Here is a 57,671-nt window from a genome sequence, read left to right on the forward strand (position 1 = left end):
TACTATCTTTGTTTTAAATGCGACAGTTTCCTTAAGAGATGCTTCTAGTACGTATTTATCTATGTAATTAATAATATCATCTGTCTGAAAAATGCCCTTCCTTTTAAGAGCAGGCTGAATCTCACGAAACCAGATGCGTATAGCAGGACTATGCAACCATTTACCCGCTAAATTCTCACTAATATTATAAAATTGCATTAATTGTGCAGTTTTAATAGCAGTTCGTGTATATAATTTTTCTAAGCAATAGTACGCTTTATCATAAGCTAGGCCATAAGTTCCCATTAATTGTTTAATAATGGATGATTTATCTTTTACTTCGTTAATATCATACACATGTTCAGCATACATGAGGCCATCCTTTTTGATAGCCTTTACCAGGTTTTTTATAAGTTTTTCATCTTGAATAAAAGATAGAGTATGTAGTGCTAGGGATTCATTTAGAAATCGATGACTACAATAGCCTTTATCATCCATGTCATTTAAACCAACTAAGTGATTACCCAACAGATCTGGTAATTCTTTAGCTTCATAATATTTCGCTAATAAAGTCATATGCCCGCCTTGAGCTGCACGCAGAAGAGTTGACTCTAAAATCTTATTTTTTGCAGTTAGAGTCTCTAGGTAACTAGAAGGTTTAACTAAATTTAAATTAACTGCTAATAATTGCTCCACCTGGGTGCTGTCACCAACCCATACTTTAGCGTTAAGTTGTTTTAAAGGATCAAGATTGATTTTAGCTAGTTGATTGAACGTTTTTCTTCGTCTTTCAGGCGTTAGTATTTTAAAATGTTCTAAGTTAATATTAATTTGAAATTGTTTTTTTAATTTTTCTGCAGCTTCAATTTGAGAATTTTCAATTAATGCTTGTAGAACATATTCCGGACCTGCGCCAAATTGATTAATAAGTTTGAGTGCTTCGTCAGTATGGCCATCTGATACTAATTTTGCAGCAACAGTAGAAAAATTCTCATTGTTTTGTTTTTCATCAATACATGCTCCTTGATTTAATAATAATGCTAATGCTTGATCATCATTATTTAAGGCACATTCATACATTTGGTTAAAGAAAGACATTTTAAAACATCCCATAAAGCAAAGTGCTAGAGATTATCGTTTCCTTAATTTTTTATAAAGAGATTTTATTGACACGATGTAAAAAATTTAAGCCTATTCTTGTCCTTTCTTTTTTCATCTAAATAAAATTGACATAGTCATAGAGTTGATTTAGGATTTTGAGCTTAAATCACCAGGGGTGCTTTGAATTTGCAAAGCTGAGAAATACCCTTATAACCTGCACTGGATAATGCCTGCGGAGGGAGAGTGAGTTTTGTTAGATTAGGCTTCTTATCTAGTCATTCATTGCTCTTTTTTCTCCAAAGTTAGGAGAATACAATGAATATAGCTGCTCTTGATCTTTGCTTAGTCACGCAAATAAATAATCAATCTATAGATGCCTATCTTCAATTTGTTGAATTAGCTGTAAAAGGTGGTGTTACCTTAGTTCAATTGAGAGATAAGGTTAATCCTTTATCTAAGATACGTCCCTTAGCACTTGCATTAAAATCCTTACTAACTAGATTACACATTCCATTTATTATTAATGATCATGTTACGCTCGCCTTAGAAATTGATGCAGACGGGGTGCATATAGGTCAGTCTGATATGCCGCCTCTAGAAGCTCGTCGTTTACTTGGGCCAACTAAAATAATTGGCTATTCTGTTGAATCTTACGCTGAACTTACACGCGCCAACCAATTAAACTGCATAGACTACATTGCTGCTAGTGCAGTATTTCCTAGTCAAACTAAAACTGATTGTAAAACCATTTGGAATTTAGATGGCTTAAAACAACTTGTAACACTTTCTAAACATCCTGTTTTAGCAATTGGAGGAATAAATGTTCACAACGTCATGCAAGTTATCAGGCATGGTGCCTGTGGTGTTGCTGTTGTTAGTGCACTTCATGAGCAGGCAAATCCGTTCTTTGTTGCAAAAGAATTAATTCGCAATATTTCCAAGGGGAAATTTAATGCAGTATGAAGCAGTCCATATGATGGTAAAACGTATTAAAGAAAGAAGACCTCTGATTTTAAATATTACCAATCAAGTTACAATGGAATTTGTTGCTAATGGATTATTAAGTTTAGGGGCTTCCCCTATAATGACTTTGGCGATGGCTGAAATGGCCGCTTTGATTCATTTAGCAGACGTAGTCATCATTAATATCGGTACCCTCAATGATGAGTTTGTTGCTTTATGTGATAAAGCTTGTTTTGTCGCTAATGAATTAGGTAAACCTATTATTCTTGATCCAGTTGGCGCTGGGGCAAGTTTATATCGTACAGAAACATGTTTACATTTATTAAAGCATTATCAGTTTTCTATCATACGTGGTAATGCCAGTGAAATTGGTGCGCTGTGTAATTTTAATCAGATAACTAAAGGGGTTGATACAAGTATTACTACAGCAGAGATTATAGAGGCAGCAAAATATCTTTCAGTAGATAAGCAGACAGTCATTGTTATTAGCGGTCAAACTGATGCCGTGATGCAAGGTGATCAAGTTACCTTATTGCATAGAGGTTCTGACATAATGCCTTTAATTACAGGGTCCGGTTGTTTGTTAACAGCTGTCATAGGCGCATTCCAAGCAGCACATGATAACCCTTATCTTGCTGCTTGTGCAGCTGTCATGTTTTATGGAGTTTGTGGTGAGCTTGCTGCTCCTGTGGCAGAAGGCCCAGGTTCTTTTAAAGTTAATTTTCTAGATGCCCTAGCAAAGTTTCCAAAGCGAGGTGATTATCATGAATAATAATCTTGCTTGTGTTTTAAGCATTGCAGGAACAGACTCTTCTGGCGGCGCTGGAATTCATGCTGATATTAAAGCGATTTCAGCTACTGGAGGCTACGCTGCAACCGTAATTACCGCCTTAGTTGCGCAAAATACCCAGGGTGTGCAATTCATTCAGCCTGTTGCTGCAGATTTTGTTCAAAAGCAACTGATATCTGTCTTAAGTGACTTATCTATTCAAGCTATTAAAATCGGTATGTTATACGATGAATATATTATTGATATTGTTTATCAAACGTTACAAAAAGTTAAACATATACCAATTATACTTGATCCAGTCATGCTTGCTAAAGATGGCTCTTGTTTATTGCAATTAAAAACGCTTAAGCAGCTTAAAGAAAAACTATTAAGTTCAGCTTATTTAATTACACCAAACTTATTTGAAGCAGAATATTTATTAAACGAAAAGATTAACAGTGAAGCTGAAATGCAAGCTGCAGCTATTACTTTAGGCCAAACATTGCAAGTTAATATCCTTCTTAAGGGTGGGCATCTCGATGATCGGCAATCTTCTGATGTTTTTTATAATCTAAAAGAAGATGCCTGCTATTGGTTTCGTGAGCAGCGCATTATCACTACAAACACACATGGAACAGGATGTACATTATCTGCTGCCATTGCTTCTTATCTTGCTCAGGGATTTTCTCTACAAAAAGCAATCGAAATGGGGAAATATTATTTAACCCAAGCCATTATATCTGGAAAACGATATCACCTAGGTCAAGGTTTTGGCCCTGTAGATCATTTTTATTTTTTGGAGAATCGAGTACATGATATTTAAAGATATGGCGCAAGCAGCGAATGAAATACAAATAAAAATTCACCATCATCCTTTTAATATTCAACTTGCAGAAGGAACACTTCCACAAGATATTTTCATTTATTATCTAATACAAGATGCTTTATATTTGGCAGATTATTCCCGCGCTTTAGCAATGACAGCAGCTAGATTACCTCATAATCATCATACCCAACAATTTATAGAATTTGCTTTAGGTGCAATTAAAGCGGAACGTGAGCTTCATTTGGACTATCTTAGTCAAGCTTCACTGCGTAAATATTCGTCTGAAAGGGTAACTGAAGCTAACCCTGCTTGTTTTATGTATACCAATTATCTTCTTCGCATGGCAAGCCTTGCATCAGTTGAGGAAGCGGTTGCAAGTTTATTACCTTGTTTTTTTATTTATCATGAAATAGGAAAAAGCATGACTGCCAATCTTTGGCAAGCCCATCCTTATTATAACTGGATAGCTTTATATTCGAGCGAAGAGTTTGAAACATCGGTACGAATTGCTATTGAAATTACCAATGATTTAGGAAGTGAAGCCTCAGAAACTATAAGAGATAAAATGATTCAGGCTTTTGTGAAATCCACACAATTAGAATGGTGCTTTTGGCAAAGTGCTTACAAGCTAGAAAAATGGTATTAAACCTAAAGTAATAGTTGAATTACAGTCTAGGGCCATTATGCCAAGCCCTACCTTTATCTGGGGGAAGGGCAAGCTATGTTCTGTTAAAAAGAAGGCTATTTTACAGCCTCATATTCTCAAACAGAGGGGCATGCAATTGGGTTTTGAATAATAAGGTTTTGAATTAAGTAGCCTTATTACAATTTCCTATACTTCTATAAAACATTGACATGCGAAAGATAAATAAATGTTTAATTATAAATGATCATCCTTGATAAGTTAACTTAATTAAAATTAAAAATTTGGTTAGTATTTTCCTCTGTATAGTGTAAACATGGCTGACTTAGAAAATCATTAATACATATGTGCGTTAAAGGTGAGTCTAAATTTCCTTTCTCGACTTCCATGCGAGCATGTAGTGAGATTTGTCCTTTTTTATCAACAAATATCACGGCAGAATCATCAATATGCCAGCAGGGATATTCATCATCATCTACATAACCTTTTTTAGCAATTTTAATTTGGTACAACGCGCCTAACATGTTTTTATTGGATGATAAAGGAATTAAATTCATCGGCTGGATCGCTAAAGCACGTCGAGAAGGCGTATGTTTCGGTTGGCCATTTTATCTCTAACTAATGCAAGCAACTCTGCATTTTTAATATCAGGTTGAAAGTTAGGGTCTGACTCAATTCTTTTACAAGAAGTGTAAAATTTTTCTATTAAAGGGTTTAAAAAAATAATGGGTTTTGTCTTTTAGAATACATAAAAATTCCTCATATCTTGAGAAGAAAAACGTTAATTTTCCGCTATTTTAATTCTTTTTATAAAAAATAAAACAATTTTAATTTTTAATAATTTGGATTAATAAAATGGCAATTATGTTAGTTCGCATATAACAAAATAAAGGGTTAAATTGACCTTTTAAATAGGCTGAGTTTTTCTTAAAAATAAAAGTAATCCGCCTAAAATAGCAATTATTGCTAATAAAATTAATGAGAGTTTCACCATAATAGCGGCTAGTAAGCCGCCTAAAATACCTGATAAAGATTCTGCTAGAACTTGTAGTGATTGATTATTGCCCATTACCCTACCTTGCTCTTCGCTAGGACTTGATATAGACAGTAAAGTAGCACAAGCAGGTAAGCAGATAGCTAAAGCCACAGAAGTTAAGAATAAGGTAAGCCATAAAAATTTTTCTTGATTCGGTATGATAACTAAAATCATAAAGATTCCCGTCAACAGGGCGGAAACTATAGTCATACTTTTAGCTGAGTAACGTCTAGATAAAAAGCCTGTTAACCATAAATTAGCGAGGATAATAGGTACAGAAACCCAGGCAATAAATTGAGAAAGCTGACCTACCTGCATATGAAACTCATCAACTAAATACATGGGGTAACAGCGAAAAAAGCCAAAAATTGCTAGGTATAATAAGAAATTAATAAGAAATAAAAATCGTAATTTTTTTCAGTAAAAACGGTAGAAAAATTGGTTAATAATTTAGAATAATTAATTTTTTCCTTCTTTTGGGAAGAAACTAACGTTTCTTTAAAAGTAAAAATAATAAAAACTAATAAAATAATTAAACTAATACAACAAAGTTCGAATGGGGTACTGTAATTAAACCATGAAACTAATCTTGAGTCTGCAAGACTTCCACCTATTAAAGGCCCAATAATATAAGCTAAACTAGCACTAAGATAAATATAACCAAAGAGGGTGCTGCGTTCATTTTCCATTGGCTATATCAGCAATAGCACCTTGGGACACAACGATATTCCCTTCGCTAAGGCCCGCCAAAAAGAGGCTAATCATTAATAAGGTTAAGTTCTGGAAATATAATGAGCCAGTGATTATAAAATAGAAAATAGTCGTTAACGCAATTGAGATTATTAATATTTTTCTGCGCCCATAAAAATCAGAAAGCATACCAAGTAGTGGTGAGCCTAAAAACTGACCTAAAGGATATAATGCTAATAAAATACCTAATAATATTGTACGGTAGTACATAGAACTATCTGGAGAAACAAAGCCATGAGCATGAAGAATCATCGGCGTAAATACCGTTATCATTAAGCTATAGCCAACAAAGCCAAAAAAAATAACAAAATATAGAGGCAAGACCTCTAATAATGACTTTCTTTTAGTAGGTAAGTTTTTAAGAGAGTTCATAATTTTTCTAAAATAGGTATTTTTTCTTGCAATACTTTAAGCATAGCAAATTGCATTACTAAGCTTATCCAGAATTTACGTTAAATTAATTTTTTCTAAATTTTTCTGTTCAAATTGATTATAGTTGTGCTATACAATCATTTTTATGGTCAATTTGATTGTTGTGATACTATGCCAAAAATTACAGTTGCTGTTAGTGATAGTCCTGAAGTAGGAAGCCGAAGCGCACCCTCCGTTAAAAAATCCTTTTCTTCTGTAAAGTGTAATGTTGTTGATGCTGATTTCAGAATAATGATGCGAGACATACCTAAAGAAGTATTTGAAGAAGCATATAAAACAACAGAAGGCCGTAAGAAGCTTTTTTTACATGCTAAATATATGGCAACTAAAATCCTTGATAAAGTTGATTGTTTAGCGTTATCAGGCAATGTAGCAATGATTGATCCTGCTTTATTTAATCAGTTACCGGATACTAATAATAATTTCACTTATGATTTATCACGAACTATTGCAGAGTTAGCGTTAATACATGTTGCAACGCAACGAGGCATGCCTATCATGGGAATTTGCGGCGGCCATGAAGCTATTGCTGTTTATTATGAGGGTACATTGAGATCATTAACGCCGGCTGAGTCAAATCAACAAGGTTATATGGCTTATGATAAAATTATTTTCAATACCGAATCTATTTTAGGCCAACTTTTTAATTCCCACGAAAAGAATTTACCCTCTAATTCACCTACCGTGACAAGAAATTTTTTTGGTGCTCATAAGCAAATTGTTGATAAACTTAAGCCATCGTATTTAAAGATAACAGCCCGGGCAAGTGATGGTAAATTAATTGAAGCAGTTGAAGGAAAGTATGGGGCGCCTTTAATTGGCATGCAATTTCATCCAGAAATTACAATACATGGTGTATTCCCTAATGCTAGTAATATGGGCACAGAAGCAGAAAAAAAAGTTTCCCTAAAAATATTTCATTTTTTCTTTAAAGCTGCAGAAGCTTATAACAATAAAAAAAGAGTTAATAGTGAGTTAAAGAAAGTCACTTCAGTATTTTCAGAAGTAACTCACAACGTAGAAAAAGACCTGGTAAGTGTTAAGAATACTATCAAAGAAAAGAATAAAAATGCTATTAAAAAGAGTAAATTAAGTTCAATTAAAGTTGAATCTATAGATCAAAATAATACACCAACTAAAACCTTGTTAAATAACCCAGCAATATTTTGGAAAGGAAAGAAGAGACCTCATTCAGAATTAGAGAATGCACAATGCAATCAAGTGGTGCTAGCTAATACCATGTGAGGATTAAAATCACAAAGTTTGGCTTTGTTACCAAAATTAGCAACTGCTATAAATTCCTGAAAATAAATAAAGGAAAAATTATTTTATATATAACATAACAATTTGTTACTTTTTATTTATTGTCCGGCTTGTCGGCACTCATTTGTAGCAGTTTCACTACATAGCTGTATACAGTTTTTGCCACTATCTTGCTCGCATTTTTGCGTGCAGTCTGCTAAAACTTGTTGTATACAGCGGCTTTGAGCACTCTTGTCTTCCTGTAAATTAAACTCAGCATTAGCATTAGCGTAGCCTACTGAAAGGTAAGTTAAACCTAAAAAGCAAATGCTAGTGACTTTCTGCATACACTTTCTCCCTATTGATAAAAATAAGTTAATTAGGATTAATAGCTCTAAATAAAGTTATTGAAACACTTATTATCCAATTATAGATTAACTAAGGACGGGCAAATGTGGGCGGTAACGGTAAATAAAGATAAACTTTTATATTCTGGATTAAAATAGCTTGTTCATTAAAGTTAATATGAATCACTTTAAAATAAAAAAAGCTAACAATAAACTACTGCCCAATAGAGCTTTACTTAAACAGATTAATCAAAATGTTAATTTTATCCAATAGATTAAGTGTTTTAGTAAGCTCTATATTATAGAAGTTATAAATTTTTTATCTACCCTTTAATTACTGTATGTTGGAGAGGTAGAAATTGCTGCATCTGGCAAAGTGCTTCTGTTTTTTGTGTCATCAATAGCATAAAACCCTATTTTTTTAAGGTTAGCTGTGGGACTTAAGCTTGTAGAGGATGGATTACAAACCTTATCTAATCGATCTAAATGTTCTTCTTGTCGTTTTAAGAGCTCATTATAACGTTCATTAGATAATTTTAATTCTTCCTGAACAGCATGAAGTTTATTTCTTATTTCCTTATTGCTATCTACAAGTTGATCAAGGCCTTTCGATCGATCCATAAGAAATTCATTTATTCGTTCCTTAAAGCTAGCTTGTTGGGATTCATCAGAATTTAAAGTTTTATAGAATTCTTCAGTCGTTTCTCGTAAGGTTTGTGCAACTAAATTAGCTTGTTCTAAATCAATGCCCATTTTAGTTTTAACCTCATCAAGTTCTAAAATTTTAGCTGATAATTGGGCTTGGGATTCCTCATAATCTTGAATCGTTTTTTCTAATTGCAATTTATTTTGTTCTAATAATTTTTTATGTTCTTCAACAGCAGTCGAAAATTTTGCAGACGTTTTTTGTAGCTTTTCTTTTGTTACATCTAATTGTTGTTCGACATCCACTAAATGGCTCACTTGTACTTTTAATTGATCAACTTGCTTACTGAGTTCTTCTACAAGCAACTTTAAATGCTCATTTTCAGTTTGGAATTTAGTTATTTCATTTGCTAAATCTTGTCTTAATTGCTCAAGTGACTCTATAACCGTACCTAACGTATCCGCCAAACTTAAAATACCTGTTTTAAGATCACTTTTATCGTTTTGGCTTTGCTGATGGTGGTTATCTAATAAAAAACTACCTCCTACAAAAGCAAGTAATGAAAATAAACTGATAACAATAAGTACTAAAATATGTGTAATAAAACTTATGGCTAAAAGAGGGACGAAGATAATTGAACCTGCTATAACTTTTTGCCACCAGGGTAATTCACCCCAAAACTTTGCAGCTCTTGATAAGAGACTTCTATTTTGAGCAAATGCATCAATCATCTTATCTAATTCTATTTTAATTTTCGCTAATTGTTCTTTAGTTGAGGTAATTTGATTAAGTTTATCTTGTTTCTCAATTTGCGTGTCTTCTTGGGTAGCGTTATTAAGATCTGAAATAGGATTTTCATGTAGAGTTATTATTTTTTCTTCTGGGTTGTTTTTAATATCTTGGGTTTTCATTCCATGTATTCCTTTATTTTTGTTATGATAAAAACAACTTAATCTTTAAGAAACTGAAGTAATTAGACCCTTTAATAATGAAAGAGCTTAATTACGATTAGTTTTTATTACATTTACAAAAGATACTTATTTATTGATTGATACTCCTTAGTTTTTGTACTTACTTTAACACATTAAGTTTAGAAAAAGATCGATCTTAACTTTAATTAACAATTATAAGCTTAATAAACTAATAATTAGAAGATTCTATAGGTAAGATTTAGTTATAGCATTTCTCACTAAGTTTTAGATAAGTAGCAAGTTCCTTTGGCAACAGAATGTATAAATAAGTTTAGGGCTAAAACAAGCAAGTTTATGATACAGGATAAAGCTTAGTGGGAGGTGCTATAGTTGTAATTATTTATAAAACAATTAAGTATACTTCATAACCATATTCAAAGGTGAAAAATGAATTTTTATCGGCTACCTTTAATTTTACTTATATTAAATACAACTTTCATACATGCCTTACCATTACATTTATTGAAGTATCCAGCTGGATTTAAAATTGATATTTACGCTTATCCTGTACCTGGCGCTCGGCAAATGGCCTTAGGAAATAATAATATTGTTTTTGTGGGTTCAATCAGTGAGGGAAAAGTCTATGCTGTGCTTAAAAACAATAATGATACTTCTGGTACTCGCGTTATAACAATCGCCAAGGGTTTAAATAAGCCTAATGGTGTTGCTTTTTATAAAGGGAATTTATACGTTGCAGAAACTAATCGTATTTTACGTTTTGACAATATTGAGAACCATTTATTAAATCCGCCTAAGCCTATAATCATTAATAATAATTTACCGAGCGAAGATGCACATGGCTGGCGTTTTATACGTTTTGGGCCAGATACTAAACTTTATATCGGTATAGGCGCTCCTTGCAACGCTTGTTTAAGCACAGACATACGTTTTGCTACTATTATGAGAATGGACTCAGATGGTAGTCATTTAGAGGTTTACGCGCAAGGAATACGTAATACAGTTGGTTTTGATTGGGATCCCCTTCACCATAAGTTGTGGTTTACCGATAATGGACGGGATTGGCTAGGCGATAATAGCCCTCCTGATGAATTAAACTATGCACCTAAAAAAGGCATGAATTTCGGTTTTCCCTATTGCCATGGTAAAAATATAGCTGATCCGCAATTTGGGAAATTACGAGCTTGTAATGAGTTTACACCAACAGTATTTGAATTACCCGCTCATGTGGCTGCGCTTGGCGCTACGTTCTATACAGGAAATTTATTTCCAGCTGACTATTATGGTCAACTTTTTATTATTGAGCATGGCTCTTGGAACCGTAAACAAAAAGTAGGTTATCAGGTTGTTACTGTTAAATTAAATGAAAATCAAGTTAGTGAGGTGAAGCCATTTATTACAGGCTGGCTTCAGGGAGATAAAGTGTGGGGAAGACCGGTAGACAGTTTAACATTGCCAGATGGGTCCTTATTAATTTCAGATGATCATGCCAATGTAATTTATCGAGTGAGCTATATAAAAATGTAAGTGCTTAATCTACCTAAATTAATCTTTTATTAAAACAGTGACCTCTCCTAAGAATTATTCTATTTAATAAACTATCATATTATGATTGAGGCGTTGCTGCTGGTAAAATATTAGCTTTTATTGGCGCTTTTTTTATAAAATTAATAAAAACTAAATAAACGCCATTAGTCCAACCAAACCCGGTTTCATTCGTTTTATAACTAAATTTAATTTTATCGACCGTATGAATACTGCGTTCTTCCACATCATATTTTTCAAAGATTGTATGAGCTTGTTCATACCCCTTTTCTACTGTTTTAATAAACCGATTAGCTACATCGTGAGCAAGTTGCCTATAGCCATAATTTTCTAAGCCAAATACGGTAAAATAGTGAAGAGGTGCCCAACCAAATGGCGCATCCCATTGAAGACCAGGATAATGTTTACTGGTCAAAAGTCCGCCTTTTTCAAGAAAATTAGGCAGATTATTAATAAGAGCTTGGGCTTGTTTTTTTGATGCGATACCAGCCCAGAGGGGATAAAAAGTTGTAGCGTATGAATAATTTCGTAGCTTTTTAGTTTTAAAATTATAATCAAAATAATAACCAGTACGTGCATCCCATAAATACCGATTTATCAATTTTGCTCTTCTTTGAGCTCTATTTTTCCATACATTGGCTATTTTTTCTTGCTTTAAAATCGTGTAAATTTCCTGACTTTCTTGCTCCAATTTATAGAGTAAGACATTTAAATCAACAGGGGCGTAATCCATAATTGCGGCACTAAAGGGGCCAAATTTAGCGGTAATATCAAAACCAGATTCTCTAACAGTACGATCGGCACGATAAAATAAAGGCGTTAGTTTTTTAGTATGCTCATTGTAGTAAAGTGTTTTTTCATAATCAGTCACATCATGCGTTTGAAAGTAATCGATTACTTTAGAGTAGTAAGTAGGCGATTCTTCAGGACAGGGTCCTGAACCACCAGCATAATAACGGGAAAGTCCTAATTTTGGTATTAAATGGGGTGGTTGGGTCCAGTAACGATATAATTTATTAATTGCTGGCAGTGTCGATTTTAACCATTCTTTATCTTGAGTTTTATAATAATAAGCAAGAATCATCTCTGTTAATAACGGTGGATGTGAACGCTCTAAATAATATGTTCTGTTGGCATTTAAAATAGTACCATAATGCTTAACTTCATAAATTAAATTATCTACCATATTCTTAGCAAGCTGCAGACGATTGTGCTCTAGTAATCCTAATTCAATAAAGTAGCTATCCCATCCGTACATTTCATTAAATCTACCACCAGGAACCACATAGGGAAAAGGCAAATAGAGCAAGCCATGCTCTTTTATTGAATTAATATTTTTTGGTAAATAGCGAAATTCTATCCATTTTACGGTATCGCTTGGTAGGTGTTGGGTTGCATTTAATTTTACCGCCTCGATATCTTCGCCTTTAGGTACATAGATAATTAGTTTTTCTTCAGGCAATTTGCTATCAAACCAAGATTTAAAAAGATTTCTATTATCACGTGTTAATACATCCCAACTGCGAGAAATATAGTGATGTATTTCATTATCGGCTTCAGGCGTTTGATTGGTAGTTACCGATTCAGCATTTAAGGAAAAACTGTAAAAACAGTTAATAATAAAAAAACTAATTAATAATTTTCGCATCCAACCCTCAAACTTATAAATTTACATAATACTACTAAAATAATGCTGGCAAGCCTAATGCTAGTTACAAGGCTATCTTATTCATCTTAGGACGTTACCGTATAAAGTAGATTTATTAATTTGTAATTTAAACCACTACAAATAAAGTAACTTTCCTAAGATAAATAAGCTTTCTTACGCTAAGGCAGTTCATTATTAACTTAAAATTCTTAAGTTTAAAATTTCATTGTTTCTATTTAATTATTTTATGGCCACTTTCCTAAATTACTGCGACGATTCCACGGATAAACCCCATCTCCAACATTATTAACAACATGCCTAATACCCGTATTATCCCTTCCATCTAACCAAAATAAGACAATATGTTCTAAATCAATTGTCGATTTTAACGGGGATTCAATTGCACTTTCTAGATAAACATTTGTAGCATCACGAAAATAACTATATATACCGGCTCCTAATAGTTGATGTGTGTCAACATAATTCCCAATTTTATAAGATGCGTAGCCATTAATTGAACCATTTTGCCACTCAGCTTGATTAGGTGGGTCATAGGGGATTTCTGATTGGTATTGATAAACCTTACCGTTATTACCATTCCAAACCGTTTGATACTTTTGAAAATGCTCGACCATTAAGTTGTACATTATTACATTATTACCATTAACTGTAATACCATTATTACCTTTGTTAGTATGCCATCCAACATGACTTCCATGGTCAGCACGCCACATCCAAAGATTATCACCAATCACATCATTGCTATTTATTTCTAGACAGCTTTCTGTTTGACCTAACTGGGAAGGCCCCCCAACTCGACAAAAAAGATCATATAGGAAAATAGGATTGCTAGCATGTGATCGATTATTGCACTTACCATCGCCTATTTGTAATAATTTTGATGAGTAGACTGGGCCGGCATCGAATAAAAGTCCTGCCAATTGAATACCACTAAGGTCGTTGACGATCATCGCTGGTTTACCTGTATCGCTAACGAGCGTCGCAAGTCCTAAACCGTAAACAATAGTATTACTTCGTGTTATTCGAATCGAATCATTTAAATGATACACACCCGGCGTGAGTATTAAACATGGATATGTTTGGTTTTGTAAAGCTGAGTTCATTTCCGTTATTGAGTTGCTTGGCTTAGCAATAAAGCAGCTCGTAATAGGAAGAGATTTTCCACTAATATTCCAATCTGTTCCTGTTGCATCTGTCCTCATATTAGGGCGCTTTAAATAGAACTGATTAGCACTTTTATTAAAGTAAATATAAGGTTTTTCTCGTATTATAGGAGCCTTCTCCACAACGGTAATAGAGGGATTAGGCCAAGTTCCATCAGGAACTGCACCAATATCGCCAACAAAGACCATGCTCCAATTTGCACCTTCCCAGCGTCCAAAGGTTGAATTTCGAGTCAACCACTGCTGTTGTGAACCAGAATAAATTCCTCTTTCAATATTAGAATTAGCAAGAAAGCCGCCACTTGAATATCCTATTTCCCATAATCGTAATGAACCTTGTAAAATATTAATTCTACGTAAGAAGGTTGCTTGAGAGACAGCCCAGACATTCTGATCTTTAGGAATAGCATTTGGATAACCTAATGAGCCTAAGGTTGGGATAATAGTAAGATTTTCAGCGCCTCGCCAGAAATTAGTTAATGCGCCTGGACCACGATCAGGATGGCTTGGATCATGCGGAGGCGCATCTTGCGTACGTACAGCACCAGTTATTATTGTATCGTTTGGATTGGCACCTAGTCCTAAAACATGCGTATAATATCCTGTTCTAACATCGATATTTTCATTAGCTCCATATTGGCCTGGCATAAACATAAATGTATAGCGCTGTTCACCGAATTCATTGAAACGCTGTTGTTCGTATATCCGTCTTATCGTGTTATTAATTTCACTAGACTGCATACTGCTATCAAAAATATAAACATTTGGTCCGAAAGGGTTGTCAACTGACTCAGAAAACGCGCAACTTGATATTAACGTTAAAATAACCATGGCGGCATTTTTTTTCATATGAATTCCTTGTTTTTCTATTATCCTGCCAATTAAAAACATCTTATCAATTTGTTCAATACCCAGATAGATTGCCAGATTATTTCCTAAAGGTAAAAAAATCAATCTATTTTGATAGTACACCATAAGAAACAAAAATAGCAGGTCCGCTTTTTTTCAATTTTTTTGATATTTTATTTAGCAATTTACTACCATTTTATTATTATTAAATTTAATCTTTTTGGTCACTTTAATACGGGCAAATGGTTTAGATGTATAAATCCAGTGTGGGGATACATTATAATTTATAAAACTATTGATTAGCATAAAATGAGCGTTAGCGAACGGAATAGGAGTTTGCATAATAATCCTTATGAGTTATATTTCTAAACGTGATTAATGAGGGGTATTAGATTTATTCGTCCGTTAGGCATTTTACTTTAGACATTTAGATAGTTTATTTAAATTCTAATAATTAAAAGTAAGCTATACTATTAAAATTTATTTAATGGTAATAATGATGTTACAGCCTACTAAAATTAACATAGAAACACTTATTCTAGTTGCAATTTGGGAGACACCCTTTATCTTTCAAGGATGTTTTCAAATTATCGAATCAACAAGTGAAATAAAAATTTTGTATTTTTTTCGTTGTCAGTATGTTAATTCAGATACTATTAATACAATTAACAATGATTTCTCACCTTATGATTATGAATTTTCTTATCTACACGATGAAACTAATTTGATTTCCTTAGATAATCTGGATGAGGCAAGTGAATTTGCTATCTATGTTCTTAAGTATGTTTTACATACAACATTATTAGAAATGATAAAACATAAGCAAAAAAATTTAATTTTTATTGATGATATGGCTATGGAGGCGATGATTGAAAGAATAAAGCCTGCTATAAAACATAATGTATTAACCAATATAGATGACGATTTAGGATTTGCTACTTCAATTGAATTTATGACACAGGAAAAATCAGCACAGTTAGCGGCAAATACATTACTTACCAAGTTTGCCGAAAAAAAACTTAGCAATATAAGTTTTCATTGATTGAGTTTACTTAATTTTATTAATTATTCTTTATGGTGGCATAATTTTAACGGGCCTTTAAGCATTTACTCACAACTTAAATGATATTATTTTTTCGCCCCATTACTACGATCTGTACTAATTACGTAAACCATTTTATCTTTTAGCATTTCTTTTGGGGCGCTATTTCTTAAGAAAAATTTTTTAAGAAAAGTTTTCATAACAATTCCTTTAAATAATTAAGCAATAACTGTTTTCAGATATATCATCGTCTTTAAAAAAATAAACTTTAGGATTTTAGTAAAAAACACCTCATTTTTTATAGCATTAACAATTGGTCTTTTTCTAAACTGCCATTGATGGCTAATCTTGCTAAAAAAGATTTTTAAAATACTTATATATTGCACATACACTGTGCTTTTTCAGATTTTTGGGTACTAGCCTTCTCTCATCACTGCCAATTTGGAAAAAGGTCTATTGAATTATTTTATATTCTTAAATAGAATCGAACTTCTTTTAATTTATACTATAGGACGTTTATGTTAGGGAAAATAAGTTCAAGTCTTCTTCTTTCATTAAGTATTACACCGTGTTTTGCAGGCTTTTATATTGGTGCCAGTACTGGTCCTGAAGGCGCACTTTTTTTTCAACGTTCACATGTTACACGTACTACTATTTATGCTACAGATAATTTTGACGTTATTGATAAAAATCGTTTTGCAGGTGTAGGTGTGTTTGGCTCAATTTTTGGCGGCTATGGCCGAGCTTTTGATCGATTCTATTTAGCTGCAGAAGGTAATGCAAATATAAGTTCACTTGAATATAAGCTTACTAATGATGAATATTTACGTGGTAACTTTTCTAAGACAACCTTTACGATTAAACGTAGCTTTGGCGTAAGTTTACTTCCAGGTTATTTTCTATCAGAAAATACTCTATTTTATGGACGAGTTGGCTATGCTAATGGGCGGCTTAAAATTCGTGAATCTGATCCAAGTATAAATAGTAGCAAGAATGATTTAGATGGCATTCGCTTTGGGTTAGGTGTAAGACATGCATTTGCACCTCACTGGATTGGTATGATGGATTATAGTCAAACTCACTATGATCACGTAAAGAGTCGTACTTTTGATCCTTTTGGCTCTGTTGCTAAACATACAAAAATTACCCCCTATACTGCTCAAGTTGCCTTTGGTTTAATCTATAGCTTTGATCAGCCTCCTGTGCCCGTTTATGTAAAATGATTTAGTTCAATTGCTCCATAATGGGGCAATTTCGATAATCTAATCTATTATAAATAAGTTGGCTTAATTTAAGCCAATATTTTCTTGGTTTATAATATCAAAATTTTTTTCTTAAAACGAAACTGCTAACAAGCTAACGTATTAATTACTCATTTAATTTTACAATTCTATAAGCCCTTTTTCCAAACTGCCATTGATGAGACAAGGTCGGCTGAAAAAAATTCTTCAAAGCTTGTCCCCATGTAAATGGAGGATACTCATTTAATTCGTGACACAGAGCCTTTTCAGCCCTGTTTTCGACCGACCTTGTCTCATTATCGTCAATTTGGAAAGAGAGAGCTATTGACTCTGGATTTAACAATAGAGAGAATTAGAATGTTTTATAACGAAGTGAGTAAAATTAGAGCTTTATTTTGCTCAATAATTGATCGGAGAAGACATGATAATTAAGAAAATTAAAATAATAGCCGGTCTATTTCTCTTAAGTTGCTTGATATATACCGATGCAAATGCTTGGTATGGTGGTTGGTATTTCGGTAATAGACATTATCATGATTATGATGCCGGCTTTGGCTTTAGTTATGGTTGGTTGCCTATCCCAAATATTGTCATCAATATTCCAGTTCAAAGAGAATATTATCCTGTCTGTGAAACATTTGAAGTTTGTGATGAAGTAACTGATGAATGCTGGCTTGAAAAGCAATGTCGTTAAAGAAAAATTAATTATTACAATATAAAAGATGTTAACTAAAAAGATAATATTTAATTAAAACTATTTCTGGATTGACTGTTGTTCAAGCATCCTCCACTCTACATATTATGGGCAAAAGTTTACAAACGATTTGCCTCTTTTAGGTGTGTTAAATTGCAGGATTTCAAAATGTTTGCGCTGTTTGTTTGCAAACAGCGCTGCTATAAAGGCTTATAAAATGAAGTTAAATTTTTCAACTGTATTAATTTCAACGCATAAGCTATTTTTCTTGCAACTTTAATAAGCTAAAATTCCCAAATATCTAAAATTTCGGCTGCACTTTGATCATTCACGCCTAACGTGCCTAATTGAAAGATATCTTCAATAGTTTTTAAGGTGCTATAATGAGTATATTTAACCGTACTAGTAGCACCTGGTTTTACACCAGCCCCAACAAAAGTGGTATAAATTTTATTGCCAGCACTGCCATCGTCTTCATCGAAGGTAATAATAAAAAGAGTATTACTCATTATATTTGCATTATTAAGTATCGGGCCAAAGGTTTTAGAAAAATATTTATCTGCAAACGCTATACCTGTGTCATGACCATCATTATTGATATCAGGTACATATAAAGAATAGGTAGGTAATCTATCTGCAGCTAAATCTGAGAAAAACTGTTCGCCAGGTACAATTTTAGCACATTCATCTGGACTGTTTTGAACATTAATAAAGTTAATAAAAGGTTCGTGTTTACGATAATAAGTTCCACTTTTAGATCCTTGGAAGCAATTATCCGGATAGGCTTCAGCATACGATTTCCAACTTAAACCCTTCGCATTTAATAAATTCCCAAGATGTTTAGCGTTAATATTATGAATACTATCATCGGTAACGCTAAATGTACTACCACTTATTAAAGCAAGATAATTGGGTTGTGATGGGTGCGTGAGCGCTGAGTATTGCTCTAGATGAGCTCCACGGGTTGTTAGTGATTTAAAAAATGGTTGATTCAATACGTTACCTGAATTTTCATTTTCAAATACAATAATGACAACATGTTTAATATTAGTCCAAGAGCTTGGACGATTAGTGTTGACTGGCTTATAAACAAGTTTTAACGGCGTTGTTGAAGTAGCAGAAACACTGGTATTAATGGGGTTTGCCTGATAAGTATGGGTACCATTATTTAAGGTTGAAGATGTAATAGTATAATCACCTACACCAAGCTTAGTTAATTGCCATGAATTACCCCAAGCTACTGTTTGATTAAAAGTTTGGCCAGCACCTTTTACTGTTAATTGAGGGTTTATTAGTCCTGTTTCTGGTGTGGATGGCAAGTTAATAGTTAAATTACCAGTGTTAGTAGATCCCATAGTATAAATCATTGTTACCCTAGCAGGATTGGTAGCGCATAGGGTCACGTTAACTGGAATTGCTTGATAAATATGCGTGCCATTACTAACAGTAGATGATGTAACTTTATAGGTACCTATAGCAAGCTGGGTAAGATCCCATTTTGTTCCCCAAGCAAGGGTTTTATTGAAAGTTTTTCCCATGCCTTCAATAGTTATTATCGGATTACTTAATCCTGCTTCTGGTGCATCAAGCATATTAATACTAAGATTAGCTGTGCCAGCAGAAATAATTGTATATTTTATTGCAGCCTGAGCTGTTTGATTAGGCATAACCGTAATAGATATTGGATCAGCTTGATAGGTATCAGTATCATTTGTAACGGTAGAAGAAGTCACTGTGTAATCACCTACAGCGAGATTAGTGAGCTTCCACTGTGTACCCCAAGTGACAGTTTGATTGAGAGTTTTTCCCATTCCTTGAACAGTTATAGTAGGATTATTTAGGCCATCAACAGGCAAGGTCGGTATAGTTAATGTCAAATTGCCTGTATTGGTAGTTGTCAGTGTATATTTTACCGCTACTTCTGTCGTTTCATTAGCTTTTACAGTTGTATTGATGGGATTGGCTTGATAAGTATGTTGCCCGTTACCTACATTAGAGGAAGTAACAGTGTATGAACCCGCAACTAAATTACTAATATCCCATATTGTTCCCCAAGCAACAGTACGCGTTAATGTTTGTCCCATGCCTGTAAGTGTAACCTGAGGATTGGTTAATCCAGTTTCTGGTATGGGTGGCATAGTGATGTTTAATTTACCGTTTTCAGTTGATGGTGTACCCGATGCTTTGAAAACAAAAGGTCCTGTTGGCGCAGGTGTATCAGGGGAAGCACTAAATTGTATAGTTAATGGGTTAATACAATTTGGATCGGGCTGTAAAGCAGGCGTATAAGGTGTTCCACCTAATAACACAACCTGACTACCAGTTTGGCTTTGTACATGCCATGCTGCCCAAGGTTGTCCCCATATATTGGTTGGCATTGTCACAGCATAATTAAAATTAAATTCAATATCATTTAAGGGAATAGGATTTGAAGTTGTGTTGCAAATTGAAATGGTTTCGACCCAATTTTCATTTTTAACGGTTACTTTAACAGGTATAGGTATGCGTTGTACGGTAGTATGAACCACGTTAGTTTTTAAGAGAGTGTTCGCAGCAAATGATGCAGCAGATAAACAACAAATAAAACTTAAAAAGAATATCCATATCTTTTTCACAAAAAATCTCCCTATATAAAAATCCAAGCCCAAATTCTTTTGGAGTAGCATTAATTCTTAAAGGCTCTTATTTGACCTAGGCTTGCTCTTATTTTGTAAACATTTAGCTAGTTCGATACCTAAGGTGCATCTAAATTATGTCATCTTATTTATATTCTGAGCTTATTGCCAGTGTGTTTATCGGTTATTACTTGAATGATTTAACAGTGGCAATCTAAAGCTACTGTTTTAATTTGTATACTCTGCTAGATAATAACGTCAAAGCAGGTGAATAAACCACAGGAACGTTGTAACACTAGCGTTCCATGGCTCGAAATAAGGTATAATAAATCCTTGATAATTACTAAAAGGCAACCTAAGTTATTATACTTAAATTATCCTTATTGTAAATTAAGAGATTAAAAGAGAACTAGAGTATGAAGCTTTAATTATTCTAGCAACTTCTAAGGATTATCTAAAAATTTATCATAAGCCAAACTGGCCTCTTCTAAAGCATTAAGGTCATAATTGCAAAGATGAGTTTTAAGTGAATTAAATTTCTCCTCTGACCACGTATAAATAGCTAATTTGAGCAGTCGTTCAATTGTCTTATCATCAAAACGTTTACGAATAACTTTAGCTGGATTTCCTGCAACAATACAATAAGGAGCAACATCTTTGGTTACTACAGCATTAGCACCAATAATGGCGCCTTCGCCTATAGTGATACCCGGCATGATCATCGAGCGCATACCAAGCCAAGCACCATCGTGAATAATAGTATCACCTTTAGCTTTATAAGCTTGCACACTATATTCTGGAAATGGATAAAGACTAAACCAATCAGCACGATGTGTATGATTTCCACCTAGCATAATGATGACTTCCGCAGCAATACATACATAATCGCCAATATACAATTGATCAATAGACCATTGTGGCTGCCAACTTTTTAAACTATATTCATCACCATAAAGATATCTAACGACTGTTTCTTCAAAGCTACCAGTCCAAGCATCACTGTAATAACTGTGTGTTCCCTTAATATGTATATTCGGGTTTTTGACAACTTCATGTAAGTACTCTATTTTAGACCAATGTTTATTTCGCGTATCGTTCATATTCAATTATCAAGAAAATTTTTAGCTAATTATATATGCTTTACTAAAAGACATGTAGCTTTAAAGTAAGTCATACTTAAAATAAGTAATCGTTTAAGTCAGCATGGTAATGAAATTTAAAATTGTTAAAAGAAATTAAATCAGCTAGGGATAGAAAATTATGAATAATATTGATCTTTTTTTACAATCGAAAGCGTATGGAGTCGTAGGTGCTTCTAGCAATCGAGCCAAATATGGTAATAAAGTATTGCGCTGTTATATGCAGCATAATATGCAAGTCTATCCAATTAACCCTCGCGAAAGTACTATTGAAGGTTTATCTAGCATCCAATCAGTTGCAGATTTGCCAGGAGATGTAGAAAGTATTTCAATTATCACACCACCAAGTGTGACTGATAAAATAGTTGAAGAAGCATTAGAAGTAGGTATTAAAAATATTTGGATGCAGCCAGGCGCTGAGAGTAATTATTCAATTGATCGTTGTGAGAAAGCCGGAATAAATATTATTGCAGGTGGAGCTTGCATCTTAGTTGTTTTAGGTTTTGATGATTACTAGTCTTTAAAACAAAGCTGAAGTAAGTGTTATAATACATAACTTTTAACTTCTATAATCGCTAACTTCAGCTTTAAAATTTAATTTAAGCTTTTTTACTATCATCTTTTAAAACTAGGAAATAGGCAGCAACATAGTTAGGGATATTTCTAGTAGCTTGATTATAAGCATCCTTACTTGAATATGTGCCTGCAAGAAAGTCAACTTGATATAAGTTATCCGCAAAAGCGCCGCCTGTATCAGCTAAAATTCCTGCTCGAGAAATTATTTGGCCAATCCTATTTCGATACTGGATCATCAATAATTTACCAAGTCCTAACTGCTTAAGATCAGCGGCAAAAGTCACTTCTGGATTGACAGTAATTTTGTAATCAGCATCTTTGCCATAACCTTGAATGCCTTGTACTGATTTAAAATACCAAAAACGTTCTTGTTGTGTCGGTTTTTTTAGAGAATCATAAGCAATATTGTTATTACGGTGTACATTAAAAATCTTTTTATAGCGGCCAAAATCGGCAACAATGGTCCCTTGCATTAATGCTGCTTCTAGATCGTCCCGGCTAACATAAGCTAAAGCGGAAACATTTTTATTTGTTAAAGCGCCTTTTAATATGGCTTGTTTACCAAACTGAAAACGAGTGAGTTCTGGTTTTTGATTAGCCTCTTCTAGAGTTAAATTTTGTTCATCTTGCGGTAAGGCATATAAAGCAAATGATTTATTTTCTAAAGGTTTTTCAGCTGCTTTGGCAATGTGCACATAATATTTAGTCATTAAAATTTGATCAGCTGGTAAATTCTTAATTAAAGGTTTAGCAGTCGCAAATGGTTTTGCTTGCTTTTGATCAGGGTACCAACGGATAAATTCAAAGTGCTTTTGTATAAAATCAGGGTTATTTAACTCATTTTGATGTTCGCAAACAAATTTTAATGTCATCTTAATTCTATCAAGAGGTATTTGTATAGCTTTACCTGGATGAATAACTTCGGGATCATAGTCCGCTCCTTTATCAAGGTAAGCGAGTGTTTCTTTTGCTGTGGCGCATAATGCTTGTGTGTTAAATTCATAGCGGTCATCAACTATAGGCTCGGCTAACTTAAACTGCGGCGCTGCACAGCTTGCTTTTAGTATTACTAAAGTCAAAAATAAAGTTTTTTTAATCATAAGGATACGATTATCTTAGTTATTATTAGATTAATTTTATTGTCATAACTGTTACAGGATGTGAGTTATATTCATCTGTATCTATGATATGCCAGCCTAAACGCTCGTAATACTTAGGAATTGTTTTATCAAATGCGAACAGATAAAGCTCATTAAATCCTAATTCTTTTGCTTTTTCTTTAATAGATTTAATTAATTGTTCACCAATACCTTGATTTTGATAATCACTGTGAACTGCTAAGGAACCTAGCCAAGGCATTAAATCAGGTCGAATACCATCATTTATGCGCAGAGAACACATTCCCACCGGTTCATCATGATGAAAAGCTACCAACGTAAGTGGCAGGGTATTATCATTTAAATGTGACTCAAAACGCTCTTTAACAATACTAATAGGTGTATTAGGCATCCAAATTTTACCAAGGGCGGTATACCAGAGTTGGGCCAATGCTGGAATTGAGTTTTGCTGCTCTTTCAAAAGTTTAATAGTTATCATTAAGGTTATCAGGCTTGAGAAGCTTGAGGGAAGTAATTAATTTAAATTATTCTATTTTATTGTTACAAACAAATAAATAATTTATAGAAATTAAATTAACCATTCAAAAAAATTTAACTTACTAATTTTTAATAATAAATTAATATATCTACTCATGATATGAGCCTTAAAGTGTATAATTTTATTTAACATTTTCTAGTTGAATATGATCATAGCTGTTTGTGTGGTTAAAAATTGATCTATAATTTAATTGCATAAGTTAAGTTGTGAGGTGTGATATGGGTATTCGCAAGCAATCTAATACCGTTAGAAACCCAAATATAAAAGAAAAAGATGAGCATTTAACGGACGCCGATTTAGAAAATATATCTGGTGGTAGAAAAGAGGTTAGGGCTGATGCTGATATAACAGCTAGGCGAGCAATTGATAAAGATACTACAAGAGCTACAAGGGATATCAGCACAAGAGATTATAGACCTACAAGATATAGGTCATAGGACTCCTTAGATTATAATTCATTAAATTAATTAAATGTCTAACAATTAATATTAATGATGTTATAAAACTATTATTCTTGTTAATTAGTCATATTCCATAGGTATAAAATAATTATTTATTTTAAATGAATGGGTTAAGGATAACCTATTATTTTTAACTATACTTTATAGTAGGTTAAACGCTGGAAATATTTGTGAACGCACCAGAAAAGGAAATGGACGCCTTAAAAATTCTTCAAGTTTCTCCCTTATTTTCTAAATTAAGAAAAGCTATATTATGGCGCATTGCCAGCCTTGCTCAAAAAGAGACTTTTGCCGAAGGTGAATATTTAATTAGACAAGGTGAGCAAGGTGATAAATGCTTTATCATTAGTAAAGGCTTGGTTGAAATATTTTATGAATCTAATAATAAACGTATTCCTATTGCTAAAGTAGCTCAAGGTGAAATACTGGGTGAGTTAGCTATTATTGATAGCTTACCTCGCTCCGCTAGTGCGGTTGCACTGTTACCAACTGAGGCATTAATTATAACTCAGTGGGATTTCAAAGCTCAATTACAAGCATATCCTGAAATTGCTCTTGAGTTATTACCATTGCTTGCACAACGGCTAAGACAAACTCAAAATCAATTAATTAAAGATAAAAATGAATAAGAAAAAGGGCATTGTTTTTCGTAAAAAAGCGCTGGAGCAAATTAATCGTCCCACATTGAATGAAGACGTAATCCAGGTTATTACGCCAAAATATTGGTTATTGTTTTTCGTGTTTTTTCTTATTATTGGCGTATTTTGTATTTGGTTATTCAAAGGCACTTTATTTATTCGAGTAGAGGGCAAAGGGGTATTAATGGCTGTTAGTAGCGATGTAGTGACTGTACAAGCTCCAACAGTAGAAGGAAAGGTAAAGGATGTTTATATAAAGCCTGGTGATCAAATAAGCAAAGGCAGCGCATTGGTTTCTTATACTAATGAGGTTGCTTTAGAATTAAACACAAGCCAACAATTTTTAACAAAATTACAGAACGAGCAAAAAAACTTAAATGCCCGCTCAAAGCAAATTGTTTCTACGTTAGAACAAAATCAAAATGAGCAAATTATTAAAATCAATGATAGTTTAAATGCGGCGCGGCAAAAACTTAAGCAATTACAAATCATGCTTGTTTTAAAGGAAAAAGCATTAAAAAAAGGGATTATCGATTTACCTAATGTGACAGAGACGCGAGTTGAATACTATCGTTTACTACAAGAAATTAATTCACATGAAGCTGATTTAATCTCGCAAAAAGCTAATCTAATTGAGCTAAAAGATAAATGGCTTGAACGTGAGCGTGAACTTGCTTTAAATGTACTTAAAGCTGAAGAACAAGTTGCACTTTTAAAACGAAAGTTACAAGAATCGCAGGTTATTACAAGCCCTGTAAATGGCATTGTTGCTGAAGTCAGGGTAAGACCAGGGGATTATACAAAAGCAGGAGAAGCTTTGTTAAGTATTATCCCGAAAGTGCAAGATTTATATGCTTTAGTTTTCGTACCAGCGCGCAAAGGTAAGTTGCTAAAACCTGGTATGAGTGCTCAAATTACGCCTACTATTATTAATAAATTGGAGTATGGCACTATTAAAGGCCATGTGCAAAGCATCTCTCTTTTACCAGTGACCCAAGAAAGTATGATGGCTATATTAAAAAATCAGCAACTCGTTTCATCTTTTTTAAGTCAAGAACCATTAATGTCCGTTAAAGTACTTATGAATAGGGATTTGCACACGCCAAGTGGTTTTCAGTGGACAAGCCGTTTGGGACCTAATATTCAATTAACGCAAGGAACGCTTGTTGAGGTTATGATTAATATAGAAACTAAACATCCTATTGCTTTACTTTTTAACTTCTACAATTAATAGTAACGCCATCTATAATTATTTTATTATGGAAATTAAGCGCCCTAGACAGAAGCGAGTAAAAACACCAACTATTTTACAAATGGAAGCGACAGAATGTGGCGCAGCGTCATTAGCTATTATTCTCGCTCACTATGGAAAATATGTTACCGCTGAGGAATTAAGATATGCTTGCGGCGTCTCTCGAGATGGTACAAAAGCCATCAATATTGTAAAAGCTGCACGAAATTATGGTATGGAAGCTTATGGAGCTAACCTTGAAATAGAAGAATTAAAAGAAAAAAAAGTACCCTTTATTGTATATTGGAGCTTCAATCATTTTTTAGTTGTTGAGGGTTTTTCAAAGAAAAAAGTTTATTTAAACGATCCTGCTACAGGCCCCCGTAATATCAGTTGGGATGAATTTGAGCGAGAATATACCGGTGTTATCTTAGTTTTAACGCCAGGTGTTTCTTTTAAGAAGGGCGGTAAACCTGAGTTTTCTATTCAAAATTTTCTTTTTACTAGATTAAAACAAAATTATACTGCTTTATTTTTTATCATTTTAGTTACAGCTCTTTTGATCATTCCTAATATTGCTATTCCTATTTTTACTAAAGCCTTTATTGATTATTTACTGATTGATAATCAGAGAAGTTTAATTGGCTTTGTTCTATTGGGCCTATTATTTACAACGTTAATGACGGTTTTACTGACATGGCTACAATTAAAGTTTCTTAATCACTTAAATATTAAATTAGATGCGATGAATTCAGTAAACTTTTTCTGGCATCTACTCCATATTCCTATTAATTTTTTTCAGCAACGTTCAAATGGAGAAATTGTTGAACGAAGTATGATCAATGAAAGAATTGCCGCAGTTATAGCCAAAGATTTGCCCGAGCTAGTTGTAAATACTTTAAAAGTTATTAGTTTTGGCTTGGTAATATTCATTTTAAGCTGGCAAATTTGGTTGGTTTTATTGCTATTAGTTCTTTTAAATATGAGTGTCTTAATTATTAGTCGACGCAAGTTAACCGATCTAGGACGTAAGTATGCAGGAGATAGAGGAAAATTAGAAGGAATAGAGGCCAATGGAATTCAAATTATTGAAACATTAAAAATTTCTGCTTTAGAGCAATATTTCTTTAATCGATGGGCTTCTTTCTATACAAAATTCTTAACAGCTGAGCATAAACTTTTACTAATGAAAATTATTACGTCAGCTATTCCTAGCTTTTTTAATTTAATAGCAAGTTTATCTGTTATTTTTCTAGGCGCCTTTTTCGTTATGAGAGGCGAGTTAACTATCGGATCAATTATAGCAATTCAAGTCTTAATACTTAATTTTCTTACCCCACTTGATGCAATTACCAATTTTTTTAGTAATTTATTTCAAATGAAGGGCGATATGATTCGCTTAAAAGATATTGTTGATACGCGAATCGATCCACTTTTTAAGTTAAGTCAATTTAATGCAGACCTTTTACAAAAAGATATCAATCCCATTTTAAAAATTAATCAACTAGCCTTTAGTTATTCTCCTCTTGATCCACCTGTTATTGATTCATTATCTATGACGATAAAGCAAAGAGAACAAATAGCTATAGTTGGCCCCAGTGGTAGTGGTAAATCAAGTCTTGCTAAACTAATTTGTGGTTTAAATACACCTTTATCAGGTGAAATTTTATTTAAGAATATTCCTTATAGTGAACTTAATCGTAATTTACTAAGTAACTTTATTACGTATGTAGATCAAAATGTTTTTCTTTTTGCAGGAAGTGTACGTGACAACCTTTCTTATTGGGATAATAAATTTACAGATAAAGAACTACTTGCTGTTTTAGAACAGGTCTATTTGGATAAAGATCTTTTATTAAGAGGTGGGTTAAATCTTAAATTACTTGAAGGTGGTGTGAACTTAAGTGGTGGCCAGCGGCAGCGTTTAGAATTAGCAAGAGCTTTGTTATTAAAACCGCAATTACTTATTCTTGATGAAGCAACTTCTGCTATGGACCCATTTCTTGAATCTGCAATTTATGAAAATTTACGTAAAATTAATTGTACTTTAGTCATTATTGCCCACCGCTTAAGTGCTGTATTTGCTTGCGATCATATTTATGTTGTCAATGAAGGACAAATTATTCAGCATGGGACACATAAGCAATTAATAACAGAGTCTGGTTTATATAAAGAGTTAGTGGAGAATGAAAAATATGAGTTATGATAAAATTCCACTGCTTTATATAAAACTTTTAAAGAAAGTTTATTCATCAAAAAAACAAAATCATACCTCTTTAACCGATTTTTTTGATATTCATTTTGCAGCTTGTAAATTAGTAGCTAATTATTTAAAAATTAAATTAAGTAAGCCTACAGCTGATATTAATCAATTTAATTCGGCAGATTATCTTCAGACTGTAGCCAATCATAATTTATTACGTATTCGTCGGGTTCGTTTAAAAAATAAGTGGTGGAAAAATGATGCTGGTCCACTAATTGCCTTTTTTAATCACCATTGCTGCGCACTTCTTCCTAGAAAGTATGGCTATGAAATTATAAACAGTAAAACAGGAGAACGGCGATTAGTAGATGAAAAGATAGCTAAGAATATACATCATCATGCTTATATGCTTTATCCATCCTTACCAGAAAAAAATGTTTCTATTATTGATGTATTAAAATTTACTTTTTCTTTTCTAAAAAAGGAAATGCGTAAAGTTATATTTTTTCATGTTTTAGCCGCATTTTTTTTAACGACAATTCCAGTTATTACAGGGATGCTTTTTGAGCAAGTTATTCCTTATTCTAATTATTCGTTATTAATTCAATATGCGATTTTATTAGTAATAATTGGTGTAATTATCAGTTTACTTCATTTTTTACAAGATATTATCTTTTTAGGTATGCGATTTAGAGCTCAGCACCGTATACAAACAGCAATGTGGGATAGATTATTAAAATTACCAATTTCTTTTTTTAAACAGTTTACAGCTGGAGATTTAAGTTTCCGCGTCAGTGTCGTTAGTTTAATTCAACAAGAGTTAGGTGAGCGGGTTATTTCAACAATTATTGCTGGTATTTTATCAGTTACTTATTTAATTCTGATGTTTTTTATCGATGTTTATCTAGCATTAACTGCTATGTTCCTTGTGTTTATTATGGTCGTTTTTGTATTTGCTATAAACTTACGATTATTAAAAGTAAGCAAACGGTTGACAACTAAGCAAACTAAAATTAGTGGTATTTTACTCGGTTTATTAGCTTCTATAAGCAAAATACGGGTAGCTAATAAAGCAAAAAATGCTTTTCAGTTCTGGGAGAAAGAATATGCTGCGAAAATCCACTCAAAATTTATTGCTAATAAATTAATTAATATAAATCACATTTTTACAACTGGTTTTATGGGGATAAGTATACTTATTATTTATGCTTTAGTTATTTGGCGTAGTAACATATTAAGCTTCAGTAGTTTTATTATTTTTAATGCCGCTTTTATTCAGTTTTTTAATGCTTTTTTAGAACTAACAGCTGTTATAAGTGAAAGTATTGAAATTATCCCTTTATTTCAAAAAGCTAAAACTATCTTTGCCAGTATTCCTGAACAAGAGAAGGGGAAAAATAAAATTGATTTATTAGATGGGCATATTGTTATGCAAGATATTGTTTTTCGTTATCCTGGTAATGAAAAACCTCTATTTACAAATTTAAATATTGATATTATGCCAGGGTCTTTTACCGCTTTTGTTGGGCCATCGGGCGCCGGGAAATCAACTATTTTTCGGCTTTTATTAAGTCTCGATTATCCTGAGTCTGGGGCTATTAAATACAGTGGAGTCGATTTAAAAAATATCAACTTAAATTCTTTAAGAAATCAGTTAGGCGTTGTGATGCAAACAACCCAGTTAATCCCAGGCACTATCTATGAGAATATTTGTGGGAACAACAGCACTTTATCACGTGAGGAGGCGTATGAAATTGCAAGGTATGTTGGATTAGAAAATTTTCTCCGAGATCTTCCTATGGGTATTGATACATTAATTAATGATGGGATTCAGATGCTTTCCGGAGGAGAAATACAGCGTGTCAATTTAGCGCGTGCACTAAGTAATAAGCCTAGGATTCTATTATTAGATGAAGCCACTAGTGCGCTAGACAATAAAGTCCAAGCACAAATTAAGCAATATTTACAAATGCTCAACATTACTCGCTTAGTTATTGCGCACAGACTTAGCACAATTGTCGATGCTGATATTATTTATGTTATTGATCAAGGTCGTTGCATAGAGTCAGGTAACTATCAAGAACTTATGGCAGCAAAAGGATTTTTTTATCAATTCGCATCTAGAAAATAATTTTTCTCTTTTTAGATAAAAAAATAGCTATGGAAATAAGTTGCATGAAAAAAAACTTTATGCAAGAATAAAACTCTCTGCTTTTATTTATATCAAATATAGTTGAATTAGCAATGAATCAGCCAAGTAATAACTTGTTATTTTTTTCTTCAAACTATATTGCTCGGCTTCTACCTTCGATTATTCGTCTTATAGCCATTATTAACATTATTTGCCTGTCTTAACGATGAGCGATTAAAAGCGTTAAGACAGGGCTCTTAACGACATGTGCTCGCTCCGCAGATCGTATTTTAATTATCGATTAAATTTAAGAGAGTACGAATAATGGCAAGATCAGTTTTAGAAATTAATAGACCTCCGAAAAAATCTAATGTTAAAAAGTTTGCTGCTTATCCTATTTTAGTAATTACCTTAGCAGCAGGATTTCTCTTTTATAAATATATTTTACAGGTTTTCCCAAGTATTATTACGGCTGATTTAATGCAGCAATTTAATCTAAGTGGGGCTGGTTTAGGTGGCTTGGCAGCCACTTTTTATTATACCTATATGATTATGCAACTCTTTGTTGGTATTTTGCTTGATAAATACAGTACACGCTGGTTTACCACTTTAGCTGTTTTTAGCGCTGCGGTAGGTGTTTTAATATTTTCCCAATCACAAACAATATTAATAGCTAGCTTGGCGCGGGGACTTATGGGTATAGGTGTAGCGTTTGCTACAGTTGCTTATATGAAATTAGCTGCTACTTGGTTTGAACCTAGGCACTATGCTTTTATCAGTGGTTTATTGGCTACAGCCGCAATGGCTGGCGCTGTTTTTGGACAAGCGCCGTTAGCTTGGCTAATTGCTAACTTCGGTTGGCGACATTGCCTACTTTTAGTAGGCATAGTAGGCCTTTTTTTAGCATGTTTGTTTTCTTTTACTGTCCGTGATAAGCAAATTCATTCTATTGTGCGAAATAACATTACATTTAAAGATATTAAACAAACGCTAAGAAATAAGCAGAATTGGTTACTAACTCTCTATAGTGGATTAGCATTTTCACCTATTGCAGTTTTTGGTGGTCTTTGGGGAAATCCATTTTTAGAACAAGCCTATCATTTAAGTAAAACACAAGCTGCTTCTATGATATCTTGTGTATTTATTGGGCTAGGTTTAGGTAGTCCTCTTTTAGGTTTACTATCAGATAAATTAGATAATCGACGTGAGATTATGTTTTTTAGCACACTGTTGTCTTGTATCGCAATAACAATTGTTCTATTTAGCTCTTCTCTTTCATATGGTATTTTAACATTTTTATTATTTTTATTTGGTTTTGGCTTGGGCGCTTTTATGCTTGTTTTTGCCATTGCAAAAGAAGCGAATCCGCTAGCATTAACAGCAACTATCGCTGCTATGCTTAATACAAGTGACGCTATCTTAGATGCTATAACAGAACCTTTTATTGGTAAATTATTAGATTTAACTTGGGATGGAAAAATAGTTAATGGACTACATGTATTCTCATTAAGTAGTTACCGTATAGCTTTAACTATTTTACCTATTTATTTAATAGTTGGAGCAATATTATTAATTTGGTTAAAAGAGCAACCAAAGTCATAGAGATATTGTTCAAAAACTTAAGGAGCAAACCCGGTGCCAAAACAACATTCTCCCAGATTTTTAGCCTTAGTTTCAGAAGCTAAGAGAGAAATTAAAGAAATTAATGCGCCTACACTTAAAGAAAAAATTGATAAGCAACTACCTATGTATCTTATTGACATACGTGAAGATCACGAATGGCCAATAGGACATATTCCAAGTGCTGTTCATCTGAGTAAAGGTATTATTGAAAGAGATATAGAAAAACTTGTACCCAATGCTGATACACCCATTGTAGTTTACTGTAGTGGAGGCTTTCGTTGCGCTTTAGTTGCTAAAACTTTACAAGAGATGGGTTATGCAGAGGTTTATTCTCTCGCTCAAGGTTTGCAGGGCTGGCTCGATGAAGGGTATGGTCTCGAGAAATAATATTGTTGTTTGGAGTTAAAGGAATTATCTATTTACTTGTCATTCCCGCGCAGGCGGGAATCCATGTGGAAATTAACTTCAGTGCTAATTGAAGATAGATCCTCGCTTACACAAGGATAACAAAGAATTTGTAATGGATAATATTAAAAATGGTCAATTTCGGCAGTGAACTATACCGCGCTTTTATCGTGCTACAACTGAAGCAGTCATTCTAGATACACAACTTCTCTTACCCTCTTCACTATACATATCTATTTGCCATACATGAGTTGTGCGACCTATATGTATAGGGCGGGTAATTCCTTTTACTATCCCTTTACTGACCGGGCGTATATGATTAGCGTTAATTTCTAAACCAACACAATAAAATTTATTTAAATCGACTACAGAATTTGCAGCAACGCTTGCTAGTGTTTCTGCTAAAACTACATTAGCCCCACCATGAATAATACCTAATGGCTGTTTAGTTCGTTCATTCGCAGGCATAGTTGCTACTAAGAAATCATCACCAATTTCAATGAATTTAATACCTAAAAAATCAGCAAGTGTATTTTGATTACGTTGGTTAACATATTCTATACTGATAGGGTTAAACCAGATAGCCATGACAGGTCCCATAAGTTTAAATATTTTTATTTAAGTTTAACTACACGCAAGTTAGCTAATATAGTAAGAAATCATGATAATTAAAATTATTGCTATTATCAATAAGCTTCTGCCCGTGCTTAACACATGAATCTATACGAAATCGCTTATTAATGATATCTTTGTGATACGTTACCGTTAGTTCTATTGTAGTGAAATCAATTCTATCAAACGCAAACGAAATAAATCATTCTCAATCAAATATTCTTACTGACGGGCGTTTACGCCAAGCACAATTAAGAATGTTAGATATGCTAATTATTATTGATGCTATTTGTGTTAAACATCAGTTAGTTTATTGGCTTGATGCAGGTACTTTATTAGGTGCTATTCGACATCAAGGTTTTATTCCGTGGGATGATGACATGGATATTGCTATGCCACGAGAAAGTTATGAAAAATTTCTAAAGGTTGCTCCCTCTGAGCTTCCTGCTGATATGCATTTACAGTTAGCTGGTATAGAGCCTGGTTATTATAATTTAGGAACACCATTAAAAATACGTGATCGTCGTAGTTATTATTTAGAAAAACATGAGAATGGAAATGAACCCTATACCCAAGGAATATTTATCGATATTTTTGTTTACGACAAAATGATAGTAACACCTTGGAAACGTCGTTTTTATAAACGTATATCGCGCAAGCTTTTACGTTTACTTGGCACCAAACATTCATCTCTCCCTATGGGGCGCAGCCATAAATTATATCGTGCTTTAAGTTATATTTTTCCTAAAGTTATCCTTAATAGAGGATTAAATTATTTAGTACATCATTCCAAAAAACTAAATAGCCCATATTTAGGAAGAGGTTATCATTGTAAAAAAGTAACCGTTATAGAGTTTGCCGAAGTTTTTCCGCTTAAACGTGCTCTTTTCGAAAATCATTATTTTAATATTCCTTATAATGCGGACTCAATTCTTCGTAAAGAATATGGCGATTATCATATTTTACCTCCTGAATCAGAACGGGGTCTACGGCACTGCAAACAACTAATTATCGAGAGCTAGTTTGTCTAAGTTGTCGTAAGATTATTTAACTTCTTTAAATTAAGAGAAAATGACGTTTTAAGGGCAAGTGGCTTAAGACAAGCTATTTTATTGCATATCCCAAACAGATCTATCAATACGTGAGAATTTGCAGTTATTTGGATTATAAGAATGGCGCACATTAAAAAATTGGTTTTCATTAATACTTAGATCTTTAATTAAACGTAATTTAAAATTACGCCATTGGGGTAGAGGTCCCTTAACACTTTGGCCTTGATATTGAAAGGCATGTAATTGTTTCTTACCTTTTAAAATACCAAAGTGATGCGGCTCAACTAACCGCGGTAAATTATTATAAGTAAAGTAAATAGGATGCCGCTTATAAATGGCTTTGGCAATCTTCGTTTCTACGGACATAAATTTTTCCTAAATTAATCTTAAAATTAGTTGTTTATGTGGTAAATTAATTCAATTTACACTCTTTAATTTTAGACTAAAAAACTAATAATTTAAGGAATTTAGTGAATAAATTTATATATTTTTATTTTTGAAAAAGTAACTGATTATCATAACTTTTCACCAACATTTTTGAAATTTTTTTCATTAAAAATTGCTGAATAATGATGATAATATTTAAATTCAAGTAAATTATTACTTGGGTCTTTTATAAAAAAAGTTTGATGCTCGATTTTAGTGCCTAAAAACCGTTTCTTCAGCGCTATCTCAAAGGGAACTTTTTTATTAATTAATTGATTATGGAATTTTTTAAATTCCTCCTCTTTAAGGAAAATTAATCCAAAATGGCGAGGGTAAATACTCGCTTGTAAAGGTAGTGGTTCGTCAATTAAATGCGCTACAATTTGATGATTAGCAAAGTTAAAAATTAAAGCATGCTCTGATTCACGTCCTAGGGAAAAGCCTAACTGCTCGTGATAAAAATATTTGGCTAAGTTAAAATCATGGACAGGGAAAGCCAGATGAAATAGTGTTTCCATAAAATAATTAGTCAGGTTATCAGCATAATACTTATATTAGCCTACACTAATAGAAATACTTTAATTTTTTAAATGATCTAATTTTCTTTGTTCTCTAAAAAGAGTATGGTCGATTACAAGCTACTTTCTGGTAGTGAAAGTTAGTTAAGGAGTAGAAATGATTGCGAATTTACTTAGAAATTACATGAAATTTAAGCTTATTCAAGTGGTAATGAAATTATTAGCTGGTAAAAAAGGTGCTTTACTTAAGGGCGGTTTTCCCGTGGCATTAGCAACCTTCTTAATAGAAGAGTTTTTTAATCGAGCTTGGAAAGATAAACCTGTTAAGAGTAACAATAACACCAATAAGCCTAAATAGTCTGTTTTTGCAAAACTATCAATGCTGGATTTAAATTGGGCCGTATAGGGTTCGAACCTATGACACAGAGGTTAAGAGCCTCCTGCTCTACCAGCTGAGCTAACGGCCCAAAATATAGAATACTTCGTTTAGCTAAAAATGCAAGTGTTTAAATATAAATAGATTATTAATTAATCCCACGCTTTAAAGGCTTCTATTATCCAGTCAACAGGACTTCTAGTTTTGCTTGCTAATGTGACAGGTTTTTTAGGAAATGTCTTTAAAGCATCTTCTAGAGTAACAAACTTAAATCCGTGTTCTTTATAAAGATTAATAATATCATCTAATGCGTAAGCATTGATTATATTTGCATGAATTAATAATATTTGGGCTTGATTTGGTGTATGAGCGTAACGATTTCGTTCTAGCGCCTTTAAAGTTTGTTGCCAAATAAAGTTTAAGTATTCAGGCTTTAATTTTTCATTTAAATAAATATCGCGCTCCTCTTTAGGCAGCGCAACTAACTTTCTATTAAATATGAAATCCTTACTATCAATGGTAATAGGTGCAATTGCATAATCTAGGGTTTTTAGATATTCGTCTACTTTTTCTCTTTTTTCTCCTTTACTTGTAGCGAGATAAGGAAAGCGAAAATACTTAGGCTCCGTAAGAACCGAAGATAATAGTTGATCAGCCAATTCTATTTCTTCGAGGTAAGCGTCAAGGTCTAACTTATTTAAATTAGCATGTGAGACTGTATGATTACCTAGGCCAAAACCTTCATCGTGAAATTTTTTAAGCATTATCCAACCAGCATGATCTATATCACCTGCAATAATGAAGCCCGTGGCAGGAACATTATTCTTCTTAAGTGTGCTTAAAATCATATTAAGATGAACGCTTTTCTTAGGGCCTACAAAAGGTAAATCATCAATTGTTAGCGCGATCTGTTTCATCTCAGCATAACAATTTTGTAAACTTAAGAAAAAAAGCGTAAAAATGAAGGATTTTTTTAGCAATTTAAAGTCTCATCAAAATAATAAAATAGTATGATAAATGAGTTATTCTAGCAAAAATTGCTCTAAATGCCCCTCCTTTATTGTTTTTACTAGGAAGAAATTCATCTTTTTACTTTATATAAGAATTATTTTTGCTTATGGTGCTAATTTATTGTTTAATAAAGCTAGAGAAAGCACTAAAAGTTATGTTCAAAGGAGTAAAAAAATAATGGTTAAAGCATATATTAGAAGACTAACTTTACTCTCTTTGGGGGCGGTTATAACAGCACAAGCAAATGACACAGCTTTCGGAGGTACGGGTGCTTCTCCTTATCCCATTGAACAACCTAATATTAAAATGGCAGCTGAAAAAATAATAATAACTGGCCATAATCTTAATAAAGAAAATAGAAGTGGTTTTTGGGATTATCAATGTAGTTTTTTATTTGAAAATAATTTGAATAAACCTATTACCATTCAAATGGGGTTTCCTTTTCCAGTTAATAATGAAGAATTTGGTAATGTTGCTATTCCTGCTGGCCGTCAATCTAAACAAGGCGCAGCGCTCGTTTATGACTTTGTAGCAACAGCGCGTGATAAGCCTATTGCGGTCAGGAAACAAAGAATTACCTCCAATAAAGAAAAAGGATTAGAATATCAAGAGGCCTACATTTGGAATTTTTCCTTTTTACCAAAAGAAACAGTAACTCTTAACCACCATTATAATACAGGTGTGACCTTTGATGTTATGGGGTATCACTGGGTAAATTATGTGTTAAAAACAGGTAAATTATGGCAAGGAGGACGTATTGGCCGTACTGAGATAGATATTATTCCTAATACGCCTACTCGTTTATGCAGCGAACTAAATAAAAATGCTCATTATACTAAACCTAAACCTAAGGGCATGAAAATCATAGGTAAAGGTAAAGATAGACATTATGTTTGGAATTTAAAAAAATTCTCACCGAATGACGATTTATCTGTATGTTTGCAAACCGGACGAAATTACATTCGCTATCGCGTCGTTTATCCTTTATTAGAAGAGAATTTGACTCGTTTACGCACGATGAACGCTGAGCAATTAACATTAATAAAAAATACTATTTATGCACAATATGGACGTCAATTTGAGAATAGTAAATTGCAGCACTATTTCAATCGTCAATGGTGGTATGAGCCTAATTCTGCTTACTCTGATAAATTATTAACCGTAGATGATAAGAAAATTCTAGCAGCTATCCGGCAATTAGAATTAAAAAAGTGAGTTAAAAAGCATAACTACTTTTTTTAGACATATATTAATATATTAAGTAGGTAAAAATAAATTTTTTATCTACTTTTGTTCATGTCAAGCGAATAACTATTACTGATTTTGTTAATATTTCCTTAATTAAAATTGTTTAAAATACAAACAATTTTATTGTTTGAATACAACATGCCAGGTCCTCGTAGTGCGAAAGGATTACTTCATCAATATAATGAAGACGAGTTAAAGAAATTTATTAAGCGAAAATATGACAAAGATAGCCAGCTTAAGCTGCCGCGTATTTCTTTAGTTCCAGGTTATATAGGTGGTACTCAGGTAGATACCTATACTAAAACTAGCCCAGATTGCACTAATGGCCATATAAGTTTCCTTAAAAAAAATGGCCATGCAGAAAATTTTACCTGGACAACTACGCCTCAAAATCTCAAAAGAGCAGTGCGCTGGGGGATCATTAAGCCTGAGTCTTTAACAGGCAAAGTAATCGCTTGTTTAGGTCAGTATCGAATTCTGGCGCATGAACGTGTTGCTAAGGGTATGGTAAGTAATACCCAGCATATTAAACTTGAGCTACTTGATGTATATCAAGATAGAATTGAGGCTTTACAAGATTTAGAGCGGTTGGTTAATAACGATAATAGTGAAATGGACTTTGTAAAGGCAGTTGATGCATATATCCAAAAAATTCATAATATCCAAGCAAACTTAAACCTACAATCTTTAGCGGAAGTAAATCCAGGTACGAGAGCAAAAATACTAGCGGATTTAAATGAAGAGGTTAGTAAAGCTAGGGCGTACTTAACAGATTTAAGCGGAAAGAATTTACGCCCTTACAATCGTGCTCGTGGTCGTCATTCCATTTTAGAATTTGTTAAACAACAAACAATGCGTCATCTTTATGAGTTGCAAGGGGTTAATCAAGATTTAACCTATAGTAATCAGCGTTTTTTTGCCCTTACGCGTGGGGAGCTCAATGATTACATTGAAGATGCTCGCAAAATTATAGATGATTACGAAGGTGATCCGCGTAATATAATTACAGCAGCACATCAAGGTAATTTTACCCCAGAAAAAAGTTCTAAGGTCAAGGAAGGTGAGGGGCCAGCCACTTTAGTAACCTATGATTTTACAGCTGAGCATCTAAATGGGAAACAGGAGCGCCAAGTTTTATTAGCAATAAGCTTTATAGAAGGTTGGGATGAGGTTGACTATACAAATCCTAAGAAGCCTAAAGTTAAAAGAAAAGGGAAGGACGAAAAAGAAGAATTAAGTTTCATTGCTGCTACTCGGTGGAAAACTCATCGCAATTTTAAAGCATTTATAATTAGTTTTGCCTATTTTATTGGTAATATCTTTAAGAGCATGATATGGCCTATAAAGCCTTGGCAAGAAGAAACTTGGAAAGATAAAGAATTCCATTTGGCAGCCACAGAGCTATTTAAACATGCTAAGCTTGACGAACCTATGTGGTATAAGTTTAGTCGTTCTGTCAAGAAAGTTGGGGATGCTTTGCTCGATCTTTTTAAAGGTGTATTTAATGTAGGTGGAAAATTATTTCATCAGGTTTCATTTGGCATCAGGGATGATTGGTATTTAACGGAAAGTGTTGAGCCTTTAGAAGATACATTTAAAGAAGTGCAAAAAGAAATTGATAACATTGATGCAGAAGAAAAAAAGCTTTTAGAAAAAACATTAAGTAAGCTAGAAAGTAAATTAAACGAAAATGGGAAATTCATCAAAGGGCTTAACTCTAAAGTAGAGGAAGGGTATCCTTTAGCCAAAGTTCCCTATCACTTAACCGCAGGTGAGCAAAACGATATCCTTACTTCCATGGTTCGTGGCGTCAATGGTTTTGCTAATGTTTTCACACATAATATTTTTGCTAAAGATCCGGTTGCAGGATTGGCCTTTTTATCAACTTATGCCATTGGTGGTGCTGTTATCTTCTTTCCTGCTGTTTGTAAAGCATTTTTACCTTCAGCTTACATAAATTGGTTTACCCACGCTTCTTATTGTATGGGTAGTTCTCACGAAGCAGCAGCGATTGCAGGAGGCTCTACACAGGCCCAAATTGGCTCAAGTGTAATAGATTTAATTGCACATGGCCCCACTAGCTCTACCATGCAAGTTGTTTCTGATATTGTTGAAAATCCAATAACAGTAGCTGCCGGATGCGTTCTTGCCTATTCACTAGGTTACTATCTTGTTAATGGAATTAAAGGTCATACGATTCCTTACGTAAGTGATTTTTTTCAAAGCGATTTAGGATCAGTACCGCAAACAGGTTATCCTCTTATTGGTGCTAAGGTAGGTATTAGTATTTACGAAGGATTTCATACCCCCGCAAATAATCCCTACATTATTGTTGCTCTAACGTATAAACACGGGGAAGTTGATGAGAAAACAGAAAAATATAGAATTGATCTAACGCAAGAAGATTTACGTATTCGAGAGCAGATGCGTATAGCTACTTGGCTTGTTGAAAATGCTGAGCATCTGCCAAAACTTAAACCAAAGTCGCTTATCACAATTGCTAGACAAATTGACACGCATTTTTCGGAGGAAGAAGCAGCTGCTCTAAAAAAATTGCTTTATCCTGAAAAAAAACATTCTATTGCTTATCAATTGTTTGCTATCCCAACTAGCTATATTCCAACTTTACTAAGAGTTTTAATTAATAGTGTTATGAGCTTTGTTGCCTTAGTTGCTGGTAAACCTAATCCTGGTGGGCCGATTAAACAAGCCTTAAAGGACTTGCGCACAAAGATTACTACCGATTTGACTCGATTAATAAATACAAATGCCGAATTAGTAAAGCTTGTTTATACAGGTATCGCTTCTATATTTAAGGTACTTACCTTTGTCGGGGTAATGGCTATAAGCCGTGTTGCAGGATGGGCGGGCATGTCTCCAGGCCATAATGTTCATCGCGGTATTGCAAAAGTACATAACTTCTTTCGAAGCGTAGGTGAGTTCTTTTATCCAGCTAGAGCAATAAAGAATGTGGTAGTCGCTCATCCTACAAGTGTAATTACAAAGGTTGAAGAGTCCTACAGCAAGCTACTACATAAGTTAGGAAAACAAGCCAAGCTGATACCGCAAGAAGAAGTAAAGCAATGGGGTGGGCCAGATAAAATGAGCTTAGGGGCATCTAACTTAGAAGTTCCCCCAGAAAAACAAAATGAAGAAATTTTCCAATCATCTGAAGATGGAAAGATTGTTAAAAATCTTCTGACTTAGAACAAGTAGTTATAAAAGTTGAAATAGAGCAACCGAGCGTGCCAGATAAAAAGCATCTAGAAGGATCTGACTTAGTAGTAATTCCTCTGAAAAAAGAAGCCCAAGAACTTTTAAAATTATTAGAAGAAAGAAAGATATCAAAGATATCTTCAATTGTAAGACAAGTTGCTAATAAAGAGGATTTAGAAGAAATTAAAAAATTAGGGGATGAAATGAATTTAGATATACCTAAAGAGTTATCAATTACTACAGAAGATAATTATGAGGATTATAAACAATTTTTATCTACATTAAGCTAAATGAGACCATAATGGATTAATGCTTAGATAATTCTTAATCTAATCATTAACCTATTCTTAAAAATTAACATAAAATTAAGTTAAGGAAAGCAAAGGAAAGACACGGATGTCAGGGCAACCAATACGTGAAATGGATGATTCAAAAAGCTGGCAACTTTTGCAGCTTTATAATTTTTTTCGCTTATTTTGTATTCTAATTTTTCTTTTTATATTTTGGTATAAACCCAACTTAGATAAGGAAGGATGGCAATACCTCGTTATTCTTCTGAGTTATTTTCTCTTAAGTTTTATTGCTCTTGTTTGTGCCAAGGTTAAATTTCCCGCCTTTGAAAAACAAGTGATGTTATTTGGCTGCTTAGATATTTTATTTATAGCAGGATTGATTAGTTTTACGGGTGATATTCGCTCAAGTTTTGCTATTTTACTCAATGTTACAGTTGCTGCATTAAGTATTTTGGTCCCTGGCGCTTTAGTTCTTTTCTTTGCAGCTTTAGCCAGTACATTATTGTTATTAGTTAATATCATTGAATATAGCTATAACCAATCATCTTCAATCACGGTTTTTTATATCAGCGGGCTACATGGCATTAGTATTTTTGCTACTGCTATAGCTGTTTGGTATTTAGCTTCTCGTGTGCGAATTAGTGAAACCATTGCTCATAGACGCGGCACGCAATTAGCTAATATGCAACGTATGAATGAATATATTATTGAGCGACTGCACTCAGGTGTCATTTTTGTAAATATCAACCGTACGATTTATTTTATTAACACGGCAGCGCGCCAATTTTTTAATCTTACTGCAAATGAAGATGTCGCTGAATTAAAGCAAATTTCGCATATTCTGGATGAGAAATGCCAACAATTTATCCAAAAAATTCAATTTGATAGTAGGCCTGTACAAACCATAATCGAAATTCCTCATCTGCGAATCCATTTTTTTGCCTCTTCAGTGGGGGTGGAAACAGCTATTTTAATTTTTTTAGATGATTTATCGGTAGTTGCTCAGCAAGCTCAGCAATTGAAGTTATCCTCTTTAGGTCGGTTTTCTGCAAGTATTGCCCATGAATTAAGAAATCCTCTCGGTGCTATTTCCCATGCAGTACAGCTTATGGGTGAAGGAACGTCATTAAGTGAAGAAGATTTACGTTTAAAGGAATTAATTATTAATAATTGTAATCGCATGAATGGCGTGATTAAAAATGTCTTACAATTGTCTCGTAGAGAGCCAGCTCACCCGCAAGTAATAGATTTTACTCCTTTCATTAACCAATTTAGACAAGATTTTTCTGTCTATAATCAATGTAATATGGTTATTGAAATACCTGATATGGAATCAGTTAACTTTATGTTTGACAAGAGCCAGCTTGAGCAAATTTTAGTTATACTTTGTGAAAATGCTATTCAGCATGGCAGTTCGAATGGTGAAACAACCATTATAATAAAGGTTAAGCAAACTCACGTAAAAACTGAAGTTATTATCTGTGATGAGGGCAAGGGCATACCTGAGAATTTACAGGAGGCTATTTTTGAACCCTTCTTTAGTACAAAAAGAACCGGGTTTGGTATGGGATTGTTTATTGCGAAAGAGCTTTGTGAAATTAATCAGGCGAGATTGCTTTTAAAGGCAACAGTAAAGGGTTGTTGTTTTGCCATTACTATTGAGCAAACTATTGGGACATTATGATGAGTAAGACAAAGCTGTTAGTCATAGATGATGAACCAGATATTTGTGAGCTTTTATCCCTAACGTTATCTCGTATGGGATACAGCTGTGATTTGGCTCATACTTATCAACAAGCTATTGACAAGCTTAATGCTAATACTTATGCATTAGTTTTAACTGATATGCGCTTGCCTGACGGAGATGGTATTGAATTAGTAAAGTACATTCAAAAAACGAAAAATCAATTACCTGTCGCTGTTATTACAGCTTATGGCAATGTAGAAGGTGCTGTGAATACTTTAAAAGCTGGTGCCTTTGATTATCTTTCTAAACCAGTGGATTTAAAGCAACTAAAAGATTTAGTTAATACAGCATTAGCAATGCAAGAAACAAAATTTCCATCTAAAGATGATGTATTGTTAGGTAAAAGTCCTATTATGCAGGAGTTACGACAAAATATTAATAAGCTTGCACGCAATCAGGCACCTGTTTTTATTTTAGGCGAATCTGGTGTAGGTAAAGAGTTAGTGGCTCAACTTATTCACCGTCAAGGGCCACGTGCTGATAAACCTTTTATTCCTGTCAATTGTGGTGCTATCCCCAGTGAGTTAATGGAGTCAGAATTCTTTGGTCATAAAAAAGGAAGTTTTACAGGTGCTATTACAGATAAGTCGGGGCTTTTTGTAGCGGCTAATGGGGGCACTTTATTCCTTGATGAAATTGCCGAGCTCTCTTTATCCATGCAAGTAAAATTGTTAAGAGCTATTCAAGAAAAAGCTATCAAGCCTATCGGGGAATATACAGAAATTCCAGTGGATGTGCGTCTACTTAGCGCAAGTCATAAAAATTTACAAGATGAAATTGTAGCAGGTCGTTTTCGGCAAGATCTTTACTACCGCGTTAATGTCATTGAGCTGCGTGTACCTACACTGCGAGAAAGGTTAACAGATATACCTATATTGTCAGATTATATTTTAGATAATTTAGGAAGAAAACATGGAAGAACAATATTACCTTTATCTCGTGATTGTATACAAAAACTGCAGGCCTATCATTTTCCAGGTAATGTACGAGAATTAGAAAATATTTTAGAACGCGCTGTAGCAATGTGCGAAGGTGATATAGTGACAGTTAAGGATATACAAATACCACAGACAGCCCCAGCTTTATCATCAGTACCACAACAACAGATTAATGCAAATTTAAATGATTCTTTATATGAACATGAAAAAGAACTTATCTTAAACGCTCTAGAAAAAACTAAATGGAATCGTACCGCAGCAGCAAAAATCTTAGGGATAAGTTTTCGTACTTTGCGATACCGATTGAAAAAACTAGGATTAGATTAGGGCGTGTCGTTAATTAGTGTTTTAGGCCTGCGCTGCGAAAAACTAATTAGGGATACGCCTTAAATAACAATTTTGAATTCACTATTGCTTGGTCATATATTTTATGTCTTCAATTAACGCTTCAGCACGAGCAATTAAGTATTGATCTTTCTTGGCTAAAGATCTTGCTAACTTTAGCTGACGCAGCGCATCTCGTTGTCTGCCTTGTAGGAGGTGACAACGCGCTTCAGTAAAATAAGCATAACCTTTCTGTTGCGCAGCAGCTTGTGCTTGAGCAAGTTCTTCACATAAAGGTAAATTATTTTGAAATTGACGAAACCCTTTTAATAAAATAGTAACAGCATCTTTAGGTTGTCCAGCCTGACGCAATGTTTGTGCATATGCCATTAGCACAGCATAATTTTCGGGATAATTTAATTGCAATTCTTGTAACCTTTTTAAAGCAGCAATAAATTGTTTACTGCCCGCTTCAGCTTGCGCCATGGCAATCTGATAAAATAAATTATTACGGTCTAAATTAAGCAATTGTGTTAAACGTGCCTGGGCCTGCTTATAGTTATCCATTCTTAAATAGGTAACAGCATGACCATATTGACAAGCTACATTCGAACTGTGGCGCCGACATTCATGTTGATAATAATTTAACAAATGTTGAGGGTTTTGGGTAACGATGGTACGGACTAATTCTTTAAATAAATGATAATCTAAGGTATCAGTATAGTTTTTACTTTTTATATGGGTAGTACGATTTTCAGCTTCAGCAATGCGATCATCATCAAGAGGGTGGGTACGTAATATAGCTGGAAGGTTGGCTGTATAAAAATAGCGCGTATGTTGCTGTAATTTTCTAAAAAAATCTGCCATACCATGTGGGTTTAAACCAGAACCCAATAGCATTTTAATACCAATTCTATCCGCTTCTTTTTCATTGGCGCGAATAAAATTAATATTGTCTTGAGCAAAACCTGACATAGAAGCCATTAAGGCGCCACTACCTAACGTTGGATTTACTGCACCCAAGGCTACAGAGGCAAGTAAGGAAGCAAGCAAAGGAATACGCATTTGCTTTTCATGTTCTAATAAGCGATATAAATGATGCAGGCGAACGTGCGCCAATTCATGTGCCATAACCCCTGCTAACTCGCCTTCATTATCTGTTGCTAAAATGAGTTGAGAGTTAATACCGATGTATCCCCCAGGGCCCGCAAAAGCATTTATTTCATCTGATTTAACGATAAAAAAATAGGGTGCCGAACTTTGGTCAAATTTTGTAAGTTGTTTGCCCAAGTGATTAATATATTGATTTGCTAGAGGATTACGTAAAATGCTATCTGATTGATTGATTTGCTGAATAAATTCTTTTTCTAATTCTTCTAATTGTTTATTTGTGTAAGGTGTTAAAGCGTAACTACTGTAGGTAGAAAGTTGCAAGCTAACAACTAATAACAGTGTTTTAATTATCCGTAATTTTTTAGAAATTCTGTTTATTATTTTCATAAGCTTATTCTAAGTTAATTCTCCTTGACCGAGCGAATTTATTATCTAGTAAAATAGGAAAGTAAGATAGTATTTTGATAATAAAATTACTATATTAACAAATATTAGCTCACTTGCAATTGATGATGAAAGCTCACTTTTAACTAAGTTCATTAGTTATAAGCTCATTAAGCTATTTAAATGAGTGCTACTCTACTCAAAAAATGAATAGTTTGCTATGATAGCTCCCTTTTTAACTTGCTGATTTAACTATGCACAAAGAGTTTATGGTTGCTGCTCTGGAGCAGGCTTGGTTAGGCCGTGGCGTCTGTGCACCTAATCCAAGTGTGGGCTCAGTAGCTGTGCATAATAATCAAATAGTTGCGCGTGCTTGGCATCAAGGCGCCGGACAGGCCCATGCAGAGCAAAGTGTGCTACAGCAGCTGCCAACTGATTTAGACAATATTACTTTATATGTTACATTGGAGCCTTGTAATCATTGGGGGCGGACTCCTCCTTGTGTCTCAGCGATTATTAATTCTAAGGTAACCCATGTTGTTTTTGGGTTTCATGATCCTAATCCTGTAGTTATAGCAAATAATACACCTAACATATTAAGGGAAGAAGGGATTATAGTAGAGCATTTTCCGCTACCTGAAATAGATGAGTTTTATCAAAGCTATTATTATTGGACAAATACTAAAAAACCTTGGATAACGGCCAAACTTGCCCAATCTCTAGATGGTAAGATTGCTGGATTTGAAGGTAGTCAGATTCAATTATCTAATGAAAAGTGCAAACAATTTACTCATATCCAGCGTCTACATACTGATATAATATTAACTTCAGCACGCACTATTATTAATGATAACCCTGCCTTAGATGTACGCTTAGCAGATATAAAAAGAAAGAAGCCTATTGCTATTCTAGATACGAACCTTTCTCTTTCATCTGTGGCAACGAAATTGAAGATATTTCAAACAGCAGAGTATTGTCATATTTATCACGATGAAAATATTCCAGTCCATAATAGACAGCCTAATTGTAGCTATCATGCAATACCAATTCATCAGGGACAATTGGATTTAAACGCGGTAATTAGTCATTTAGGCCTTCTGGGTTATCATGATTTATGGGTTGAAGCAGGTGGCAAGATTTTTTCAGCGCTTCATCAGCTGTCATTAGTACAAAAAACCTATCTATATCTTGTGCCAACTTTTTTAGGGGGGCAGGCGACATCAGCTTATTATGGTAATAATTTTTTTAAGCGAACGCATAAGATCTCTTGGTTAGAACAAGAAGATAATATGATTGCTTGTTTAGTATGGGGGGATTGATGTTTACCGGATTAATCGAACAACAAGGAGAAGTCGTTTTAAATGAAAGAAGAGAAATAGCTAATCGTCTAATTTTAAAAGCCTCCTTTGAAGGCTTAGAACCAGGTGAAAGTATTGCTGTCAATGGTGTTTGTCTGACTCTTTTACCAGCAAGTTCTAATGAAAATTTACTATTTGATGTTTCGCCTGAAACGTTAAGTTTAACAACTTTAAATAGTTTAAAAGTAGGTGATAACGTTAATTTAGAAAGAGCTATGCTGGCAAATAATCGGTTTGGTGGCCACTATGTCAGTGGGCATGTCGATACCACTGCCGTGATTTTATCTAAACAGACTATGGATGATTTTTTAGAAATTACAGTAGGTAATTTTGGTTTAACGCCTCACCTTTATCTTTTGCCTAAAGGAAGTATTACTTTAGACGGTATAAGTCTTACAATCAATACAGTTAATCAAGGGAACATTAAAATAATGTTGGTACCTCATACACTACTAAAGACCACATTAGGCTTAAAAGAGGTTGGCCAACAGATTAATGTCGAGTTTGATTACTTCACGCGAATTATAGCGCACCAGCTTGCAGTTTCTGGGCAATTAAAAATTGAGGTTTAGCATGACAGATTTTGCCACCATTGAGCATGCCATTGCTACATTGCAATCAGGCCGAATGATTATTTTAATGGATGATGAAAATCGCGAGAATGAAGGTGATTTAGTTATTGCTGCTCAATTTGCTACGCCGGATGCCATAAATTTTATGGCTCGTTTTGGTCGAGGTTTAATTTGTTTGCCAATGGCAGAAGAGTTAATTGATAATTTAAAACTACCACTCATGGCTACTAATAACCGCTCGCCTTACGGCACGGCGTTTACTGTATCAATTGAAGCTGCAAGCGGGGTATCCACGGGTATTTCAGCACAAGATAGGGCGCGCACAATTCAAGTAGCCATTAATCCTGAAAGCGGTCCCGATGATATTATTTCCCCAGGCCATATATTTCCTTTAAAGGCGAAAGCTAGAGGCGTTTTAGAGCGTCCTGGCCAAACTGAAGGAAGTGTAGATTTAGCTCGTTTAAGTAGTTTAATACCTGCTGCTGTCATTTGTGAAATTATTAATGATGATGGTAGTATGAGCCGTCGCGAAGATTTAGTTACTTTTTCAAAAACTCATAATATTCCTCTGGTCACTATAAAAGATTTAATTGAATATCGTATTAGGCATGAGGAATTAGTGCAAATGGCGGCAAAATCCACAATTCCCTTATATCAATATGGCGATTTTTCAATGACTGTCTTTACTAATAAGTTAGACAGTGCTGAACATTTTTGTCTTGTAAAATCTCCTAAGATAGCAAATCAAGTGCCTTTAGTACGTATTCACTCAGAATGTATTACCGGCGATGTGTTTGGTTCTTGTAAATGTGATTGTGGTATGCAATTACAACGCTCTTTATCTTTGATTAATGAGCAAGGCGGTATTTTAATTTATTTACGTCAAGAAGGACGGGGTATTGGGCTTGCTAATAAATTAAAGGCTTATGCGTTACAAGAACAAGGGTTAGATACAGTGGATGCAAATCTACAACTTGGTTTCCCTGCTGATGCGCGCGATTATGCTATTGCATTTCAAATTTTAAAGGTATTAGGTGTAGAGGTCTTACGTTTATTAACTAACAATCCTAGAAAAATGGAGGCTTTAGAACGTTACGGTTTGATAATCAGTGAGCGTATCCCGTTAACGATTGAGCCCTCACAAACAAATCGTGAGTATTTAAGAACGAAACAACTTAAATTAGGTCATTTAATGATACTTGATTAGGTCAATTTAAAGTTATTTCATAATTATCGTAAAGTATGCAATTGCTTAAAATTGTTCAAATATGATACAATAAGATAAGTATTTGATCAATTTAGGCATTTAGCATTATGACGAAAACCACGATATATCTACGGCAAAATGTAGCTAAGCAATTTGGAGATGATTTAGGAGATTATAGACAAACTTTAGAAAAGTTTATTAATTCACCAAATCAGCGTGGGCTTAATTTAGAAAAATTACATACTCGTAATAATTCTCAACCCCTTTATAGTATTCGCCATAATTCTAAAAGCCGACTTGTGCTTTGCCCACTTAAAACAGAACGAGACTCTCAAGCCTGGGTGGTTACAGCTGTTCTTGAAAACCATGAATATAATCGCCTAAGAGGAATAGCTGCCCTAAGTGAAGAAGAAAAAGAGGCACCTGAAGCTGTTGAGGGTGAATCAGTATCTGAAGCTGCTGAAGGTGAATCAGTATCTGCTGCGGATAAAAATCACACGGTTAATTTCGTGCTATCTGATAAAATTGAGTTTATAAATCAGCAGTTTATCTTACTTGATGACGACCAGCAGGCCTTAAAGTTAGTTAGCTTACCCTTAATTATTAGTGGGGCGCCAGGATCTGGAAAGACAAGTTCGCTTTTGGCAATTGTTAAGCACAATATACAACAGTGGTCAAATTCTGAGGAGTCGCCACGTATTCTAATCATAGCCAAATCAGCACGCTTGGTAGAGCAAATGCGTAAGGAATGGTTGGCAATGTGCAAAGAAGATTTTCAGGACATGAAAATAGACCCTAATTGGGTGACCTTTCAAACACCTGAAGAGATTTATAAAGCCAATCATCCAAGCGACGATGTGGTTTTTCGCGGCGAGCAAGAATTTATTAAGTGGTATCAAGAGTTTGCAAAAAAGCAAAATAATTTACTTAAGAAGCAGATACTGCCAGTGACAGATGACATGGCAGTATTAGTTTATCAAGAACTACATACTATGTCAGGCTATACTTCCGTTGATACTTATAAAAGCCAGGTTGGTAATAAATTTTCCTTATTCGATGATAAGACAATACGAGAAGAATTGTGGAAAGTGTATGAGGCCTATCAAGCGACGTTGCAAAAAGATCATGCCGTTGATGTGGCTTTTGAACAAATCGAGCTTAGGCAAACATATAACTGTATTGGTGTCGATGAAACGCAAGATTTATCGCGTCGACAACAGCGTTCCATTGTGCAAGGAAAAAATGGAGATCAAAAAAATATCGTTTTTTGTGTAGGTGATCATCAACGTTTATTCGGTAGTGAAACGACAGTACCTTATATTGAGACCCTTTTCAGGGAAAAGGAAAACAACAATAACAATAATAGTGGCCATACGGTTGTTACCCATAGAGCATTGCATGCCTCATACCGTTGTGCTGAACCTATTATTCGCTTTGCTAATGCAATTTTGCGGCTAAAATATCATGCTACTGGCGGATGGCGGATGGCGGATGGCGGGTTGGCGATAAAAATGAATTATCCTCTATCAAAAGTAATCCCAACCAAAGTACTAATGGCAATGTGTTATGGGTAGGTGATAAAAATCTGGAAGAAAATGAAAAAAAACTAAATGGTCTAATTGATAATAACCGTGACAATGTCAATTTTGTGGTTATTACTAGTCCCGAGCATATGGATGAGGCTATTGCCTTATTTGGTCAAGAACGGGTCTTTACAGCTAAACAAATGAAAGGGTTACAAGCTAAAACAGTCTTACTATATCGTTTCTTCGAGCAAGAAAATTTTAGGGCAGCCAATAAGGATTTAGATAAGAATCTAGAGCTTCAAGACAATACAACAATATCTAAAGATAGTCGTGGGAGCATTCGTCATAACAACATTTTTAATGAACTCTTTGTGGCATGCACGAGAGCTGAATCTGATCTCATTATTTACCAGCCGCCTGTTCATTCTATCCAAGCCTGTATAAGTCCTTTAGAAAAATGGGTTTTAACTTGCCTTGCACCCCCAGCTTCTAGTAATCAAGAGCATGTTATTTCTACCCGAGAAGAATGGTTAGAGCAAGCTCAAATTTATAGGAAAAATGGCCAAATTGATCAAGCTGAAGCTATAGAGGCGCGATTTGCAATGCCGTTAAATTCTACTATTGCAGATCCAGGTCAAACAATAGCTGTTGTAGCACCTGAGCTTAAACCCGAACTTAACGTCGTTAGTACTGCAAAAAAACCAAAGAAAAAGAAGCAGGTTAAGGTAGCAAAGGCACCTCTTAGTGCAGAGGAACAATTAGATGTATTACTAGATAAAATGATTAATAAGGGTCAGGTGAGCGCGCTTGAGCAATTCTTTAAGTTCCCTTTTCAAAAACTTAAAGACTATCAAAAACTCACACCTTATCAGCAAACTGCGCAAAATGTAGCGGCTAAAATTTTAATAGATTATTTACAGACTAAGAATATTTCTCTAGGCCATTTGCCAGAAACAATGTTGTCATTATTGGAGAGTAATTTTATAAAAATGAGTAAGTGGCAGAAGCCAAATAAAAATCAACGGGAGTTTCAAGATGATTTTATATCCCTAATTTGCTATCAGCCTGCCTCAGGCATGTCTTTAGCAGATGTAATTAAAAAAAACTATCCAAAAGGATTTGTTCAAGGCTTTATTGATAGCTTTAAGGAGAAAAGATTTGCTGAGCTTTTTGTAGCATTAGAGGAAGAAAGTAATATTAACATTGTGTTTAATTTAAAGCGTTTAGAATTGTTACATACTTTAAATCCTGCAGGCTGTACGCTATTGCATTTGGCAGTCAGTGAGAAACACCTTGAAAAGGTTATTGCTTTGATAGCAGCTGGTATTAATATTAATCAAACTAACAATCACGGGCAAACTGCACTCCATGTTGCAGCAGTGAGAGGCTTTAAAGAGAGCTTTTTTCCTTTAATAACTAATGGGGCTGATGTTAATTGCGTTACGCATAGCGGATTAACTCCTCTAATGTTTGCGGTAGAACATGAACATATAGAGGCTGCCGCAATTTTAATAGCAGCATCTGCTAATGTTAACTTAATGGACAAGTTAGGACGGACTGCCCTTTATTTTGCAGCTAATAACGGTTGTTTGCAAATTGTGTTTGCATTGTTAGATCAGGGAGCCGATGTTAATCAAGCTAGAAATAATAGTGAAACACCACTTTTTGCAGCAGCGCTAACAGGTAATTTTGACATTGTTGATATTTTATTGAAAGTTAAAAATTGTGAAATTAAAGCTTGTGAAATGAAAATCATAGATCTCTTACGTGAGGCTAAGGAAGATTGCTATGATTCATTAATACGAGCTCAAAAATTCTTAGAAGGTAAAAAATATGGAGCAGACGGTAAAATAACTATTCTACCCCATGAAATTGCCCAAATTATGGGTTATGAAGAAATAAGTCAACTTATTATTGAGAAAATGAAACAGCCAATAGCGCCTGAGGTTAGTAACAGCAGCTACAGTTTTTATAGCCATAAAAATAGTAATAATAATTCTAAAATTAATGACCCAGATAAAGCGTTACCCTCTGATACTTGTGATATAGAAGACCAAGCCCCTGAAGTTGACACGTCTGATTTGAATAACACTATTAGTCAATAATTAGAGCATTAAAGTGAGTTAATCGCAGAATTAAGTATTCTTTCTTGTTAGTTTTTGTTAAAATTTAATCCCGTTTATATTTAAAATTGCTTTGAGCGAATTAGCGTTCTAAACGGGGTCTTATGACAAAGTATATCTTTATTACAGGCGGTGTGGTTTCTTCACTTGGTAAAGGAATCGCTGCTGCTTCTCTTGCTGCCATCCTTGAAGCTCGAGGTTTAAAAGTAACCTTAATTAAGCTTGATCCCTATATTAATGTTGATCCAGGTACTATGAGCCCTTTTCAGCATGGCGAAGTATTTGTTACGGCTGACGGGGCAGAGACTGATTTAGACTTGGGGCATTATGAACGTTTTGTGCGTACAACCATGACAAAACGTAATAATTTCACCTCAGGAAAAATTTATGAAACGGTCATAAAGAAAGAAAGGCGAGGTGATTATTTAGGCGGTACAGTTCAAGTTATTCCCCATATTACAAATGAAATTAAGCGCTCTATCAAGCTTGGTGCTGATGGCTTTGATATTGCTATGGTAGAAATTGGTGGAACAGTAGGGGATATTGAATCATTGCCTTTCTTAGAGGCAATTAGGCAAATGCGTATTGAACTAGGTACGCAACGATCTTTATTTATTCACTTGACTTTAGTGCCTTATATTGCGACATCAGGCGAGACTAAAACAAAACCTACGCAACACTCTGTAAAAGAATTACGTTCTATTGGGATACAACCAGATATTTTAATCTGTCGCTCCGAAAAAATGTTATCGGCCGCTGATCGAGCCAAAATTGCTTTATTTACCAATGTTGAAAAAGAGGCTGTTGTTTCGCTTGAAGATGCGCAAAGTATCTATCAAATTCCTATTATTCTGCATGAACAAGGTTTAGATGAAAGTGTATTAAAGAAATTAAGCTTAGAGTTAAAACCAGCTGATTTAAGTGAATGGCAAGCAGTAGTTGAAGCACAAGCTATTCAGACAATGGAAGTTAAAATAGCTATGGTTGGTAAGTATACTGAACTTAATGATGCCTATAAATCAATTAATGAAGCATTATATCACGCCGGAATACACACTCAAACGAAGGTTAAAATTGTATATATTGATGCTGAGTTAATTGAAAAACATGGCACTGAACTATTACAAAATATTGATGCTATTTTAATTCCTGGTGGTTTTGGGGAACGAGGAATTGAAGGGAAAATTAAAGCAGTTCAATATGCCCGGGAAACTAAAACACCATTTTTAGGGATTTGCCTTGGTATGCAGACAGCTGTGATTGAATTTGCGCGTAACGTGGCAGGATTAGTTAATGCTAATTCAACTGAATTTGATAAAAATACACCTTATCCTGTCATTGGTTTAATTACGGAATGGTTAGAAAAAGATGGCCAAGTTAACATACGCAATGAAAATACTGATCTGGGCGGAACTATGCGTCTAGGCGCTCAAGTTTGCCAACTTGATGCCCAATCCAAAGCATTTAATACTTATAAAAAATCTACCATTATTGAGCGTCATCGTCATCGCTATGAAGTAAATAATAAATTTATAGACGTTTTAATCGATAAAGGTTTAATTATTTCTGGCCGTTCGGCCGATGGAGCTTTAGTTGAAATGATAGAGTTACAGGATCATCCTTGGTTTATTGGTTGTCAATTTCATCCTGAATTTACCTCAACACCTCGAGATGGTCATCCACTTTTTGAGCAGTTTGTAATAGCCGCCCGTTACTATCATGAGCAAAAGGATAATGCCTTATGAAATTATGTCATTTTGAAGCAAGCTTAAAAAGTCCTTTATTTTTAATCGCGGGACCTTGTGTTATTGAAAGTGAAGAATTAGCTTTAGAAACAGCAGGCTATTTAAAGGAAATTTGTGTGAGTTTAGAAATTCCTTTTATTTACAAGTCCTCTTTTGATAAAGCGAATCGTTCATCTATTGCTAGTTATCGTGGGCCAGGGTTTGAGAAAGGTCTGTTAATCCTTGAGAAAGTAAAAGAGACAGTTGGTGTTCCTGTTTTAACTGATGTTCATGAAGACACGCCTCTATTAGAAGTAGCCAGTGTAGTAGATATCTTACAAACACCTGCTTTTTTATGCCGTCAAACTAACTTTATTCAAAATGTTGCGGCAATGGGTAAACCGGTCAACATTAAAAAAGGCCAGTTTTTATCGCCTTGGGAAATGAAGCATGTTGTTGCTAAAGCTAAAGCCTGTGGTAATGAGCAAATTATGGTTTGCGAGCGTGGCGTGAGTTTTGGCTATAATAATCTCGTTTCAGATATGCGTTCATTACAAATTATGCGCGAAACAGAATGCCCGGTTGTCTATGATGCTACTCACTCTGTCCAGCTTCCTGGTGGTAATAATGGCAGTTCTGGTGGTCAACGGGAGTTTATTCCGCCATTAGCTCGTGCAGCAGTTGCGGTAGGAATTTCTGGTATATTTATGGAAACGCATCCTAATCCTGACAAAGCGCTAAGTGATGGACCTAATAGTTGGCCACTGCATGAAATTAAATCTTTATTAGTATCTTTAATTGAAATTGATAAGATAGTAAAAGCACAATTCGTTTAATTTGTAAGTTAGATCAAGGCCTTTAGCTGTTACTTTTCCTACATTCTATGCTTTGTCTGTGGAATTCTGGCTGTTGCTATAGCGCTGGATCTCGCGGATAAGCCACGGGACGTAGGTGAGTAAGGAGGCAAGCTTGAGGACTCTATTCGCATGCCCGCAGATTTTTATAAAAAAATCCCGGCAAGTGCCGGGACAAGTAGCGGAGAAAGAGCTTATTCGCGGCCTGAAAATGCACTTAATAATTGCAATAGGCTAATGAAAAGGTTGTAGATGGATACAAACAATGACACTGTTGCAGAAATATAGTTTGTTTCGCCACCGTGAATAATTTCACTAGTTTGAAATAAAATCAAACCAGAAGAAATTAAAACAAATGCGGCTGAAATAGCTAATTGTAGAGCTGGAATCTGAAAGAAAATTCCTGCAATCATAGCTAATAAAGCAACCATAACACCAATAAACAGGAAGCCGCCTAAGAAGCTAAAATCTTTACGAGTTACCAGTGCATAACCTGATAATGCAAAGAAAATCATACCTGTACCACCTAAAGCAGTCGCAACTAATTGAGCACCATTCGTATAGTTGGCCATCACTAGATTAAGGACTGGACCTAATGTGTAGCCTAAAAATCCAGTAAAAGCAAAGACGCTAATTAAGCCTAAAGCACTGTTTCTTAAGGCATGAGTTAAAAACATCAATCCATAAACGCCAACAATCATTAAAATAGGATTCATCGGCCTTACATTCATTGCAAAGGCAGTATATGCTGTAAAAGCACTAAATAAAAAGGTCATACTTAACAGAAGGTAAGTATTACGTAATACCTTATTAGTTGCTAGTACCGATTCATTGCGCTGGCTTAAAATCGTTACATCATTCTGTTTCATATATCGCTCCAAAGTAATTTATACTGTTATTGTAGCATATGTGGGGGTAATTATTAGGTTTTTCAAGTCTATACACACTTAAAATAGCATGCAAGAGGTTAAATTCCTAAAGCTTTTAAATACTTATAGTTTTACATTTAATATTGGAAGAATTATGGTTAAAGTAGCCGTTATACAAATGACTTCATCAAGCTCGATTACTGCTAATATAAGTATAGTAGAAAAATACTTGCAGGAAGTGGTTGATCAAGGTATTAACCTTGTAGTATTACCAGAAAATTTCGCGTTTATGGGGATTAAAGAGACTGACAAATTAGCTATAGCAGAAGAGTTTGGTAGTGGTTTAATACAAGATAGTATAAGTCGGTTAGCTAAAGAATATAATCTATGGCTTATTGCTGGAACTATACCTATTAAGGCAAGTGACACTCGGATACACTCAGCTTGCTTAGTTTTTGATGATAAAGGTTTATGTCAAGCAAGATACGATAAAATTCATTTATTTGATGTTGAGGTTGCTAATAGAGAGGCTTATCTTGAATCTGCTACTGTCGAGCCAGGAGATAAAGTTGTAGTAGTTGACACCCCTATTGGTCGTATAGGATTATCAGTTTGCTATGATGTGCGCTTTCCAGAACTCTATCGTCAATTAGAAAGTAAAGGTGCCCAATTATTTGTTGTTCCGTCAGCTTTTACTGCTATAACGGGCCTTGCGCATTGGGAAATTTTATTACGAGCACGGGCTATAGAAAATTTGTGTTATGTTTTAGCACCTAATCAAGGTGGTAAACATGAAAATGGTCGAGAAACCTATGGCCATAGTATGATTATTGATCCATGGGGAAAAATATTGGCAGAAAAAACTAAGAATTCCGGTATAGTTTGTACATCAATTGATTTAGCTCAACTAGATATTCTCAGACAGAGATTTCCCTGTAACCAGCATCATAGATTATAATCGTAGAATTATATGAATTATTTCAGTGTTTAATAGGTAGGCTCATATGACTCAAGCACTAACTCTCGCTAAAGATATTATTTTAAAACCTGCATCGCTTGATGAATCAGCAATTGAAAAATTGTTAAAGTCATTTATGGGTCGCCATATAGATGATGCTGATCTTTATTTCCAAAGTAGTATTTATGAGTCATGGTATTTAGAAGACTCTGCGGTAAAAAGTGGCAGCTATTCTATTGATCGTGGCGTAGGTATACGCGCGATAAGTGGCGATAAAACCGGTTATGCTTATTGTGATGATATCCTTTTATCGGCTATTGAGCGTGCTGCAGATGCTGCTCGTTCAATAGCATTAACAAGTGCAAAATCGACACACTCAATTGCTATTAAAGGTGCGCCTATTGCGAAATACGCCAGTATTAATCCTATCGATACTATGACAAAACAAGAAAAAATTGCTTTATTAGAAGCCATTGATAAGGAAGCAAGAAGGCTTGATCCGCGTGTGATTCAAGTTAACGCTTCTTTAAGTGGCTGCTATGAAGCTGTTATGGTTGCGGGATTACATGGTGAGTTAGTTGCTGATATTCGCCCTTTAGTAAGTGTGAATGTGAGTGTCATTGTAGAAGATAAAAATGGTCGACGTGAAGCAGCACGTTCAGGCGGTGGCGGTCGTGT

General features: G+C 34.3%; 52 protein-coding genes, 1 tRNA gene and 1 riboswitch (2 of these 54 cut by a window edge). Of the genes, 33 read left to right on the top strand and 20 right to left on the bottom strand.

The window, feature by feature from the left end; genetic code table 11:
• Positions 1-1,077, bottom strand: partial view of a hypothetical protein gene (locus DYH30_RS05770; RefSeq protein WP_131740581.1) — the 5' portion only. The gene continues 111 nt to the left of window position 1, outside the view; the window shows 1,077 of its 1,188 coding nt (coding positions 1-1,077); the start codon lies at positions 1,075-1,077; its stop codon lies off the left edge, out of view.
• 164 nt (positions 1,078-1,241) lie between these two features.
• A riboswitch (TPP riboswitch) is annotated at positions 1,242-1,339 on the top strand.
• Between the two features lie 56 nt (positions 1,340-1,395).
• Here DYH30_RS05770 and thiE point away from each other — a divergent pair.
• The 4 genes from thiE to DYH30_RS05790 are packed head-to-tail and all read left to right on the top strand — an operon-like array spanning position 1,396 to position 4,284.
• Positions 1,396-2,043 (top strand): thiamine phosphate synthase, encoded by a 648-nt coding sequence (thiE, locus tag DYH30_RS05775; RefSeq protein ID WP_115330736.1) that lies wholly within the window; start codon positions 1,396-1,398, stop codon positions 2,041-2,043.
• Complete coding sequence (thiM, locus tag DYH30_RS05780) at positions 2,033-2,815, top strand: hydroxyethylthiazole kinase (RefSeq protein WP_115330737.1); 783 nt, start codon at positions 2,033-2,035, stop codon at positions 2,813-2,815. Before thiE ends, thiM begins: the two co-directional genes overlap by 11 nt.
• Positions 2,808-3,635 (top strand): bifunctional hydroxymethylpyrimidine kinase/phosphomethylpyrimidine kinase, encoded by an 828-nt coding sequence (gene thiD, locus DYH30_RS05785; RefSeq protein WP_115330738.1) that lies wholly within the window; start codon positions 2,808-2,810, stop codon positions 3,633-3,635. Before thiM ends, thiD begins: the two co-directional genes overlap by 8 nt.
• Complete coding sequence (locus DYH30_RS05790; RefSeq protein WP_115330739.1) at positions 3,625-4,284, top strand: TenA family protein; 660 nt, start codon at positions 3,625-3,627, stop codon at positions 4,282-4,284. The genes thiD and DYH30_RS05790 overlap by 11 nt, the downstream gene beginning before the upstream one ends.
• A gap of 263 nt (positions 4,285-4,547) precedes the next feature.
• On the opposite strand, the gene DYH30_RS05795 is transcribed toward DYH30_RS05790, so the two are convergent.
• The 4 genes from DYH30_RS05795 to DYH30_RS05810 all read right to left on the bottom strand — a co-directional run bounded on the left by DYH30_RS05795 (position 4,548) and on the right by DYH30_RS05810 (position 6,439).
• Positions 4,548-4,838, bottom strand: a complete 291-nt coding sequence (locus tag DYH30_RS05795; RefSeq protein WP_115330740.1) for a hypothetical protein — start codon at positions 4,836-4,838, stop codon at positions 4,548-4,550.
• A 350-nt stretch (positions 4,839-5,188) separates the two neighbouring features.
• Entirely contained in the window at positions 5,189-5,659 is a 471-nt protein-coding gene (locus tag DYH30_RS05800; RefSeq protein WP_242604639.1) for an MFS transporter, read from the bottom strand.
• A gap of 29 nt (positions 5,660-5,688) precedes the next feature.
• Positions 5,689-6,006 (bottom strand): MFS transporter, encoded by a 318-nt coding sequence (locus DYH30_RS05805; RefSeq protein ID WP_115330742.1) that lies wholly within the window; start codon positions 6,004-6,006, stop codon positions 5,689-5,691.
• Positions 5,996-6,439 carry an MFS transporter gene (locus DYH30_RS05810; protein ID WP_115330743.1) on the bottom strand — a complete coding sequence of 148 codons (444 nt, stop codon included), beginning with the start codon at positions 6,437-6,439 and terminating at the stop codon, positions 5,996-5,998. The genes DYH30_RS05805 and DYH30_RS05810 overlap by 11 nt, the downstream gene beginning before the upstream one ends.
• Before the next feature lie 171 nt (positions 6,440-6,610).
• Here DYH30_RS05810 and DYH30_RS05815 point away from each other — a divergent pair, with 171 nt between their 5' ends.
• Positions 6,611-7,744, top strand: coding sequence for a gamma-glutamyl-gamma-aminobutyrate hydrolase family protein (locus DYH30_RS05815; RefSeq protein WP_131740583.1), 1,134 nt, complete (start codon positions 6,611-6,613; stop codon positions 7,742-7,744).
• A 116-nt stretch (positions 7,745-7,860) separates the two neighbouring features.
• Here DYH30_RS05815 and DYH30_RS05820 read toward each other — a convergent pair whose 3' ends face one another.
• Together DYH30_RS05820 and DYH30_RS05825 are read right to left on the bottom strand one after the other, a co-directional pair.
• Positions 7,861-8,088, bottom strand: a complete 228-nt coding sequence (locus DYH30_RS05820; RefSeq protein WP_115330745.1) for a hypothetical protein — start codon at positions 8,086-8,088, stop codon at positions 7,861-7,863.
• Between the two features lie 330 nt (positions 8,089-8,418).
• Positions 8,419-9,645, bottom strand: a complete 1,227-nt coding sequence (locus tag DYH30_RS05825) for a LegC2/C7 family Dot/Icm T4SS effector (protein WP_115330746.1) — start codon at positions 9,643-9,645, stop codon at positions 8,419-8,421.
• A gap of 447 nt (positions 9,646-10,092) precedes the next feature.
• Here DYH30_RS05825 and DYH30_RS05830 point away from each other — a divergent pair, with 447 nt between their 5' ends.
• Positions 10,093-11,190, top strand: a complete 1,098-nt coding sequence (locus tag DYH30_RS05830; protein ID WP_115330747.1) for a PQQ-dependent sugar dehydrogenase — start codon at positions 10,093-10,095, stop codon at positions 11,188-11,190.
• 79 nt (positions 11,191-11,269) lie between these two features.
• Here the strand turns inward: DYH30_RS05830 and DYH30_RS05835 are convergent, their stop codons facing one another.
• Both DYH30_RS05835 and DYH30_RS05840 read right to left on the bottom strand, forming a co-directional pair.
• Positions 11,270-12,856, bottom strand: a complete 1,587-nt coding sequence (locus tag DYH30_RS05835; protein ID WP_115330748.1) for a trehalase family glycosidase — start codon at positions 12,854-12,856, stop codon at positions 11,270-11,272.
• Between the two features lie 245 nt (positions 12,857-13,101).
• Positions 13,102-14,889 (bottom strand): hypothetical protein, encoded by a 1,788-nt coding sequence (locus tag DYH30_RS05840; protein ID WP_131740585.1) that lies wholly within the window; start codon positions 14,887-14,889, stop codon positions 13,102-13,104.
• Positions 14,890-15,385: 496 nt separating this feature from the next.
• On the opposite strand from DYH30_RS05840, the gene DYH30_RS05845 reads away from it, so the two are divergent.
• From DYH30_RS05845 to DYH30_RS05855, 3 genes are all read left to right on the top strand, one after another.
• Positions 15,386-15,931, top strand: a complete 546-nt coding sequence (locus tag DYH30_RS05845; protein WP_131740587.1) for a hypothetical protein — start codon at positions 15,386-15,388, stop codon at positions 15,929-15,931.
• A 518-nt stretch (positions 15,932-16,449) separates the two neighbouring features.
• Positions 16,450-17,154 (top strand): outer membrane protein, encoded by a 705-nt coding sequence (locus DYH30_RS05850; RefSeq protein ID WP_115330751.1) that lies wholly within the window; start codon positions 16,450-16,452, stop codon positions 17,152-17,154.
• A gap of 439 nt (positions 17,155-17,593) precedes the next feature.
• Positions 17,594-17,866 (top strand): hypothetical protein, encoded by a 273-nt coding sequence (locus tag DYH30_RS05855; protein WP_242604640.1) that lies wholly within the window; start codon positions 17,594-17,596, stop codon positions 17,864-17,866.
• 284 nt (positions 17,867-18,150) lie between these two features.
• Here the strand turns inward: DYH30_RS05855 and DYH30_RS05860 are convergent, their stop codons facing one another.
• Both DYH30_RS05860 and DYH30_RS18550 read right to left on the bottom strand, forming a co-directional pair.
• A complete protein-coding gene (locus DYH30_RS05860; protein ID WP_160116161.1) occupies positions 18,151-20,481 on the bottom strand; it encodes an alkaline phosphatase family protein in 2,331 nt (776 codons plus the stop codon).
• 443 nt (positions 20,482-20,924) lie between these two features.
• The gene (locus DYH30_RS18550; protein WP_115330753.1) at positions 20,925-21,581 is read right to left on the bottom strand and encodes a CatB-related O-acetyltransferase; all 657 of its coding nucleotides are present in this window, start codon (positions 21,579-21,581) and stop codon (positions 20,925-20,927) included.
• A 160-nt stretch (positions 21,582-21,741) separates the two neighbouring features.
• Between DYH30_RS18550 and DYH30_RS05870 the strand changes: the two genes are divergently transcribed.
• The gene (locus DYH30_RS05870) at positions 21,742-22,137 is read left to right on the top strand and encodes a CoA-binding protein (RefSeq protein ID WP_115330754.1); all 396 of its coding nucleotides are present in this window, start codon (positions 21,742-21,744) and stop codon (positions 22,135-22,137) included.
• Between the two features lie 82 nt (positions 22,138-22,219).
• Here the strand turns inward: DYH30_RS05870 and DYH30_RS05875 are convergent, their stop codons facing one another.
• Together DYH30_RS05875 and DYH30_RS05880 are read right to left on the bottom strand one after the other, a co-directional pair.
• Positions 22,220-23,296: a hypothetical protein gene (locus DYH30_RS05875; protein WP_115330755.1), complete on the bottom strand. Its 1,077-nt coding sequence runs from the start codon at positions 23,294-23,296 to the stop codon at positions 22,220-22,222.
• Between the two features lie 25 nt (positions 23,297-23,321).
• A complete protein-coding gene (locus DYH30_RS05880) occupies positions 23,322-23,792 on the bottom strand; it encodes a GNAT family N-acetyltransferase (RefSeq protein ID WP_115330756.1) in 471 nt (156 codons plus the stop codon).
• A 278-nt stretch (positions 23,793-24,070) separates the two neighbouring features.
• On the opposite strand from DYH30_RS05880, the gene DYH30_RS05885 reads away from it, so the two are divergent.
• From DYH30_RS05885 to DYH30_RS05915, 7 genes are all read left to right on the top strand, one after another.
• Positions 24,071-24,289, top strand: a complete 219-nt coding sequence (locus tag DYH30_RS05885) for a hypothetical protein (RefSeq protein ID WP_115330757.1) — start codon at positions 24,071-24,073, stop codon at positions 24,287-24,289.
• A gap of 194 nt (positions 24,290-24,483) precedes the next feature.
• Positions 24,484-24,942 (top strand): cyclic nucleotide-binding domain-containing protein, encoded by a 459-nt coding sequence (locus tag DYH30_RS05890; RefSeq protein ID WP_115330758.1) that lies wholly within the window; start codon positions 24,484-24,486, stop codon positions 24,940-24,942.
• Complete coding sequence (locus DYH30_RS05895; RefSeq protein ID WP_115330759.1) at positions 24,935-26,182, top strand: NHLP bacteriocin system secretion protein; 1,248 nt, start codon at positions 24,935-24,937, stop codon at positions 26,180-26,182. Before DYH30_RS05890 ends, DYH30_RS05895 begins: the two co-directional genes overlap by 8 nt.
• Positions 26,183-26,210: 28 nt before the next feature.
• Positions 26,211-28,388 carry a cysteine peptidase family C39 domain-containing protein gene (locus tag DYH30_RS05900; RefSeq protein WP_131740589.1) on the top strand — a complete coding sequence of 726 codons (2,178 nt, stop codon included), beginning with the start codon at positions 26,211-26,213 and terminating at the stop codon, positions 28,386-28,388.
• A complete protein-coding gene (locus DYH30_RS05905) occupies positions 28,378-30,516 on the top strand; it encodes an ATP-binding cassette domain-containing protein (RefSeq protein ID WP_160116162.1) in 2,139 nt (712 codons plus the stop codon). Before DYH30_RS05900 ends, DYH30_RS05905 begins: the two co-directional genes overlap by 11 nt.
• 324 nt (positions 30,517-30,840) lie before the next feature.
• Positions 30,841-32,118, top strand: a complete 1,278-nt coding sequence (locus DYH30_RS05910) for an MFS transporter (protein ID WP_115330762.1) — start codon at positions 30,841-30,843, stop codon at positions 32,116-32,118.
• Positions 32,119-32,151: 33 nt separating this feature from the next.
• Positions 32,152-32,526, top strand: coding sequence for a rhodanese-like domain-containing protein (locus DYH30_RS05915; RefSeq protein WP_115330763.1), 375 nt, complete (start codon positions 32,152-32,154; stop codon positions 32,524-32,526).
• A 183-nt stretch (positions 32,527-32,709) separates the two neighbouring features.
• Here the strand turns inward: DYH30_RS05915 and DYH30_RS05920 are convergent, their stop codons facing one another.
• A complete protein-coding gene (locus tag DYH30_RS05920; protein ID WP_115330764.1) occupies positions 32,710-33,132 on the bottom strand; it encodes a hotdog fold thioesterase in 423 nt (140 codons plus the stop codon).
• A 191-nt stretch (positions 33,133-33,323) separates the two neighbouring features.
• On the opposite strand from DYH30_RS05920, the gene DYH30_RS05925 reads away from it, so the two are divergent.
• A complete protein-coding gene (locus tag DYH30_RS05925) occupies positions 33,324-34,178 on the top strand; it encodes a LicD family protein (RefSeq protein WP_242604641.1) in 855 nt (284 codons plus the stop codon).
• 87 nt (positions 34,179-34,265) lie between these two features.
• Here the strand turns inward: DYH30_RS05925 and DYH30_RS05930 are convergent, their stop codons facing one another.
• Together DYH30_RS05930 and DYH30_RS05935 are read right to left on the bottom strand one after the other, a co-directional pair.
• Positions 34,266-34,574, bottom strand: a complete 309-nt coding sequence (locus DYH30_RS05930; protein WP_115330765.1) for a WYL domain-containing protein — start codon at positions 34,572-34,574, stop codon at positions 34,266-34,268.
• 149 nt (positions 34,575-34,723) lie between these two features.
• The gene (locus DYH30_RS05935) at positions 34,724-35,152 is read right to left on the bottom strand and encodes a VOC family protein (protein WP_115330766.1); all 429 of its coding nucleotides are present in this window, start codon (positions 35,150-35,152) and stop codon (positions 34,724-34,726) included.
• Positions 35,153-35,309: 157 nt separating this feature from the next.
• Between DYH30_RS05935 and DYH30_RS05940 the strand changes: the two genes are divergently transcribed.
• A complete protein-coding gene (locus DYH30_RS05940) occupies positions 35,310-35,510 on the top strand; it encodes a hypothetical protein (RefSeq protein WP_115330767.1) in 201 nt (66 codons plus the stop codon).
• A gap of 36 nt (positions 35,511-35,546) precedes the next feature.
• Here DYH30_RS05940 and DYH30_RS05945 read toward each other — a convergent pair.
• A tRNA-Lys gene (locus DYH30_RS05945) sits at positions 35,547-35,619 on the bottom strand.
• Between the two features lie 61 nt (positions 35,620-35,680).
• Complete coding sequence (locus tag DYH30_RS05950) at positions 35,681-36,445, bottom strand: polysaccharide deacetylase family protein (protein WP_115332512.1); 765 nt, start codon at positions 36,443-36,445, stop codon at positions 35,681-35,683.
• Positions 36,446-36,716: 271 nt separating this feature from the next.
• Here DYH30_RS05950 and DYH30_RS05955 point away from each other — a divergent pair, with 271 nt between their 5' ends.
• The 5 genes from DYH30_RS05955 to DYH30_RS05975 all read left to right on the top strand — a co-directional run bounded on the left by DYH30_RS05955 (position 36,717) and on the right by DYH30_RS05975 (position 44,308).
• Positions 36,717-37,754: a YARHG domain-containing protein gene (locus DYH30_RS05955; RefSeq protein ID WP_160116163.1), complete on the top strand. Its 1,038-nt coding sequence runs from the start codon at positions 36,717-36,719 to the stop codon at positions 37,752-37,754.
• Positions 37,755-37,925: 171 nt separating this feature from the next.
• A complete protein-coding gene (locus DYH30_RS05960) occupies positions 37,926-40,994 on the top strand; it encodes a hypothetical protein (RefSeq protein ID WP_115330769.1) in 3,069 nt (1,022 codons plus the stop codon).
• Positions 40,995-41,032: 38 nt separating this feature from the next.
• A complete protein-coding gene (locus DYH30_RS05965) occupies positions 41,033-41,293 on the top strand; it encodes a hypothetical protein (protein ID WP_115330770.1) in 261 nt (86 codons plus the stop codon).
• A 106-nt stretch (positions 41,294-41,399) separates the two neighbouring features.
• A complete protein-coding gene (locus tag DYH30_RS05970) occupies positions 41,400-42,980 on the top strand; it encodes a sensor histidine kinase (protein WP_115330771.1) in 1,581 nt (526 codons plus the stop codon).
• Positions 42,980-44,308 carry a sigma-54-dependent transcriptional regulator gene (locus tag DYH30_RS05975; protein WP_115330772.1) on the top strand — a complete coding sequence of 443 codons (1,329 nt, stop codon included), beginning with the start codon at positions 42,980-42,982 and terminating at the stop codon, positions 44,306-44,308. Before DYH30_RS05970 ends, DYH30_RS05975 begins: the two co-directional genes overlap by 1 nt.
• A gap of 81 nt (positions 44,309-44,389) precedes the next feature.
• On the opposite strand, the gene DYH30_RS05980 is transcribed toward DYH30_RS05975, so the two are convergent.
• Positions 44,390-45,805, bottom strand: a complete 1,416-nt coding sequence (locus tag DYH30_RS05980; RefSeq protein ID WP_115330773.1) for a M48 family metalloprotease — start codon at positions 45,803-45,805, stop codon at positions 44,390-44,392.
• A gap of 251 nt (positions 45,806-46,056) precedes the next feature.
• Between DYH30_RS05980 and ribD the strand changes: the two genes are divergently transcribed.
• The 7 genes from ribD (at position 46,057) to kdsA (ending at position 55,148) form a co-directional block, all read left to right on the top strand.
• Positions 46,057-47,121 carry a bifunctional diaminohydroxyphosphoribosylaminopyrimidine deaminase/5-amino-6-(5-phosphoribosylamino)uracil reductase RibD gene (gene ribD / locus DYH30_RS05985; RefSeq protein WP_115330774.1) on the top strand — a complete coding sequence of 355 codons (1,065 nt, stop codon included), beginning with the start codon at positions 46,057-46,059 and terminating at the stop codon, positions 47,119-47,121.
• A complete protein-coding gene (locus DYH30_RS05990) occupies positions 47,121-47,732 on the top strand; it encodes a riboflavin synthase (RefSeq protein ID WP_115330775.1) in 612 nt (203 codons plus the stop codon). The genes ribD and DYH30_RS05990 overlap by 1 nt, the downstream gene beginning before the upstream one ends.
• A gap of 1 nt (position 47,733) precedes the next feature.
• The gene (gene ribB, locus DYH30_RS05995; RefSeq protein WP_115330776.1) at positions 47,734-48,939 is read left to right on the top strand and encodes a 3,4-dihydroxy-2-butanone-4-phosphate synthase; all 1,206 of its coding nucleotides are present in this window, start codon (positions 47,734-47,736) and stop codon (positions 48,937-48,939) included.
• Between the two features lie 107 nt (positions 48,940-49,046).
• On the top strand, positions 49,047-50,513 hold the full coding sequence (locus DYH30_RS06000; protein WP_115330777.1) for a UvrD-helicase domain-containing protein: 1,467 nt from the start codon (positions 49,047-49,049) through the stop codon (positions 50,511-50,513).
• The gene (locus DYH30_RS06005) at positions 50,417-52,570 is read left to right on the top strand and encodes an ankyrin repeat domain-containing protein (protein WP_115330778.1); all 2,154 of its coding nucleotides are present in this window, start codon (positions 50,417-50,419) and stop codon (positions 52,568-52,570) included. The genes DYH30_RS06000 and DYH30_RS06005 overlap by 97 nt, the downstream gene beginning before the upstream one ends.
• Before the next feature lie 122 nt (positions 52,571-52,692).
• A complete protein-coding gene (locus tag DYH30_RS06010; RefSeq protein WP_115330779.1) occupies positions 52,693-54,333 on the top strand; it encodes a CTP synthase in 1,641 nt (546 codons plus the stop codon).
• Positions 54,330-55,148, top strand: coding sequence for a 3-deoxy-8-phosphooctulonate synthase (gene kdsA / locus DYH30_RS06015; protein WP_115330780.1), 819 nt, complete (start codon positions 54,330-54,332; stop codon positions 55,146-55,148). Before DYH30_RS06010 ends, kdsA begins: the two co-directional genes overlap by 4 nt.
• Before the next feature lie 212 nt (positions 55,149-55,360).
• Here the strand turns inward: kdsA and DYH30_RS06020 are convergent, their stop codons facing one another.
• Entirely contained in the window at positions 55,361-56,035 is a 675-nt protein-coding gene (locus tag DYH30_RS06020; RefSeq protein WP_115330781.1) for a Bax inhibitor-1/YccA family protein, read from the bottom strand.
• 154 nt (positions 56,036-56,189) lie between these two features.
• On the opposite strand from DYH30_RS06020, the gene DYH30_RS06025 reads away from it, so the two are divergent.
• Both DYH30_RS06025 and tldD read left to right on the top strand, forming a co-directional pair.
• Positions 56,190-56,993 (top strand): carbon-nitrogen hydrolase family protein, encoded by an 804-nt coding sequence (locus DYH30_RS06025; protein ID WP_115332513.1) that lies wholly within the window; start codon positions 56,190-56,192, stop codon positions 56,991-56,993.
• Between the two features lie 46 nt (positions 56,994-57,039).
• Positions 57,040-57,671 carry the beginning of a metalloprotease TldD gene (tldD, locus tag DYH30_RS06030; RefSeq protein WP_115330782.1) on the top strand. Its footprint extends 811 nt past the window's final position, so only the first 632 of its 1,443 coding nucleotides appear in the window; the start codon lies at positions 57,040-57,042; its stop codon lies beyond the right edge, outside the window.

The organism is Legionella busanensis (assembly GCF_900461525.1).
GTDB lineage: Bacteria > Pseudomonadota > Gammaproteobacteria > Legionellales > Legionellaceae > Legionella_C > Legionella_C busanensis.

Bases quoted from the DNA above. Each gene is read 5' to 3' on its own strand.
- DYH30_RS05955 (WP_160116163.1), top strand. From the start codon at position 36,717: ATGGTTAAAGCATATATTAGAAGACTAACTTTACTCTCTTTGGGGGCG.
- DYH30_RS05930 (WP_115330765.1), bottom strand. From the start codon at position 34,574: ATGTCCGTAGAAACGAAGATTGCCAAAGCCATTTATAAGCGGCATCCT.
- DYH30_RS05920 (WP_115330764.1), bottom strand. From the start codon at position 33,132: ATGGCTATCTGGTTTAACCCTATCAGTATAGAATATGTTAACCAACGT.
- DYH30_RS05970 (WP_115330771.1), top strand. From the start codon at position 41,400: ATGTCAGGGCAACCAATACGTGAAATGGATGATTCAAAAAGCTGGCAA.
- DYH30_RS05835 (WP_115330748.1), bottom strand. From the start codon at position 12,856: ATGCGAAAATTATTAATTAGTTTTTTTATTATTAACTGTTTTTACAGT.
- DYH30_RS05845 (WP_131740587.1), top strand. From the start codon at position 15,386: ATGATGTTACAGCCTACTAAAATTAACATAGAAACACTTATTCTAGTT.
- DYH30_RS06025 (WP_115332513.1), top strand. From the start codon at position 56,190: ATGGTTAAAGTAGCCGTTATACAAATGACTTCATCAAGCTCGATTACT.
- thiM (WP_115330737.1), top strand. From the start codon at position 2,033: ATGCAGTATGAAGCAGTCCATATGATGGTAAAACGTATTAAAGAAAGA.
- DYH30_RS06010 (WP_115330779.1), top strand. From the start codon at position 52,693: ATGACAAAGTATATCTTTATTACAGGCGGTGTGGTTTCTTCACTTGGT.
- DYH30_RS05850 (WP_115330751.1), top strand. From the start codon at position 16,450: ATGTTAGGGAAAATAAGTTCAAGTCTTCTTCTTTCATTAAGTATTACA.
- DYH30_RS05805 (WP_115330742.1), bottom strand. From the start codon at position 6,006: ATGGAAAATGAACGCAGCACCCTCTTTGGTTATATTTATCTTAGTGCT.
- DYH30_RS05825 (WP_115330746.1), bottom strand. From the start codon at position 9,645: ATGAAAACCCAAGATATTAAAAACAACCCAGAAGAAAAAATAATAACT.
- kdsA (WP_115330780.1), top strand. From the start codon at position 54,330: ATGAAATTATGTCATTTTGAAGCAAGCTTAAAAAGTCCTTTATTTTTA.
- ribB (WP_115330776.1), top strand. From the start codon at position 47,734: ATGACAGATTTTGCCACCATTGAGCATGCCATTGCTACATTGCAATCA.
- DYH30_RS05815 (WP_131740583.1), top strand. From the start codon at position 6,611: ATGCCAAAAATTACAGTTGCTGTTAGTGATAGTCCTGAAGTAGGAAGC.
- DYH30_RS05875 (WP_115330755.1), bottom strand. From the start codon at position 23,296: ATGATTAAAAAAACTTTATTTTTGACTTTAGTAATACTAAAAGCAAGC.
- DYH30_RS05840 (WP_131740585.1), bottom strand. From the start codon at position 14,889: ATGAAAAAAAATGCCGCCATGGTTATTTTAACGTTAATATCAAGTTGC.
- DYH30_RS05960 (WP_115330769.1), top strand. From the start codon at position 37,926: ATGCCAGGTCCTCGTAGTGCGAAAGGATTACTTCATCAATATAATGAA.
- DYH30_RS05885 (WP_115330757.1), top strand. From the start codon at position 24,071: ATGGGTATTCGCAAGCAATCTAATACCGTTAGAAACCCAAATATAAAA.
- DYH30_RS05900 (WP_131740589.1), top strand. From the start codon at position 26,211: ATGGAAATTAAGCGCCCTAGACAGAAGCGAGTAAAAACACCAACTATT.
- DYH30_RS05935 (WP_115330766.1), bottom strand. From the start codon at position 35,152: ATGGAAACACTATTTCATCTGGCTTTCCCTGTCCATGATTTTAACTTA.
- DYH30_RS06005 (WP_115330778.1), top strand. From the start codon at position 50,417: ATGGCGGATGGCGGATGGCGGGTTGGCGATAAAAATGAATTATCCTCT.
- DYH30_RS06020 (WP_115330781.1), bottom strand. From the start codon at position 56,035: ATGAAACAGAATGATGTAACGATTTTAAGCCAGCGCAATGAATCGGTA.
- DYH30_RS05790 (WP_115330739.1), top strand. From the start codon at position 3,625: ATGATATTTAAAGATATGGCGCAAGCAGCGAATGAAATACAAATAAAA.
- DYH30_RS06000 (WP_115330777.1), top strand. From the start codon at position 49,047: ATGACGAAAACCACGATATATCTACGGCAAAATGTAGCTAAGCAATTT.
- DYH30_RS05855 (WP_242604640.1), top strand. From the start codon at position 17,594: ATGATAATTAAGAAAATTAAAATAATAGCCGGTCTATTTCTCTTAAGT.
- DYH30_RS05980 (WP_115330773.1), bottom strand. From the start codon at position 45,805: ATGAAAATAATAAACAGAATTTCTAAAAAATTACGGATAATTAAAACA.
- DYH30_RS05895 (WP_115330759.1), top strand. From the start codon at position 24,935: ATGAATAAGAAAAAGGGCATTGTTTTTCGTAAAAAAGCGCTGGAGCAA.
- DYH30_RS05950 (WP_115332512.1), bottom strand. From the start codon at position 36,445: ATGAAACAGATCGCGCTAACAATTGATGATTTACCTTTTGTAGGCCCT.
- thiD (WP_115330738.1), top strand. From the start codon at position 2,808: ATGAATAATAATCTTGCTTGTGTTTTAAGCATTGCAGGAACAGACTCT.
- DYH30_RS05975 (WP_115330772.1), top strand. From the start codon at position 42,980: ATGAGTAAGACAAAGCTGTTAGTCATAGATGATGAACCAGATATTTGT.
- ribD (WP_115330774.1), top strand. From the start codon at position 46,057: ATGCACAAAGAGTTTATGGTTGCTGCTCTGGAGCAGGCTTGGTTAGGC.
- DYH30_RS05990 (WP_115330775.1), top strand. From the start codon at position 47,121: ATGTTTACCGGATTAATCGAACAACAAGGAGAAGTCGTTTTAAATGAA.
- thiE (WP_115330736.1), top strand. From the start codon at position 1,396: ATGAATATAGCTGCTCTTGATCTTTGCTTAGTCACGCAAATAAATAAT.
- DYH30_RS05870 (WP_115330754.1), top strand. From the start codon at position 21,742: ATGAATAATATTGATCTTTTTTTACAATCGAAAGCGTATGGAGTCGTA.
- DYH30_RS05880 (WP_115330756.1), bottom strand. From the start codon at position 23,792: ATGATAACTATTAAACTTTTGAAAGAGCAGCAAAACTCAATTCCAGCA.
- DYH30_RS05940 (WP_115330767.1), top strand. From the start codon at position 35,310: ATGATTGCGAATTTACTTAGAAATTACATGAAATTTAAGCTTATTCAA.
- DYH30_RS18550 (WP_115330753.1), bottom strand. From the start codon at position 21,581: ATGAACGATACGCGAAATAAACATTGGTCTAAAATAGAGTACTTACAT.
- DYH30_RS05830 (WP_115330747.1), top strand. From the start codon at position 10,093: ATGAATTTTTATCGGCTACCTTTAATTTTACTTATATTAAATACAACT.
- DYH30_RS05795 (WP_115330740.1), bottom strand. From the start codon at position 4,838: ATGAATTTAATTCCTTTATCATCCAATAAAAACATGTTAGGCGCGTTG.
- DYH30_RS05810 (WP_115330743.1), bottom strand. From the start codon at position 6,439: ATGAACTCTCTTAAAAACTTACCTACTAAAAGAAAGTCATTATTAGAG.
- DYH30_RS05820 (WP_115330745.1), bottom strand. From the start codon at position 8,088: ATGCAGAAAGTCACTAGCATTTGCTTTTTAGGTTTAACTTACCTTTCA.
- DYH30_RS05910 (WP_115330762.1), top strand. From the start codon at position 30,841: ATGGCAAGATCAGTTTTAGAAATTAATAGACCTCCGAAAAAATCTAAT.
- DYH30_RS05905 (WP_160116162.1), top strand. From the start codon at position 28,378: ATGAGTTATGATAAAATTCCACTGCTTTATATAAAACTTTTAAAGAAA.
- DYH30_RS05800 (WP_242604639.1), bottom strand. From the start codon at position 5,659: ATGTATTTAGTTGATGAGTTTCATATGCAGGTAGGTCAGCTTTCTCAA.